The organism is Brotonthovivens ammoniilytica, from assembly GCF_025566885.1.
In the GTDB taxonomy this organism is placed as follows: Bacteria; Bacillota; Clostridia; order Lachnospirales; family Lachnospiraceae; genus Brotonthovivens; species Brotonthovivens ammoniilytica.
Genome location: NZ_JAOQJQ010000003.1, coordinates 194221 through 251204 on the forward strand (window position 1 = coordinate 194221; position 56984 = coordinate 251204).

At 43.1% G+C, this 56984-nt stretch carries 61 protein-coding genes, 2 pseudogenes and 1 riboswitch (1 of these 64 running past the window's edge); of the genes and pseudogenes, 51 read left to right on the plus strand and 12 right to left on the minus strand.

Annotated elements, in window-relative coordinates; all coding sequences use genetic code 11:
• Window positions 1-147: 147 nt before the first annotated feature.
• From OCV88_RS08915 to OCV88_RS08950, 8 genes are all read left to right on the plus strand, one after another.
• Window positions 148-1617 (plus strand): tetratricopeptide repeat protein, encoded by a 1470-nt coding sequence (locus tag OCV88_RS08915; RefSeq protein ID WP_158425156.1) that lies wholly within the window; start codon window positions 148-150, stop codon window positions 1615-1617.
• Window positions 1618-1820: 203 nt separating this feature from the next.
• Complete coding sequence (locus tag OCV88_RS08920; RefSeq protein WP_158425157.1) at window positions 1821-2135, plus strand: STAS domain-containing protein; 315 nt, start codon at window positions 1821-1823, stop codon at window positions 2133-2135.
• 22 nt (window positions 2136-2157) lie between these two features.
• Window positions 2158-2583: an anti-sigma F factor gene (gene spoIIAB, locus OCV88_RS08925; protein ID WP_158425351.1), complete on the plus strand. Its 426-nt coding sequence runs from the start codon at window positions 2158-2160 to the stop codon at window positions 2581-2583.
• A 5-nt stretch (window positions 2584-2588) separates the two neighbouring features.
• The gene (locus OCV88_RS08930) at window positions 2589-3314 is read left to right on the plus strand and encodes a SigB/SigF/SigG family RNA polymerase sigma factor (protein WP_158425158.1); all 726 of its coding nucleotides are present in this window, start codon (window positions 2589-2591) and stop codon (window positions 3312-3314) included.
• A gap of 66 nt (window positions 3315-3380) precedes the next feature.
• Entirely contained in the window at window positions 3381-3797 is a 417-nt protein-coding gene (locus tag OCV88_RS08935; protein ID WP_158425159.1) for a hypothetical protein, read from the plus strand.
• Window positions 3794-4438, plus strand: a complete 645-nt coding sequence (locus OCV88_RS08940) for a stage V sporulation protein AA (protein ID WP_158425160.1) — start codon at window positions 3794-3796, stop codon at window positions 4436-4438. Before OCV88_RS08935 ends, OCV88_RS08940 begins: the two co-directional genes overlap by 4 nt.
• Window positions 4428-4853 carry a stage V sporulation protein AB gene (locus tag OCV88_RS08945; protein ID WP_262591142.1) on the plus strand — a complete coding sequence of 142 codons (426 nt, stop codon included), beginning with the start codon at window positions 4428-4430 and terminating at the stop codon, window positions 4851-4853. Before OCV88_RS08940 ends, OCV88_RS08945 begins: the two co-directional genes overlap by 11 nt.
• Before the next feature lie 42 nt (window positions 4854-4895).
• Entirely contained in the window at window positions 4896-5372 is a 477-nt protein-coding gene (locus tag OCV88_RS08950; protein ID WP_158425162.1) for a SpoVA/SpoVAEb family sporulation membrane protein, read from the plus strand.
• 36 nt (window positions 5373-5408) lie between these two features.
• Here the strand turns inward: OCV88_RS08950 and OCV88_RS08955 are convergent, their stop codons facing one another.
• Window positions 5409-6695: a PucR family transcriptional regulator gene (locus OCV88_RS08955; RefSeq protein WP_158425163.1), complete on the minus strand. Its 1287-nt coding sequence runs from the start codon at window positions 6693-6695 to the stop codon at window positions 5409-5411.
• Between the two features lie 301 nt (window positions 6696-6996).
• On the opposite strand from OCV88_RS08955, the gene OCV88_RS08960 reads away from it, so the two are divergent.
• The 26 genes from OCV88_RS08960 (at window position 6997) to OCV88_RS09085 (ending at window position 31867) form a co-directional block, all read left to right on the plus strand.
• Window positions 6997-8481: an aldehyde dehydrogenase family protein gene (locus OCV88_RS08960; protein ID WP_158425164.1), complete on the plus strand. Its 1485-nt coding sequence runs from the start codon at window positions 6997-6999 to the stop codon at window positions 8479-8481.
• Between the two features lie 78 nt (window positions 8482-8559).
• The gene (locus OCV88_RS08965; protein WP_158425165.1) at window positions 8560-9741 is read left to right on the plus strand and encodes an iron-containing alcohol dehydrogenase; all 1182 of its coding nucleotides are present in this window, start codon (window positions 8560-8562) and stop codon (window positions 9739-9741) included.
• Window positions 9742-9892: 151 nt separating this feature from the next.
• Window positions 9893-10153: a hypothetical protein gene (locus OCV88_RS08970; protein ID WP_158425166.1), complete on the plus strand. Its 261-nt coding sequence runs from the start codon at window positions 9893-9895 to the stop codon at window positions 10151-10153.
• A gap of 704 nt (window positions 10154-10857) precedes the next feature.
• Entirely contained in the window at window positions 10858-13872 is a 3015-nt protein-coding gene (locus OCV88_RS08975; protein ID WP_158425167.1) for a molybdopterin-dependent oxidoreductase, read from the plus strand.
• Entirely contained in the window at window positions 13872-14717 is an 846-nt protein-coding gene (locus OCV88_RS08980; RefSeq protein WP_262591081.1) for a 4Fe-4S dicluster domain-containing protein, read from the plus strand. The genes OCV88_RS08975 and OCV88_RS08980 overlap by 1 nt, the downstream gene beginning before the upstream one ends.
• Window positions 14718-14750: 33 nt before the next feature.
• Window positions 14751-15182, plus strand: a complete 432-nt coding sequence (locus tag OCV88_RS08985) for a hypothetical protein (protein WP_158425169.1) — start codon at window positions 14751-14753, stop codon at window positions 15180-15182.
• Window positions 15179-16183: a polyprenyl synthetase family protein gene (locus OCV88_RS08990; RefSeq protein WP_158425170.1), complete on the plus strand. Its 1005-nt coding sequence runs from the start codon at window positions 15179-15181 to the stop codon at window positions 16181-16183. Before OCV88_RS08985 ends, OCV88_RS08990 begins: the two co-directional genes overlap by 4 nt.
• Before the next feature lie 11 nt (window positions 16184-16194).
• A complete protein-coding gene (locus tag OCV88_RS08995; protein ID WP_158425171.1) occupies window positions 16195-16752 on the plus strand; it encodes a 4Fe-4S dicluster domain-containing protein in 558 nt (185 codons plus the stop codon).
• On the plus strand, window positions 16752-17642 hold the full coding sequence (locus OCV88_RS09000; protein WP_158425172.1) for a CoB--CoM heterodisulfide reductase iron-sulfur subunit B family protein: 891 nt from the start codon (window positions 16752-16754) through the stop codon (window positions 17640-17642). The genes OCV88_RS08995 and OCV88_RS09000 overlap by 1 nt, the downstream gene beginning before the upstream one ends.
• Window positions 17639-19618 carry a CoB--CoM heterodisulfide reductase iron-sulfur subunit A family protein gene (locus tag OCV88_RS09005; RefSeq protein WP_158425173.1) on the plus strand — a complete coding sequence of 660 codons (1980 nt, stop codon included), beginning with the start codon at window positions 17639-17641 and terminating at the stop codon, window positions 19616-19618. Before OCV88_RS09000 ends, OCV88_RS09005 begins: the two co-directional genes overlap by 4 nt.
• On the plus strand, window positions 19609-20070 hold the full coding sequence (locus OCV88_RS09010) for a hydrogenase iron-sulfur subunit (RefSeq protein WP_158425174.1): 462 nt from the start codon (window positions 19609-19611) through the stop codon (window positions 20068-20070). The genes OCV88_RS09005 and OCV88_RS09010 overlap by 10 nt, the downstream gene beginning before the upstream one ends.
• Window positions 20063-20899, plus strand: a complete 837-nt coding sequence (locus OCV88_RS09015; RefSeq protein WP_158425175.1) for a 4Fe-4S dicluster domain-containing protein — start codon at window positions 20063-20065, stop codon at window positions 20897-20899. The genes OCV88_RS09010 and OCV88_RS09015 overlap by 8 nt, the downstream gene beginning before the upstream one ends.
• 15 nt (window positions 20900-20914) lie before the next feature.
• Window positions 20915-21910, plus strand: a complete 996-nt coding sequence (locus OCV88_RS09020; RefSeq protein ID WP_158425176.1) for a 4Fe-4S dicluster domain-containing protein — start codon at window positions 20915-20917, stop codon at window positions 21908-21910.
• On the plus strand, window positions 21903-22751 hold the full coding sequence (locus OCV88_RS09025; RefSeq protein WP_158425177.1) for an FAD/NAD(P)-binding protein: 849 nt from the start codon (window positions 21903-21905) through the stop codon (window positions 22749-22751). The genes OCV88_RS09020 and OCV88_RS09025 overlap by 8 nt, the downstream gene beginning before the upstream one ends.
• Window positions 22752-22765: 14 nt before the next feature.
• On the plus strand, window positions 22766-23488 hold the full coding sequence (locus OCV88_RS09030; protein WP_158425178.1) for a ubiquinone/menaquinone biosynthesis methyltransferase: 723 nt from the start codon (window positions 22766-22768) through the stop codon (window positions 23486-23488).
• A gap of 29 nt (window positions 23489-23517) precedes the next feature.
• Window positions 23518-23718: a hypothetical protein gene (locus OCV88_RS09035; RefSeq protein ID WP_158425179.1), complete on the plus strand. Its 201-nt coding sequence runs from the start codon at window positions 23518-23520 to the stop codon at window positions 23716-23718.
• A 95-nt stretch (window positions 23719-23813) separates the two neighbouring features.
• Window positions 23814-24818, plus strand: a complete 1005-nt coding sequence (locus OCV88_RS09040; RefSeq protein WP_158425180.1) for a prenyltransferase — start codon at window positions 23814-23816, stop codon at window positions 24816-24818.
• A gap of 48 nt (window positions 24819-24866) precedes the next feature.
• The gene (locus OCV88_RS09045) at window positions 24867-25769 is read left to right on the plus strand and encodes a radical SAM protein (RefSeq protein WP_158425181.1); all 903 of its coding nucleotides are present in this window, start codon (window positions 24867-24869) and stop codon (window positions 25767-25769) included.
• 4 nt (window positions 25770-25773) lie between these two features.
• On the plus strand, window positions 25774-26670 hold the full coding sequence (locus OCV88_RS09050) for a DUF445 domain-containing protein (RefSeq protein ID WP_158425182.1): 897 nt from the start codon (window positions 25774-25776) through the stop codon (window positions 26668-26670).
• Window positions 26671-26732: 62 nt separating this feature from the next.
• Window positions 26733-27386 (plus strand): DUF1847 domain-containing protein, encoded by a 654-nt coding sequence (locus OCV88_RS09055; protein ID WP_158425183.1) that lies wholly within the window; start codon window positions 26733-26735, stop codon window positions 27384-27386.
• Window positions 27383-27883: an NUDIX hydrolase gene (locus tag OCV88_RS09060; protein WP_158425184.1), complete on the plus strand. Its 501-nt coding sequence runs from the start codon at window positions 27383-27385 to the stop codon at window positions 27881-27883. The genes OCV88_RS09055 and OCV88_RS09060 overlap by 4 nt, the downstream gene beginning before the upstream one ends.
• Window positions 27884-28123: 240 nt before the next feature.
• On the plus strand, window positions 28124-28897 hold the full coding sequence (locus OCV88_RS09065; protein ID WP_158425185.1) for an ABC transporter substrate-binding protein: 774 nt from the start codon (window positions 28124-28126) through the stop codon (window positions 28895-28897).
• Window positions 28898-29028: 131 nt separating this feature from the next.
• Entirely contained in the window at window positions 29029-29757 is a 729-nt protein-coding gene (locus tag OCV88_RS09070; RefSeq protein ID WP_158425186.1) for an amino acid ABC transporter permease, read from the plus strand.
• Window positions 29744-30466, plus strand: a complete 723-nt coding sequence (locus OCV88_RS09075) for an amino acid ABC transporter ATP-binding protein (protein ID WP_158425187.1) — start codon at window positions 29744-29746, stop codon at window positions 30464-30466. The genes OCV88_RS09070 and OCV88_RS09075 overlap by 14 nt, the downstream gene beginning before the upstream one ends.
• Window positions 30467-30581: 115 nt before the next feature.
• Window positions 30582-30842 (plus strand): hypothetical protein, encoded by a 261-nt coding sequence (locus OCV88_RS09080; RefSeq protein ID WP_158425188.1) that lies wholly within the window; start codon window positions 30582-30584, stop codon window positions 30840-30842.
• A 287-nt stretch (window positions 30843-31129) separates the two neighbouring features.
• Window positions 31130-31867, plus strand: coding sequence for a prolipoprotein diacylglyceryl transferase (locus tag OCV88_RS09085; protein WP_334307980.1), 738 nt, complete (start codon window positions 31130-31132; stop codon window positions 31865-31867).
• Here OCV88_RS09085 and OCV88_RS16080 read toward each other — a convergent pair.
• A pseudogene (locus OCV88_RS16080) lies at window positions 31841-31966 on the minus strand (winged helix-turn-helix transcriptional regulator); the annotation flags it as partial. The gene OCV88_RS09085 and the pseudogene OCV88_RS16080 sit on opposite strands and share 27 nt — an antisense overlap.
• Before the next feature lie 128 nt (window positions 31967-32094).
• Between OCV88_RS16080 and OCV88_RS09095 the strand changes: the two are divergent.
• Window positions 32095-32697, plus strand: a pseudogene (locus tag OCV88_RS09095) (ATP-binding protein); the annotation flags it as partial.
• A 480-nt stretch (window positions 32698-33177) separates the two neighbouring features.
• On the opposite strand, the gene OCV88_RS09100 reads toward OCV88_RS09095, so the two are convergent.
• The 3 genes from OCV88_RS09100 to OCV88_RS09110 are packed head-to-tail and all read right to left on the minus strand — an operon-like array spanning window position 33178 to window position 34058.
• On the minus strand, window positions 33178-33498 hold the full coding sequence (locus tag OCV88_RS09100; RefSeq protein WP_158425191.1) for a TfoX/Sxy family protein: 321 nt from the start codon (window positions 33496-33498) through the stop codon (window positions 33178-33180).
• Between the two features lie 48 nt (window positions 33499-33546).
• Window positions 33547-33711 carry a hypothetical protein gene (locus OCV88_RS09105; protein ID WP_262591087.1) on the minus strand — a complete coding sequence of 55 codons (165 nt, stop codon included), beginning with the start codon at window positions 33709-33711 and terminating at the stop codon, window positions 33547-33549.
• A gap of 29 nt (window positions 33712-33740) precedes the next feature.
• Complete coding sequence (locus tag OCV88_RS09110) at window positions 33741-34058, minus strand: DUF3784 domain-containing protein (RefSeq protein ID WP_158425192.1); 318 nt, start codon at window positions 34056-34058, stop codon at window positions 33741-33743.
• Window positions 34059-34245: 187 nt separating this feature from the next.
• Here OCV88_RS09110 and OCV88_RS09115 point away from each other — a divergent pair, with 187 nt between their 5' ends.
• The 3 genes from OCV88_RS09115 (at window position 34246) to OCV88_RS09125 (ending at window position 36144) form a co-directional block, all read left to right on the plus strand.
• Complete coding sequence (locus tag OCV88_RS09115; protein ID WP_158425193.1) at window positions 34246-35289, plus strand: stage V sporulation protein AD; 1044 nt, start codon at window positions 34246-34248, stop codon at window positions 35287-35289.
• A gap of 17 nt (window positions 35290-35306) precedes the next feature.
• Window positions 35307-35663 carry a SpoVA/SpoVAEb family sporulation membrane protein gene (locus OCV88_RS09120; RefSeq protein ID WP_158425194.1) on the plus strand — a complete coding sequence of 119 codons (357 nt, stop codon included), beginning with the start codon at window positions 35307-35309 and terminating at the stop codon, window positions 35661-35663.
• A 73-nt stretch (window positions 35664-35736) separates the two neighbouring features.
• Complete coding sequence (locus OCV88_RS09125) at window positions 35737-36144, plus strand: LptM family lipoprotein (RefSeq protein ID WP_158425195.1); 408 nt, start codon at window positions 35737-35739, stop codon at window positions 36142-36144.
• A 121-nt stretch (window positions 36145-36265) separates the two neighbouring features.
• Here OCV88_RS09125 and guaB read toward each other — a convergent pair whose 3' ends face one another.
• Complete coding sequence (gene guaB / locus OCV88_RS09130) at window positions 36266-37723, minus strand: IMP dehydrogenase (protein ID WP_158425196.1); 1458 nt, start codon at window positions 37721-37723, stop codon at window positions 36266-36268.
• Between the two features lie 229 nt (window positions 37724-37952).
• Here guaB and hisA point away from each other — a divergent pair, with 229 nt between their 5' ends.
• From hisA to OCV88_RS09155, 5 genes are all read left to right on the plus strand, one after another.
• Entirely contained in the window at window positions 37953-38735 is a 783-nt protein-coding gene (hisA, locus tag OCV88_RS09135; protein ID WP_158425197.1) for a phosphoribosylformimino-5-aminoimidazole carboxamide ribotide isomerase, read from the plus strand.
• Between the two features lie 169 nt (window positions 38736-38904).
• Window positions 38905-40230, plus strand: coding sequence for a type I glutamate--ammonia ligase (glnA, locus tag OCV88_RS09140; protein ID WP_158425198.1), 1326 nt, complete (start codon window positions 38905-38907; stop codon window positions 40228-40230).
• A 15-nt stretch (window positions 40231-40245) separates the two neighbouring features.
• A complete protein-coding gene (locus OCV88_RS09145) occupies window positions 40246-40794 on the plus strand; it encodes an ANTAR domain-containing response regulator (protein ID WP_158425199.1) in 549 nt (182 codons plus the stop codon).
• A gap of 76 nt (window positions 40795-40870) precedes the next feature.
• A complete protein-coding gene (locus tag OCV88_RS09150) occupies window positions 40871-42085 on the plus strand; it encodes an LL-diaminopimelate aminotransferase (RefSeq protein ID WP_158425200.1) in 1215 nt (404 codons plus the stop codon).
• A gap of 16 nt (window positions 42086-42101) precedes the next feature.
• Window positions 42102-43295, plus strand: a complete 1194-nt coding sequence (locus tag OCV88_RS09155; protein WP_158425201.1) for an MFS transporter — start codon at window positions 42102-42104, stop codon at window positions 43293-43295.
• Window positions 43296-43407: 112 nt separating this feature from the next.
• Here OCV88_RS09155 and typA read toward each other — a convergent pair whose 3' ends face one another.
• Window positions 43408-45237: a translational GTPase TypA gene (gene typA / locus OCV88_RS09160; protein ID WP_158425202.1), complete on the minus strand. Its 1830-nt coding sequence runs from the start codon at window positions 45235-45237 to the stop codon at window positions 43408-43410.
• Between the two features lie 395 nt (window positions 45238-45632).
• On the opposite strand from typA, the gene OCV88_RS09165 reads away from it, so the two are divergent.
• The 5 genes from OCV88_RS09165 to OCV88_RS09185 all read left to right on the plus strand — a co-directional run bounded on the left by OCV88_RS09165 (window position 45633) and on the right by OCV88_RS09185 (window position 51162).
• Window positions 45633-46265, plus strand: coding sequence for a single-stranded DNA-binding protein (locus OCV88_RS09165; protein WP_158425203.1), 633 nt, complete (start codon window positions 45633-45635; stop codon window positions 46263-46265).
• Between the two features lie 138 nt (window positions 46266-46403).
• Entirely contained in the window at window positions 46404-46892 is a 489-nt protein-coding gene (locus OCV88_RS09170) for a cob(I)yrinic acid a,c-diamide adenosyltransferase (RefSeq protein WP_158425204.1), read from the plus strand.
• Window positions 46893-46974: 82 nt separating this feature from the next.
• Window positions 46975-47146, plus strand: a riboswitch (Lysine riboswitch).
• Between the two features lie 250 nt (window positions 47147-47396).
• Entirely contained in the window at window positions 47397-48281 is an 885-nt protein-coding gene (gene dapA, locus OCV88_RS09175) for a 4-hydroxy-tetrahydrodipicolinate synthase (RefSeq protein ID WP_158425206.1), read from the plus strand.
• 29 nt (window positions 48282-48310) lie between these two features.
• A complete protein-coding gene (gene dapB / locus OCV88_RS09180; RefSeq protein ID WP_158425207.1) occupies window positions 48311-49069 on the plus strand; it encodes a 4-hydroxy-tetrahydrodipicolinate reductase in 759 nt (252 codons plus the stop codon).
• 128 nt (window positions 49070-49197) lie between these two features.
• Entirely contained in the window at window positions 49198-51162 is a 1965-nt protein-coding gene (locus tag OCV88_RS09185) for a fructose-1,6-bisphosphatase (protein ID WP_158425208.1), read from the plus strand.
• Between the two features lie 6 nt (window positions 51163-51168).
• On the opposite strand, the gene OCV88_RS09190 is transcribed toward OCV88_RS09185, so the two are convergent.
• From OCV88_RS09190 to OCV88_RS09210, 5 genes are all read right to left on the minus strand, one after another.
• Window positions 51169-51516 carry a hypothetical protein gene (locus tag OCV88_RS09190; RefSeq protein ID WP_262591090.1) on the minus strand — a complete coding sequence of 116 codons (348 nt, stop codon included), beginning with the start codon at window positions 51514-51516 and terminating at the stop codon, window positions 51169-51171.
• Window positions 51513-52901, minus strand: a complete 1389-nt coding sequence (locus tag OCV88_RS09195) for an ABC transporter ATP-binding protein (protein ID WP_158425210.1) — start codon at window positions 52899-52901, stop codon at window positions 51513-51515. Before OCV88_RS09195 ends, OCV88_RS09190 begins: the two co-directional genes overlap by 4 nt.
• Window positions 52898-53590, minus strand: coding sequence for an energy-coupling factor transporter transmembrane component T family protein (locus tag OCV88_RS09200; protein WP_158425211.1), 693 nt, complete (start codon window positions 53588-53590; stop codon window positions 52898-52900). The genes OCV88_RS09195 and OCV88_RS09200 overlap by 4 nt, the downstream gene beginning before the upstream one ends.
• Window positions 53591-54184, minus strand: coding sequence for an MptD family putative ECF transporter S component (locus tag OCV88_RS09205; protein ID WP_158425212.1), 594 nt, complete (start codon window positions 54182-54184; stop codon window positions 53591-53593). It abuts the gene before it with no gap.
• A 118-nt stretch (window positions 54185-54302) separates the two neighbouring features.
• Window positions 54303-54917 carry a TetR/AcrR family transcriptional regulator gene (locus tag OCV88_RS09210; protein WP_158425213.1) on the minus strand — a complete coding sequence of 205 codons (615 nt, stop codon included), beginning with the start codon at window positions 54915-54917 and terminating at the stop codon, window positions 54303-54305.
• A gap of 287 nt (window positions 54918-55204) precedes the next feature.
• Here OCV88_RS09210 and OCV88_RS09215 point away from each other — a divergent pair, with 287 nt between their 5' ends.
• The 3 genes from OCV88_RS09215 to OCV88_RS09225 all read left to right on the plus strand — a co-directional run.
• On the plus strand, window positions 55205-55780 hold the full coding sequence (locus OCV88_RS09215; protein ID WP_158425214.1) for an RNA polymerase sigma factor: 576 nt from the start codon (window positions 55205-55207) through the stop codon (window positions 55778-55780).
• The gene (locus tag OCV88_RS09220) at window positions 55764-56186 is read left to right on the plus strand and encodes a hypothetical protein (RefSeq protein ID WP_158425215.1); all 423 of its coding nucleotides are present in this window, start codon (window positions 55764-55766) and stop codon (window positions 56184-56186) included. Before OCV88_RS09215 ends, OCV88_RS09220 begins: the two co-directional genes overlap by 17 nt.
• Window positions 56187-56501: 315 nt before the next feature.
• Window positions 56502-56984, plus strand: partial view of a tyrosine-type recombinase/integrase gene (locus OCV88_RS09225; protein ID WP_158425216.1) — the 5' portion only. Its footprint extends 378 nt past the window's final position; the window shows 483 of its 861 coding nt (coding positions 1-483); the start codon lies at window positions 56502-56504; the stop codon falls past the right edge of the window.

Below are 56984 nucleotides of genomic sequence, written 5' to 3' on the forward strand. Positions count from 1 at the left end.
ATTGATTTTGAAGAAGAACTTAAAAAATATAAACCCAGTATGGAAATAGAAGATGCGGAAGATGCCATCTATAACCGGGATATGACAGATATGATGGATATATTGGAAGAAATGTTGAAAGAAAGCAGAAAATAGCGGAGGCCAGCGATGTTTTGTTATTATTGTGGCGCACGGCTTGACAGTACGGACAGCTGTCCCCAGTGTGAAGCTGATGTGCGGATGATGAAAAAGATTCAGGCCGTTTCAAATTATATGTATAACGAAGCGCTCGTAAAAGTAAACGTGCGCGATTTAAGCGGCGCTGCAGAGGACTTAAAGACAAGCCTCAGATACAACAAGATGAATATGAATGCCAGAAATCTTCTGGGACTGATTTACTTTGAGATGGGAGAATCCGTCAATGCGGTTAGTGAATGGGTAATCAGTAAGAGTTTGATACCGGATAATAATCCGGCTTCAAAATATTTAAGTACTGTTCAGAATAATAATACCCATCTAGAAACCTTAAATCAGACTATAAAGAAGTTTAATCAGGCGCTTCTTTACTGCCAGCAGGGAAATTATGACCTGGCGGTGATCCAGCTGAAAAAGGTACTGTCCATGAATCCGAAACTTGTAAAGGCGAATCAGGTTTTAGCGCTTTTGTATATGAAAGACGGCAGATATGACCAGGCCAAGAAGTGCCTGAAAAATGCTGGCAGAGTGGATGCTAATAATGTAAAAACTCTGACATATCTAAAAGAGTGTAATGAGCAGCTAAAGACTTCCGGTAAAAATAAAAAGCAGGAAGAAAAGGAAACAGTTACTTATGAGAGCGGCAATGATGTGATTATCCGTCCCAGCCGCTTTAAAGATAATACAGCGGTAATGTCCGTGGTAAATCTTTTAGTAGGAGCGGCAATTGGAATTGCAGTTGTCTGTTTTCTTGTGATTCCGGGTGTCCGCCAGAGTGCCAAAAACGATGCAAACAGTGCAGTTGTAAAAGCAAATGAGACCATTTCTACCAGGGAACAGGATATTAAGAGTCTGGAATCTCAGATTAAAAGTCTGGAAGGTCAGGTAGAAAAGGCAAATACAGCGTCTTCCTCTGCTGACGACAAAGTCAGTGCGTATGAATCGCTGTTAAAAGCTTATGTGGCATACTCTGATAAAGATTATGAAACTGCAGGGGAAGAGCTTGACGGTGTGAAATCTGATTATTTCAGCGACGATGCCAAAGAGATTTATGACCAGGTGTTTGGTGAGGCCAAAGATGCCCTTCTTGGAGACAAATATGTGTCTGCAGTTAGAGATTATACTAATAAAAAGTATGATGAGGCGATTACTCAGCTTCTTGAAATTGTAGGAACGGATGAAACCTACAAAGACGGAAAAGCTGCATATTATCTGGCGCACTGCTATTATCAGCAAAAGGACGGAACCAATGCAATGAAGTGGTTTAAAAAAGTATCTGAAAGCGATGTGTCCTCTAGAAGTGACAAAAGCTCTGCAGACCGGTGTATCAGTTTTATGGAATCCCATAAAGATGAATATGGACTGAATGATTCCCAGGGAACCACTGACCAGACCGGTACAGATAATGGCACAGATACCAGCGGTAATCAGACAAATGAATAACGCATGAATGTGCAGAGACACATTCTTTTTACGAAAGACGTCATGGGGGGTATGGCGTCTTTTTTCGCTCTATAGGAAATACTGTGTTGTGATAAAGCTGAAAAGTACCGATCCCTATAGAGCAAAAAAACGCTCCGCTGTGGATCGCACTGCGGCGGAGTGGAACCATGTCCGCAAAGATTTATCATAGGAAAGGAGCTATTATGGATTTTCAATATGAGGTAAAAGGCCGTAATCTGACGATTTATGTGCCCGGGGAGCTGGACCATCATGTAGCCAGCCAGATACAGGAGCAGGCAGATTTGATGATTTCCACCTACCGGATTCAGACGGTAATATTTGATTTTGCGCAGACGGAGTTTATGGACAGCTCAGGGATAGGTGTTATTCTGGGACGCTGCAGAAATCTTGGGTTTTCCGGAGGAAAGGTAAAGGCAGTACATCTGAAAAGTGAACGGGTAAGAAAGATATTTTCTATGGCCGGACTATATAAACTTGTAAGTGTGGAGGAGGATTGAAATGAAACAAAGAGAAGAGACCATGGAAAATAAAAATGAGATGCAGATCGTATTTGATGCCCGGTCTGAAAATGAGGGATTTGCCAGGATGGCTGTGGCGGCATTTATAAGCCCTTTAAATCCCACCATTGATGAACTTGCAGATGTGAAAACCGCCGTTTCCGAAGCGGTGACAAATTGTATTATTCACGGATATCAGCAGGGACCCGGTAAGATTTTTATGGAATGTACAGTGTCGGGGCATTCAGTGGTTATTGGAATTACAGACGAAGGCGTGGGAATTATCAATATTGAGCAGGCCATGGAACCTATGTTTACTACGAAGCCGGAGCTGGAGCGGTCCGGTATGGGATTTGCATTTATGGAAGCCTTTATGGATGATGTGCAGGTGTTTTCAAGTCCCGGCAAGGGAACACGGGTGGTAATGAAACGTCAGATTGGCGGGTGAGCAGTATGACCCGGACAGCCCAGCTGATAGAACAGTCACGACAGGGGGATAAAAATGCACGGGATACACTGGTAGAGGAGAATATGGGGCTTGTCTGGAGTATTGTACATAGATTTGCCAACAGGGGATACGAGATGGAGGATTTGTTTCAGATTGGAAGTATTGGCCTGATGAAGGCCATTGACCGTTTTGATACATCCTTTGAGGTGAAATTTTCCACATATGCGGTGCCCATGATCACCGGAGAGATCAAAAGGTTTCTGCGGGACGACGGTATGATAAAGGTCAGCAGGACATTGAAAGAAAATAACTGGAAAATTGTACAGGCTATGCAGCGGCTGCAGAATGAAAAGGGAAGAGATATTACCATTCAGGAGCTTTCAGAAGAGACGGGGCTTGAGACAGAAGACATTGTAATGGCTATGGAAGCCAACACAGAAATTGATTCCCTTAATAAGCCCATGAATGTTCAGGACGGAAAAGAAATTTTTCTGGAGGATCAGTTGTCGGCTGCCAGAGATGAAAAAGAAAGCGTGGACAACCGGCTTTTGCTGGAACAGCTTTTGGGACAGCTTAATGTAAAGGAGCGCCAGCTGATTTATATGCGGTATTTTCAGGACCGGACCCAGTCGGATGTGGCAAAAGTACTTCATATGACGCAGGTTCAGGTTTCCCGTCTGGAAAAAAAATTGTTAAATCGTATGCGCCAGCTGGCGGAAACCGGTGTTTAAAAAAGAATTGAATAATTTTAATAAAAATACTCATACTAAGCAAAAAAGAAAAGGAAGTGTGCAGGTATGAGTCATAAAAAGTATCGTATCTGCCTCTTAATGGTTGCTGTTGCCGCAACTGTAGGAGGCATTTTTTATTATTGTTTCTGTCTGAAAGATGACGGTTCACAGGAGAAAGGAATGTTGGTAAAACAGATGCAGGAAAAAGGAAGCCGTTTAAAAGAAGCGGGAAAACAGGTTGGAGAAGATGTAAAGCAGGCGTTATCCAAAACAGGTTCAGAAGTAAAAGAAGCAGTACAGATGACCGGTGAAAGTATGAAAGACGCGGCAAAAAGGACAAAGGAAGCAGTAAAAGATGCGGTGTCAGTAAGCGGCGATGAAATGAAAGAGGCGGCTGCCGAAACAGGAAGAGAGTGGAAAGAAGCCGTTAAAAATGTGAAAAATGATATGAAACAGGGCTTGTCAGGAGAGCAGGATGCATGAGTGCACAGAATCAGACACTGTATTTAAAAGTGGAACAAAACAGCGTTGTAAAACAGAAAAATATTGTGTTGAATGATATTGCAAAAATGGAATGTACAGATGAGAGTATCATCCGGCAGCTGAAACAGCTGAGCATTTATCATTTTCCAAAAAATCTTGGAAAAAAGAGGAAAACAGTGCAGACATTTTCTGTTTTGAAAGTAATTGAGCTGATTCATGAAAAATATCCACAGTTGACAGTAGTAAATCTGGGGGAAGCGGATTTTGTTGTTTATTATAAGCCAAAGGAAGATCCCAAAGCACTTCAGTTATTTAAAACCTGTCTGATCTGCGCCATACTGTTTTTCGGAGCGGCCTTTATGATTATGACTTTCAATAACGATGTCTCTGTACCGGAGGTATTTGACAGGTTCTATGAACAGGTTATGGGACGGGAATCCAGTGGATATACGGCTCTTGAGATCAGCTACTGTATCGGCCTTCCCATTGGAATACTGATTTTCTATAATCATATAGGAAAGAAAAAAATTACAGATGACCCAACTCCGATACAGGTGGCCATGAGAAAATATGAGCAGGATGTGGATACCACTTATATAGAAGAAAGCGGCAGAGAAGGGAAATCAATTGATGTTGATTAGAGAGATCATACTGGTGGCAGTGGGGCTGCTTAGCGGAGCGGCCACGGCTGCCGGTTCATTTGCATTAATTACAAGTCTCGGAGTAGTTCCAAGAATGGCGGGAAAAAGCAGTACAGCAGTGCATGTCATTGCCTATGAAAACGCCATTATTTTAGGCGGAATTGTGGGAAATATACTTTCCATATTTGCGGGACTAAAGATTTTAATTGGAACAGGGCTTTTAATTGTTTTTGGAGTTACCGCAGGTATTTTTGTCGGCTGTCTTGCGGCGGCTTTAGCAGAAGTTCTGCAGGTATGGCCTGTTCTGTTTCGAAGAAGCGGAATAAAAACAGGTATGAATATAGGTATGGTTTGTTTTGCACTGGGAAAAATGGCGGGATCTTTCTATTTTTTCAGCGTACTGTACCGGAGATAGATAAGACCGTACAGGTCGGTTATGGAAACAAGGAGTAGTAAGATGAATATCGAACATGAAAAGGATAAAGAAAAGCAGCAGGAAAAGTATGACGCTTTTGTAAAACAGGTGACACCATCCTACAGTCTGCCATGGAACATGTTCCGGGCATTTCTTGTAGGAGGCGCCATCTGTGTCATCGGCCAGATTATTATGAATGTCTGTATGAGCATGGATTTCAGTAAGGAGGAGGCCGCAGCATGGACCAGTCTGCTGCTGATACTGGCCAGCGTGATTTTAACCGGTCTGAATATCTATCCTTCTATTGCAAAGTTTGGAGGGGCGGGGGCGTTGGTGCCGATTACCGGATTTGCCAATGGTGTGGCAGCGCCTGCCATTGAATTTAAAAAAGAGGGGCAGGTTTTTGGAATCGGCTGTCAGATCTTTACCATCGCAGGACCAGTAATTTTATATGGAATATTTACCAGCTGGATTCTGGGCCTTATTTACTGGATCGGGAAATGCTTCGGCTGGTTTTGATAACAGCATAAAACAGGTAAATCCAGTGACGTCCGGCTAATCCTCGTGAGGCGGTCTGCGCTCACCAAGGGAATTATCAACATCCAAAAGCAGAGAACTGCACAGCAGATTCAGAGACGTCCAGGTGTCGTTAAGAGGCAGATCAAACAAATCCATAATACGGTTTAAACGGTATTGCAGCGTATTTTTATGAATATTCAGTCTTGCGGCGGCTTCATCCTTATTGCGCATGGAAAGCTCATAGACTCTCAGTGTATTTTCATATTCTGTACTGTGTTTTTTATCATAAGCGCGAATCTGATAAACCACAGGGTGAATAAAAATCCGCCCCGGTTCTGCTTTCAGCAGAGCGAAAAACAGCGGGAGAGGCATCTGATCCATAAAGATGGCTCTCTTTTGCTGATTGGCAGAATTTGCCAGCTGAGCAGAGAATAATGCCTGATGGTAGTGCAGCAAAGCAAAATTCAGATCCTGAAAGCTGTTGCTGAGTCCGCTTTTCATATCATACTGTTCAAAATAAGAAAAAAGCTGATTGGCCATAGTATTATTATCCGGCCGCAGGATAGGAGCAGCGGCGGAGTACTTGATACCGCCGAACAGTGTAACAATGACATCCTCAAAAATCAGAGAAACAATATTTCGAAAAGTCTGCTGCAGACGCATAACAGCCAGGTGGGCGAAGGCCCTTTGAGAGGCCTGATTTCCAAAAGGGGTCACAAGGATGGCAAAACGTCCCTGGATATTTTGATTCAGTGTTTCCACAGCCAGCTTCACAAGATGCTTTGGCGTATCAAGAAGCAAAAGATCCTGAAGCCGTGTGGACATGGCTTTGTGCCAGTGATCGGGGTTGGCGCCTCTTGTATTCAGGTTTAGTTCCAGAATGTAAATCAGCCGGGCAGTCAGTTTAAGATCATCTTCCTTGAGAGGCTTTGGTCCAAGGCAGATCAGAATATGGCCGTAAACGGTTTTGTCGTGCTGCAGTTCACCCATGATAATAGGGTAATCCTTACATAATCCATGCCGGGCATAAAAAGGTTTATAAAAATTCTGAGTATTATCTACATTTTCCTGAAGTACTTTCCAGATCAGATCAATGTCCAGGCTGCGTCTTTTTAGGATTTCATTCCATTTCTCATTTTCCGTAAAATGTCCCGGGCAGCTGGCAATGAGACGGAAACAGTCGTCTACCAGCAGAATGGGGCAGTCAAAAATTTCTCCGGCAGTATTGATAATGGCGCTGATACCGCCTTCCTGTGCCGCCTGCATCAAATCCCAGTTTGCGCAAAGCAGCCTTTTAGATGGACTGTCAGTATATGTACTCATAAGTTTAGGATCCTTTCTTAAGTAACTCTATTGTACTCATTCTTTTATAAGATGACAAATAAAAAACGAAAAAAAACAGCCAAGTTAGTGAAAACAAACAATATTACAGGGGAAGATTGTTTGTTTTCACAGGACTTTTGGCTCTGTAAAATTTTATAATAAGTGAAACGGATAGGCGGACAGATTCCAAAAATCCCTCCAGATTTTTATTCTGTATAAAGCGGGTAAGGAACATACAGCCCGCTTTGAAATATCCGTGACAATACCAAACAGAAAGTAAAAAGAAAGGAAGCATGTGATTATGAATGTAACATTAAAAGAGAAATACGGACTGTATATTAATGGACAATGGCGGGACGCGTCAGACAAAGGAACATTTCAGACAACAAATCCAGCTAACGGCAGACATCTGGCATACTGTGCCGAGGCCACAAAAGAGGATGTAGATGCAGCTGTGAATGCGGCCTGGGCGGCCTATCCGGAATGGAAGAATACAGAGCCTTCAAAACGTGCGGACATTCTTTTAAAGATAGCAGATCGTATAGATGAAAATAAAGAACTGCTGGCAGCAGTTGAGACTATGGATAACGGAAAACCAATCCGTGAGACCATGGCTATAGATGTACCTTATTCTTCTGACCACTTCCGCTATTTTGCTGGGGCCATCCGGACAGAGGAAGGGTCCGCAAGTGTATTGGACGGTAATTTTTTGAGTTTAATTCTTAGAGAACCCATCGGAGTTGTAGGACAGATTGTTCCATGGAATTTTCCGTTCCTTATGGCTGCATGGAAGCTGGCTCCGGCTCTGGCGGCAGGCAATTGTATTGTATTTAAGTCATCCTCATCCACTCCGTTAAGCATGATTGTATTTATGGAACTCATCGAAGATCTTCTTCCGGCAGGTGTTGTAAATATGATTACAGGAGGCGGCTCAAGATCCGGGCAGTATATGCTGGATCACCCGGGATTTAGGAAGCTGGCTTTTACAGGTTCTACCGAGATTGGGCTGGACGTGGCAAAAGCGGCGGCGGATAAACTAATTCCGTCTACACTGGAGCTGGGAGGAAAAAGCGCTAACATTTATTTTGAGGACTGCCCGTGGGATATGGCTCTTGACGGACTGCAGCTTGGAATTTTATTTAACCAGGGCCAGGTATGCTGCGCCGGTTCTAGAGTGTTTGTTCAGGAGAGCATCTATGATAAGTTTGTTCAGCAGGCAGTGGAGGCATTTAAAAATATTAAGGTTGGCGATCCGCTGGATATAAATACTCAGATGGGTTCTCAGATTAACAGAAAACAGGTTGAAAAGATCATGTCTTATGTTGAAATCGCAAAACAGGAAGGTGCTGTAATTGCCTGCGGCGGAGCTCCGTATATTGAAGGCCAATGTGCAGACGGATGCTTTATGCAGCCAACATTGATTACAGGGGTTACCAATGATATGCGGGTTGCCCAGGAGGAGATTTTCGGACCGGTAGCAGTAGTAATTAAATTTAAAACCGAAGAAGAGGTAACTGCGATGGCCAATGATTCTGAGTACGGTCTTGGCGGTGCTGTCTGGACAAAAGATATCAACCGTGCAATCCGGGTTTCCAGAAATATAGAGACCGGAAGAATGTGGGTGAATACATACAATCAGATTCCTGCGGGAGCTCCATTTGGAGGATATAAAAAATCCGGTATCGGACGCGAAACTCATAAAGTGATTTTAGACCATTATACACAGCAGAAAAATATTCTGATTAATTTAAATGAGACGCCAAGCGGTTTTTATCCGCCAAAATAAACAGGGAAAGTCCTTGGGGACTTTCTCAAGAAATTAAGAAAATAAGAAGGTAAATAAAAGTAAAGTGAGGGAAAGAAGATGGCAAGATTTACATTACCAAGAGATATTTATCATGGAAAAGGATGTCTGGAGGAATTAAGAAATCTAAAGGGAAAAAGAGCATTTGTTGTTGTTGGGGGCGGTTCTATGAAACGCCAGGGATTTCTTCAGAGAGTGGAAGACTATCTAAAAGAGGCAGGCATGGAAGTTGAACTGTTTGAGGGAGTGGAACCGGATCCTTCTGTGGATACCGTAATGAAAGGCGCTGAAAGAATGCGCCAGTTTAATCCGGACTGGATTGTTGCCATGGGCGGAGGATCACCGATTGATGCGGCAAAGGCTATGTGGGCATTTTATGAGTATCCGGATGTTACATTTGAGGAATTATGCACACCTTTCAGCTTTCCACAGCTTCGTCAGAAAGCAAAATTTGCTGCAATTCCTACAACATCAGGAACAGCAACAGAAGTAACTGCTTTTTCTGTTATCACAGATTATCAGACCGGAGTAAAATATCCGCTGGCAGACTTTAATATTACACCGGATATTGCGCTGGTTGATTCAGAGCTGGTTGAGGGACTTCCTCCAAAACAGGTTGCCTATACGGGAATGGATGCGCTGACTCATGCCATTGAAGCATATGTTTCCACACTGAACTGCCCCTTTACCGATGCGCTGGCTTTAAAAGCCATTGAAATGGTTTTTGATTATCTCCAGGAGTCTTACCGGGGAAATATGGATGCAAGAGCACAGATGCATTATGCACAGTGTCTGGCAGGTATGGCATTCTCCAACGCATTGCTGGGAATCGTGCACTCCATGGCACATAAGACCGGAGCGGCATTTTCCACAGGACATATTCCTCATGGATGTGCAAATACCATCTATCTGCCTTATGTCATCAAATATAATGCCAAAGACCCAATAGCTGCAAAACGTTATGCTGAGATTGCAAGATTTGTAGGTCTGGAAGGACTTTCAGAAAAGGCATTGATTAATGGTCTTTGTGAAAAAATCGAATCCTTTAACCGGAAGCTTCAGATTCCAAAAACACTTCAGGAATTTGGGGTGGAAGAGAAAGAATTTAATGAAAAAATCGGAAGAATTGCAGAGCTGGCTGTAGGAGACGCCTGCACAGGATCCAATCCAAGAGCAATTACTCCAAAAGAGATGGAACAGCTGTTTATCTGCACTTATTACGGAAAAGAAATAGATTTTTAACAGACAGAAAAAAGTCCCGGTAAAGCTAGAATTTACTGGGACTTTTTTCTGTGATGCGGACCTGTTTATGATTGATTTTTCACAAATTATAGTGTCATCTGTCTTTGCATGTGATATGATGTTACAAAATATTCAGATGAGGAGAAGGAATATGATTAATTTTAAACTGGACATTGATAAAAATGAGATTGAACTGGATTCCTGTTTCACTTCTGCGGATAATTTTGCGGAGGAGATGATACTGATGATTAATACGATTGTTAACGTGACCGCTTATCAGGGAACTGGGGGGAATATTGAGCAGGGCCGTAAGTTTGCAGATCAGCTGAAATCGGTAATAGCGGAAAATCTTGACAAAGACTGTGAGTTTGAGAAATTTGCTTCGGAGCAGAAACAGATTCCGGAAGTGTAAAAATTTAATAAAGTGGAGCTCATAAAGCGAAAACCGGAAGAATGCATAGATAAAATGTATTTCTTCCGGTTTTTGCATATTCAGATAAGGCCTGCTTTTATTTTCTTACTAATTCTTCAAGCTTCATAACGGAACGGTTCAGCGCTAAAGCACCCATATATAATGTTCTTGCGTAAAATAATCCAAATCTTCTTGACATATCAGTTACCTCCATATTTTTGTTTATTTTAATGTTCTGTGTTTTGTTTCTTTCTGACTTTATTATATATCTGCAGCATCTGTTCAGTAATTCATAAGGCAATCCAAGAAATGCAGGGTAAAAATAAATGTATTTTGATTAACGACAGCTGGGATACCAAAAAAAGACCTAAGATATGCACTTTTAAAAAGAGATGAAAATAAGACATCTGACGCAGATTCCGTAAAAGAAGAGTGGGAATTTGTGATATTGCTGAGAAAGAGTTTCAATTATGGTAATTTCAGGAAGAAATTCTGGATAATTTTCACAAGAAATTTTTTCGTGTTTTTGATCGGTTGAAGTTTTGGTTTGTAAGTGGTATCTTTATGGTATTCCAAAAGGACACTAAAAATAAACCAGAGTACAGCTAAGAAAGATTTTATACAAAATTCTTTGCTTACAGGTAAGCAGAAAAGTAAAAAAGTGCTGTCCCTTTGCACTATAAAAGGAGAAAGGAACATAATTCATGGGTAAATCAATTGTAGACAAAACAACCAGTGTGTTAAATAAGACAGCCTTAACAGGCACACTGTTTGTGCTGGACAAATTATTAAACGGACTGGCGGCAGCATGTCCGGCGTTTAAGGATGAATGGAAAGACAAAGAATTAAAAGTCCAGATTCGGATTGGAGATGGCAGTGCAGGACGGATGATTGAATTTTCCGGCGGGAGAGTAACCGGAAGAAACGGTATTTTCCGGGATGCTTCTGTGGAGATGGTATTTGCAGAAGAAAAAACAGCAATGCGTGTCATGACAGGCATGATGATGGGAAAACAGGATGAGTTTGTAAATGCGGCAAAAGCCGGAGGCCTTGCTTTAAACGGTCCGGATGAAGATGCTATGTGGTTTTCCAGTCTGCTTTTAAAAGTATTTGCTTTTGACGTATTGTATCTGAAAAATTACGGAACAAAAATGCCAAACGGAGAGGTACGCTATGTGAATGCAACAAACGGCGGCCCGGTATTTGTTTATGTAAAGGATGGAAAAATTGTCCGTATTACCCCTATTGATTTTGAAGACAGTGATGCGGATCCATGGACCATCACCGCGAAAGGTAAAAAATTTACTCCGCCAAAACGGGCTACAGTGGCGCCATATGCTTTCTGGAAATCACTGATTTACTCTAAAGACCGGTTATTATATCCCATGAAGCGTGTGGATTTTGATCCCAATGGAGAGCGTCATCCGGAGAACAGAGGTATTTCCGGTTATGAGAGAATTTCCTGGGAAGAAGCTTTGGATATTGTATCTAACGAAATTGTCCGTGTACGTAAAGAAAACGGACCCGGTTCTGTTTTCTTTACCTGTGGTTCTCACCACACATGGGGAAATATCGGATATTACTTAAGTGCCGCAAAAAGATTTTTCAACTGCCTGGGAGCTACAACAGCTCTGTTAAATCCGGACAGCTGGGAAGGGTTTGCATGGGGAGCCATCCATCACTATGGCGGTTCTGCCAGAAACGGCGGATGTGAAATTTATTCTACTGTAGAAGACTGTATGCAGAATTCTGATATGATTGTTTTCTGGTCCTCAGATCCGGAGACAACAGCCGGCGTATATGGAGCTCAGGAAGGGACCATCCGCCGTTCCTGGATTAAAGAACTGGGAATGAAAACCGTACATATTGATCCTTATGAAAATTCTACAGCAGCATTTGTAGGCGGGCGCTGGATCGCACCGAAACCCGGCACGGATGCTGCCATGGCTATTGCCATTGCCAATGTGTGGATGAATGAGGGTACTTACGATAAAGACTATGTTGCCACAAGAACCTATGGATTTGAGAAATGGGAAGCGTATGTGCTGGGTGAAACGGACGGAACACCAAAGACCCCGGAATGGCAGGAACCAATTACCGGAGTTCCTGCAAGAATTGTCAGGGCACTGGCACAGGAATGGGCGAGGAATAAAACATACCTGGCCTGCGGCGGTATTACTTCCTTCGGCGGTGCCGGCCGTGTGGCCTTTGGTACAGAGTGGGCCAGAGCTATGGTATGCCTGATTTTTATGCAGGGATGTGGAAAGCCGGGTATTAACTTTGGCGGTCTGCAGTACGGAACACCTCTGGATACCAGATTCTGGTTTCCGGGCTATGCAGACGGCGGTTTTTCCGGTGACTTTATCGGTTCCGGAGCCGGTGTTGCGCTGTACAACCGTATGCCTCAGTCACCGTCGGTAAACTCTGAATATCAGCAGATTCCCCGTCTTAGAATTCCGGAGGCGATTATAGAAAAACATACGGAGGCGCATAATATGCCGGTTTACTCTGTCCATGGACAGTTCTGCAAAGTATCTTATCCGGCTCCCGGTCATTCACCGGTGAAAATGTACTACAAATATGGTGGTTCTCATATTGGAACCCAGCCCCAGTCCAAACGTTTCGCTCAGATGTACCGTACTGACAGCCTGGAATTTGTTGTGAATCAGTCCATCTGGCTGGAGGGAGAGGCAAGATTTGCAGACGTACTTCTGCCGGCATGTACAAACTTTGAGCGCTGGGATATTGCAGAGTCCGGAAATTGTGGGGGATATATTGAAAAATCTTATCTGCAGAATAATCACAGAGTATGCTTTATTCAGCATAAATGTATTGAACCTCTGGGAGAATCCAAGTCAGACTTTGAAATCTTCCAGGCAGTGGCAAACCGGATTGGTTTGTGGCAGGTATTTTCAGAAGGAAATTCTGAATATGACTGGGCAAAACGTTACTTTGATGCTACAGATCTTAAAAAGAAAATTTCCTGGCATCAGCTGCTGAAAAAAGGCTACTATGTAGTTCCGCCTCTTCCGGAGGACAGACGTGACCCGGTTGCTTTCCGCTGGTTTGCAAACGGAACGAAAAAGGATACGCCGGAGCTTTCCCCGCTGCCGTCTGAATATTACGGACGGTACAACGAAGGACTTCAGACACCCTCCGGACTGTTTGAATTTGAAGCTCAGACGTTGAAACGTTTTGACCCGGATGATGAAGAGAGAAGACCGATTTGTATGTATCACCCGTCATGGGAAGGCTGTGAAACTACTAAGCTGTATGAAAAATATCCTCTGCAGCTGATTTCACCTCATTCCAAATACAGCTTCCATACTATGGGTGACGGAAAAGATTCCAACATCAATGATATTGAAGAACACAGAAGATTAATTGACGGTTTCTATTACTGGATTTTCCGTATGAATCCTGCGGATGCAAAAGCCCGGGGATTAAAAGAAGATGATATTGTAGAAGTATATAACGACAGAGGAAATGTTTTGTGTGCTCTGCAGCTGACACAGCGTGTACCGGCAGGCACCGTTCATTCTTTCGAGGCCTGTGCAGACTACCGGCCCATGGGTGAACCGGGAGGCGACGGTGTAGTAGAAAAAATGGGATGTATCAATAACCTGACAAATAAACGGTTCCTGGTGCAGCATGCCCACGGCATGGGAGCAAATTCCTGTCTGGTGGAAGTTCGTAAATGGGAAGGAGAGACAAAATAATGAAGAAGTGGCATATGGTAGTAGACCTTGCAAAATGTGTGGGCTGTTATAACTGCCTGCTGGCATGCAAGGACGAACATGTTGGAAACTCCTGGCTTCCATATACGGACAGCCAGCAGCATCATGAAGATAAATGGATTAATTCAAAACGTGTGGAACGGGGAAGCGTTCCATACACAGAGGTAGCATTTGTAACAGAAACCTGTCAGCACTGTGACAATGCACCGTGTGCAGAACGCTGTCCGGATGCGGTGATCAAACGTCCTGACGGAATTGTTCTGCTGGATGCTGCCAGAGCTAAAGGAAACAAAAATCTTGCAGATGCCTGCCCTTACGGTCATATTCACTGGAATGAAGAGCTTGGCACAGCACAGAAATGTACGATGTGTGCCCATCTGCTGGATCAGGGCTGGAAAGAGCCGCGCTGCGTGCAGGCATGTCCGTTAAGAGCACTGAGCGTAGTTTACTGTGAAGACAGCGAGTTTGAAAAAATCGTAGAGAAACAGAAATTAAAACCGCTGACAGACGGCAGCAATCAGCCAAGAGTACTTTACAGAAACCTTTACAAATATAATAAATGTTTTATTGCAGGCGGTTTAAGCTATATAAAAGACGGCATTGAAACAGCGGCCACGGAGGCTAAAATCAAACTGTCCATGAACGGGGTGCCTTTAAAAGAAACCTATGCGGATTTCCTTGGAGAATATAAAATTGACCGTCTGCCAAAAAACAGTGGAACCTATACCCTGGAGTATATAATGCCAGGATACAAAACCATTGTAAAACAGGTAGAAATAAAAGAAGAAAGCCCCAATATGGGATGTCTTACCTTTGAAAAAGAGTAATACATAATTAAAGGAACAAAAAGGAGGGCCGTTATGGAACAGAGAAAACAGCAGATTGTGACAGATGTATGTGCTCTCCTGGAAGACGGTTTTTCTATGTGGGAACGATTCGGGTTAAAGCTGCCGGATGAAAAGGAATGTCAGGAAGTGTTAAGGTGTGCAGTCTGTGCCTGCAAAAAGGAAAGGTTCACAAAAGAATATGCAGCTGCCTGTCAGTGCTTTTTCCTGTTTCGGAAACTGCACACAATAACGGAGATTTCTCCTGAGACTGCTACATTGCTGGGAGATTACTTTTTCAGCCGGTTTTCTTCCTTCCTGATTCCTGTGGACAGCACACGTCTTATCGACCTGTTTTCAGAATATTTAAAACAGGATGCCAAGGAATCCGCATGGGGTGCAGAAGAGTTTGATACAGACAGATATCTTCAGTTTGTAGAAAATGCCGCGGAGGAAATCGGATTATGACCGGATTAAAGAAAAAAGCGCAGGAACAGATACAGCAGAATACAAAGGTGCTGTACCGCCGGCTGAAAGAGTCTTTAGGAGAGATGGAGGCGCAGTTAAAAACTTTATGCCGCAGTGATCAGCTCGAAATGTCAAAAGATCTTGAGCGGGTTGTGATGGCCGGAGGCAAACGCCTGCGTCCCTCTCTGGCATGGATCTGTCATCGAATCGGAGATGGGAAGAAGATGGAGATTCTGCCGCTGATGTGTATGCTGGAGCTGATGCATACAGCCTCGCTGATTCATGATGATGTAGTAGATGATGCGCCATTGAGAAGGGGCGTTGAGACAATCCATCAGACCAGCGGGCGGCATGCTGCGGTGCAGAGCGGAGATTTTCTGCTGGCACGGGCTATGGAATATCTGCATCTTTACCGGGGAACGGGGATTAATGAAGCACTGGCGGATATTTCACTGCAGATGTGTCTGGGAGAGTTTCAGCAGATGGAACATCTCTTTCATATAAAGGCTCAGACCCAGGAGATTTACTTTGAACAGATCCGCAGAAAAACCGCTTATCTGCTGGCCACCAGCTGTTATACAGGAGCCATTGCGGGAGGACTGAATGATGCACAGACAGAAGCGCTGAAATGTTTTGGGGAACAGATCGGAATTGCGTTTCAGTTAAAGGATGATGTCCTGGATTTTACGGGGACAGATGACTTTGGAAAGAGAAGAGGCCAGGATCTTCGCAGAGGAATTTATACCCTTCCGGTGCTGTACGCTTTTGAAAACAGACCGGATGAGTCTATGCAGCAGCTGGCTGCAAAACAAAATAAAACAGAGGATGATATGGAAATACTGCTTCAGTATGTTTCCATGTCACAGGGAATTGAGTATACAGAATTTCAAATACATGCCTGCAGCCGTAAAGCGCTCAAAGCTCTGGAAAAAATTCCGGACAGCGATGAGAAGGAAGCGCTCAAAGAGCTGGCGCAGGCCCTTGGAAAACGAAAATTATAAGGAGAAAAAAGATGGATGGATGCCTGAATAACAGCAGTCAGAAAGTATTGGCAGAGTCAATCGCCGAAAAAGCCGGAGTAAATCTTAAAGATTGTTATCAGTGCGGAAAGTGTTCTGCAGGATGTCCAATGGCCCGGGGCATGGATCTGATGCCCCGCCAGATTGTACATTATATGCAGCTTGGCATGATGACTCCGATTTTAAAATCAAAAACCATCTGGCTGTGCGCAGCCTGCCACACCTGTGTGGACCGCTGCCCTCATGATATCAATCTGCCGGGACTCATCGAGCAGTCCAGAATGATCGCAAAAAAACGCGGTATGATCGGCGTGCAGGAAGTAGATAAATTTACGGATATTTTTCTTGAAAATGTCAAAATGTTTGGAAAAAATCAGGAAGTTGTACTGGAAGGTTTGTATAATGTATCAACCGGCCATCTGATGCAGGATATGAAAAATGTTCCGCATATGCTGAGACATAAAATTGTGGGACCGGAGCTGAATGTAACCAAAGGTGCGGCTGAGGTAAAAGACCTGATGAAAAGAGCGGAAGAAAGGAGCAATGAATAATGCAGTATTCCTATTTTCCAGGGTGTTCCATGGATACTACCGGAATCACCTATAAAAAATCAATTGAATATGTCTGCAGCAAAATCGGAATGGTGCTTAGAGAGATTCCTGACTGGAACTGCTGCGGCGCTACCTGTGCCCACTCTAAAAATGAAAAAGTAGCTTTAGCGCTGCCGGCCAGAAATCTGGCACTTGCAGAGGAAGAGGGGCTGGAGCTGGATGTGGCGGTAGCCTGTGCTTCCTGCTATTCCCGTATGAAACATACGGTCCATGCGGCAAGACAGAGTGAAGAGACAAGACAGGAACTGGAAGAAATTATAAACATGCCTTACCGGGCAAAAGCGGATGTATTAAGTTTTCTGGAGATTTTTGCAAGACCGGAAATGATGCGTTTATGTCAGGAAAAAATGTATCGTACTCTAAAAGGAATGAAGGTGGCTTGCTACTATGGCTGTCTGACTTCACGTCCTGTAGAGGTAACTGGAGCTTCCTCCACAGAAAATCCTATGGAAATGGATGAAATCGTTAAACTGACAGGCGCCGTTCCTGTGGAATGGGATTTTAAAACCGAATGCTGCGGAGCCAGTCATCAGGTAGATGCACCGAAGACGGCAAGACCTCAGCTGGAGAGGATTTTGAAGAATGCTCAGGCAAACGGAGCTCAGGCTATTATCACAGCCTGTCCCCTGTGCAATTTAAACCTGGATATGAGAGAAGGAGAGCTGAATAAAGCGAATGGAACGGCATATAACCTTCCGATTTATCAGTTCACAGAATTACTGGCAGTATGTATGGGAGCAGGTGTAAAGGATATTGGCCTGCAGAAGCATTTCTTCCCGGCATTTGACCTGTTAAACGAATATTTGAGGAAGGCAGGTGACACAGTATGAGCCGTATAGGCGTATTTGTCTGCCACTGCGGAACCAATATTGCCGGGACCGTAGATGTAGAGCGTGTAGCAAAAGCAATGGAGCTGGAACCAAATGTGGTATACGCAGCAGATTATAAATATATGTGTTCCGAACCAGGCCAGGCCATGGTAAAGGAAAAAATTGAAGAATACAATCTGGACCGGATTGTCATCTGTTCTTGTACACCGCGGATGCATGAAAATACTTTCCGTAAAATGCTGGCGGGAACAAAAATCAATCCGTATATGCTGGAAATTGCCAATTTAAGAGAGCAGTGTTCCTGGGTGCATACAGATAAAGAAAAGGCCACAGAGAAAGCAATTGATCTGGCCAGAATGGCAGTGGCAAAAGTAGACAGAAACAAGCCTCTGCATACATCTACAATCCCCATTCACAAAAAAGCCCTTGTAATCGGCGGCGGTATTGCCGGAATTCAGGCAGCTCTTGATATTGCAGATGCAGGATATCAAGTAACTCTGTTAGACAGAGAGCCATCCATCGGCGGACGTATGGTTATGCTTGATAAAACATTCCCTACGCTTGACTGTTCTGCATGTATCAGTACTCCAAAAATGGTTGAAGTCAGTGCACATCCCAATATTGAATTAAAGACATACTGTGAGCTTGAGGATGTCAGCGGATATGTGGGAAATTTCGAAGTAACCATTAAGCAGAAAGCTCGTTATGTAAATCATGATCTGTGTACCGGATGCGGACTTTGTGAAACCAAGTGTCCTACAAAAGTACTCAGTGAATTTAATCAGGGCATGAGTGAACGACGTGCCATTTATAAATCCTTTGCCCAGGCAGTGCCTGCAAAACCGGTGATTGACGCGGATCACTGCAGGAAATTAAAAGACGGAAAATGCGGTGTCTGTGAAAAAGTCTGTCCGTTAGGAGCCATTAAATTTGATGATAAAGAAACAACCTTTACGGAAACATATGGTGCTATTGTAGTATCTACCGGTTATCAGCTTATTGAATGGCAGAAGCTTTATCCGGAGTACGGCGGCGGAAGATTTAAAGATGTAATCAGCGGCCTGCAGTTTGAACGTCTTGTGAATGCGTCAGGTCCTACGGAAGGACATATTGTAAGACCTTCTGACCATACAGAACCAAAAGATGTGGTAATTGTAAAATGCGTAGGCTCCCGTGATCCGAAAAAAGGCAAGAGCTACTGCTCAAGAGCCTGCTGTATGTATGGAGCAAAGCATGCCCATCAGATTTTAGAAAAAATACCGGGTTCCAATGTTTACATTTTCTATATGGATGTGAGAACTCCTGGAAAAGGCTACGAAGAGTTTTATGACAGAACAAGAAATGACGGAGCCCACTATATCAGAGGCCGTGTTTCTAAAATTTACAAAGAGGGCGGCCGGTTAATCTGCCGGGGTGAGGATTCCCTCCTTGGACAGCAGATTTCAGTGGAAGCGGACCTGGTAATTTTAGAAACAGCTATGGTTCCCGCAGACGGAATCGGAGAAATTGTACATAAACTTGGTATTTCCATGGACGCAGACGGCTGGGTGCAGGAAGCTCATCCGAAACTTCGTCCGGTAGAGACACAGACCGGCGGCGTCTTTCTGGCAGGAACCTGTCAGGGACCGAAAGATATTCCGGATACGGTTGCCCAGGCATCTGCAGCTGCAGTGAAAGTCTGCGGACTCTTCAGCAAAGACGAGATGGAGACCTCGCCAATGACCAGTAAGGTAAGCCAGGATAAATGCTGCGGATGTGCCCACTGTGTGGCAATGTGTCCGTACAAAGCAATCAGTCTGGTTGAAATTGACGACAGAGACGGAAATAAACGAATCAAACGTATGGCAGCAGAAGTAAATACAGGACTCTGCCAGGGATGCGGATGCTGTGCCGCTGCCTGCCGGACCGGAGCTATTGATTTACAGGGCTTTACCAATGAACAGATCTTACGGGAGGTGGATGCGTTATGTCAGTAGAAAAAAACGAAAACTGGGAACCGCAGATTCTTGCTTTCTGCTGTAACTGGTGTACTTATACAGGAGCTGACCTGGCTGGATTAAATCGTATGAAATATCCGGAAAATGTCCGCGTTATCCGGGTTCCCTGTTCCAGCCGTGTCAATCCGCAGTTTATCCTTCGGGCATTTCAGAAGGGATGCGATGGTGTTTTAGTATGCGGCTGCCATCCGGGAGACTGTCATTATGCTACAGGAAATTATTTTACAAGAAGAAGATTTATGCTGATGCAGAGAATGCTTGAGTACAACGGAATTGATCCAAACCGTTTCCAGGCCAGATGGATATCCGGCTCGGAGGCAGCAAAATTCCGCGATACTGTCACAAGAGTTTCTGCTCAGATCAAAGAATTAGGACCGAATAAAAAGTTCCAGGAAACATGGTACAGCAAAGGAGGTGCAAAGGATGAGTAATATTCAGGAACAAATCCGTCAGAGAGTCCGCACTTTGCTGGAAGAAGGCGTCATTGGTTACTGTATCGGATGGGGCGCCACACGCTTTGAGGATAAAACCACACCGGTATTTATTACGAAACCGGAAGATGCAGACCGCCTTGTATGGAATAAATACTGTATAAACGGAACGGCAAAGTATCTGCTGGATGACTGGTATCCGGAGAAAAAAATCGGCGTTATTATCCGTGGATGCGACTCCAGAGCTGTAAACCGCCTGATGAAAGACAAACAGGTAAAACGGGAAGACTTATATCTCATAGGAGTGCCCTGTGACGGAAAGGAAAATCCGGTATGTGAAGGATGCCAGCACAAAAATCCATTGGTTTATGATGAACTGGTGGGGGAGATTGTGTCAGAATCCGTGAATCCGGACCGTTTTAAAGAGATTGAGGAATTTGAGAAGCTCACACCGGATGCCCGGTATGAATTCTGGGCAAAACAGTATGACAAATGTATTCACTGCTATGCCTGCAGAAATGCCTGTCCCGCCTGCAATTGTAAAGAATGCTATGCAGACCAGGCCAGAGAAAATTGGCAGGGCAAACAGAATAACCGTAATTCCAATCAGGTTTATGGCCTGACCAGAGCCTATCATGTGGGCGACCGCTGTATTGAGTGCGGGGAATGTGAACGGGTCTGCCCCATGGGCCTGCCCATTATGCGCCAGACAAAGAAAATGTTAAAAGACATCAATGATCTGTTCGGCGATTATGAGTGCGGACTTGGGGATGACAGAGAGCATGTGCTTGGTGAATTTGATTTATCCGACAGAGATGAATTTATGTAAGGGGGCGGCAGACAGATGCAGTTAAAGAAAACAGATTTAGACAAAGCATTAAAGATACTTGCCGCTGACGCAGGGGTCTTTGTGCCGGGAGAAATAGAAAACGTAAAAAGATTTGTTCTGTGGGAAGAGGGCATGGAAGTGGATTTAACCGGTGAAAATACCGTGCTTCCGCCGAAAGATATTTTATTTCCCTGTACAGAAAAAATGTATCATTATAAGATGGGAAAATCCATAGAGATTAAAGAAGTTGTTACGCAGCCCAAACAGGTGATTTTCGGAATCCGTCCCTGTGATATGCGAAGCATCGACTGTATGGATAAAGTATTTTTAGAGAAAGGTTATGTAGACAGCTTCTACAGCCGGAGAAGAGATGAGGTTACCTTGTTTGCCATGGGCTGTGTTTCTGTCTCCAGAACCTGCTTCTGTGACTCCATGGGGCTGGATCCCAACAATGCGCCTAATGCAGATGTTATGATGCATGACGCCGGGGACAGTCTGATTATGGAAGCGTATACACAGAAAGGCCGGGATGCGATGGAGCGTCTTGGAGCACTGCTGACAGAAGGGGGAGAGGCATCTGCCAAAACTTCCTGCCGGCTGAAAGTGAATATGACAGAAGATCTGCCGGAGAAACTTGGAAAAATGTTTGAGCATCCAATCTGGGATGAGGTGACAAGAGCCTGTATCGGATGTGCTGCCTGTACGTATGTATGCCCAACCTGCTATTGTTTTGATATTGATTCTGACAATCACGGAGCAGAAGGTACCAAGTATCGCTGCTGGGATTCCTGCATGTTCTCTGACTACAGCAGAATGGCGGGAGGACATAATCCGCGTCCTACGAAAAAGGAACGGGTGCGCAACCGTTATCTGCATAAGCTGTCCTTTTTCTATGATCGTTACGGCCAGCTGCTGTGCACAGGCTGCGGCAGATGTGTGGAAAAATGTCCGGCTCATATGGATATTTCGACTTTTATTGATAAAGCTGCGGAGGTGGACTTAAATGAGTGAAATTAATCACGACTGCACCTGTCATGGAAACCCATTAATTCCCCAGGTGGCCAAAATTATTAAAATTACAGAAGAAACACCGGATGTGAAAACATTCCGGATACAGACAATGGATGGGAAAATGCCATTTGATCCAAAACCCGGACAGCTTGGAATGATTTCGGCTGTGGGAATTGGAGAAGGTATGTTTTCCATAACTGCCAAAGGCGAAGACTGGATTGAGTCTTCTATTAAAAAAGTGGGCGTACTGACAGAGGCCCTCCATGAAATGACAACGGGACAGGAAATCGGAATCCGTGGCCCATACGGAAATCATTTTCCTTATGAAGCTTTAAAAGGAAAAGATCTGATTTTTATCGGCGGCGGCATTGGGCTGGCGCCGGTGCGATCCCTGATTCGTTATTGTCTGGAGCACCGGTCAGATTATGGACATATAGACATTGTTTATGGTTCCCGTTCACCGGAAGATCTGGTATTCAAAGAGGATTTGTTTGAAAACTGGCCAAAGGAACCGGATACACGGGTAGAAGTGACAGTGGATAGAGGAGATGCAGACTGGAACGGAAACGTTGGATTTGTTCCGGCTTATGTGGAAGAGCTGGCGTTTACACCGGAAAATAAAAAAGTAATCTTATGCGGTCCTCCTATTATGATCAAATTCACATCAGAAGCGCTGCTTCGTATGGGATTTGCAAAAGAGGATGTTATAACAACTCTGGAAATGCGCATGAAGTGCGGTGTAGGAAAATGCGGACGCTGTAATCTGGGCGGAAAACTCATCTGCCTGGACGGACCGGTATTTAATCTTGCAGAGCTGGATGAGCTTCCGGACGAAAAATAAGGCAGGAGATCAGTATGTTAATCAAATCAGCAAAACAGAGGAAAACAGAAAAAATATATAAATCCTATGAGCACATCAGTGAAGATTATGATATTATGAATGATATGATGAGCTTTGGAATACACCGGATCTGGAAGCTTAGAACTGCAGAAGAGATCAAACGCAGGGGCTGTCACCGGATTTTGGATGTGTGCTGCGGAACCGGGGATATGGCGCTGCTTTTGGCTGCTCAAAATCCAAATGCCGCAGTCACAGCTGTGGACTTTTCCGAAGGGATGCTGAATCAGGCCAGAAAGCGCCAGAAGAAAAAGAATTTGATTAACCTGGAATTTATCAGGAAGAATGCGGAGCATCTGCCATTTCGAAACGGATATTTTGATTGTGCAGTGATTTCTTTCGGTCTGCGCAGTGTGGCGGATTATGGAAGTGTGCTCCGGGAAATGTACCGTGTGGTTAGACCGGGCGGATGGATCTACTGTCTGGAGTCTTCCGTTCCGGAAACGAAGGAAGTCAAAACGGCTTACAATGTTTACCGGAATCATATGATTCCGGCTGCCAGCGCCGTATTAAACGGAAATGGCTGGGAGTATAAACGGATTGCCAGAGCAAACAGCAGATTTCTGTCTAAGAAGAAGCTGGCGGCGCTTATGGCTGCATGCGGATTTGTGCATGTGGGATATTACAGCCATATGGCCGGTGTGGCGGCCTGCCATCGGGGGCAGAAGCCGGAAATATAAATAATAAATGCGGGAAAGGACGAAATACAATGAAAAAATTTTTAAAAGCAGTACTTGCACTTGGAATTATTGGCTACATTGGATACAAAGTATATAAATATTTTACAAAAGAGCCGGAGTATCAGGAGTTTGATGACAATACAGACGGCGTAGAATTTGATGTAGAGGCAGAAGCAGAAGAATCTCTGGCTGATAAAATCAAAGCGGCAGCGAAAAAAATAACAGGCTGATAATACGTGTACAGTAACTGGGAACAGAGAAATGATTCTGGAGGGCGGAGAATGGAGGTTCTCCGTCTTCTTTTGTTTGAACAGGAGCGGGATATATGTTAAAAAAGCTGAAATTCTGGTTTCATAATGCCAGACCGGTTTCCCTGCCGCAGAGTGTTATGCCGGCGCTGGCGGCGTTTTTTCTGGCCGCCGGGGAAACGGGATTTTCCTGGATAACGGGGCTTTTGGCAGTGCTTGGGGGATGTCTTGCCCATCTGGGCATGAATCTGGCGGATGATTATTTTGATTACAGGAAGAAGGAGACCGGATTTCGTGATCAACTTGCAGGAGAGGGAATCAGAGCCAGAACGAAGAAGTGTGCCTATATTGTCAGCGGCGAAGCTACGATAAAACAGACTTTGAGGGCCGCGGTGGGATTTGGCATTGCCGCGCTGATTCCGGGAGCTGTTATCTTGTATCAGAGAGGTTTTATAATCCTTCTGATTGCGGCAGCTGGAGTTTTTTTGGGAGAGTCTTATTCCGGGGAACCGTTGCGTTTAAGCTACCGGGGACTTGGGGAGCTGGATATCGGAGTGATGTTTGGACCGCTTTTGATGGCAGGGGTCTTTTTTGCAGCCTGCGGACATCTGTCTTTGAAGCTTTTAGCCCCGGCGCTCAGCATGGGACTTCTGGTAACCAACATTTTATATGTACACTCGGTGCTTGATTATGAAGCGGATATGCGGGCAGGCAAAGCAACTATGGCGGCTCTGATAAAGGGAAATACAGGGAGAAAGGCTGTTTTGAGCTGCTTTTTGTTCCTGCCGTATATATTAACTGTGCTTATGACCGTAACCGGTAAAATGAATCCCATTTATCTGGCCGTACTGGCAACTCTGCCCTGGGCAGTTTTACTTTACCGGTCTGTGGATACATATATGAAAGAACCGGAAAAGCTGCCGAAACGCAGAGCATGGCATGGCCCTATGAAAAACTGGGAACAGATTGTTAAGGGAAATCTCTCCTGGTTTATGTTTCGATGGTATCTGGCCCGCAATTTACTGACGGCCTTTGCTTTTATTTTTATTGCGGCATCTGCTGCTGTATGTATCAAGCAGTAATAATTCACTGCATACGGATGTCCGCAGAGGGAGAGGAGAACATTTAGGATGAAACATATCGCATATTTACCATACTGGTATTTTCAGAACCGGCTGCTGAAAAAAGAAAAACCCCTTCAGACGGTACTATTTCTCACTGACTACTGTAATCTGAAGTGTAAACATTGCAGTGAGGACGGACATGCCGGGACAATTATGAAGCCGTATCGCCAGGTAAAGGAAGAACTGGAATATTCTTATCGCCAGGGAGCCAGATTTTTAGATCTGGAGGGCGGGGAGCCCACACTGTGGAGTGACGGCGGTTATCGGATTAATGACCTGATTTATCTTGCAAAAAAGATCGGATTTTATTCTGTGACAGTAACAACCAATGGACAGCGTCCTTTTGATTATCTGGCGGCGGATTCTATCTGGGTCAGTGTAGATGGATACAAACGGTATCATGATATGATACGGGGAGCGGGAACCTTTGATACGCTGAACAGAAATATTAAAGAAAGCGGACTGAAAAACATCAGCGTGAATATGGCTATTAACAAAATGAATTACCCATCAGTGCCGGATGTAATTAAGTACGCTGCTGCAAATCCTTCTATTCAATCGGTTTCACTGAATTTTCATACTCCGTATCCGGGAACAGAGCATATGATGCTGCCCTGGGACAAGCGGATTCATGTAATAGATAAAATTATTCAGATGAAAAGAGACGGATATACTGTCATGAACAGCGTATCAGGTCTGCAGTGCATGAAGAGACATGATTTTAAGAAATTCTGCTGGATTTCAAACTTTATTTTAACCGATGGAACCAGATTAGCGGAATGTCCGGGTAAGACAGCAGGGCTCTGTGAGAGGTGCGGTTTTTCCATGGCCGGAGAGATGCACAGCCTGATGAAGCTGCGGCCTGATACGGTGCTGGCGGGATTAAAGCTTCGTATGCGGGAGGAATAAAAAGTTGAATGAAGTAATACATTTTCTGGCAGGACCGGTTGTTGGGGGCATTATTGGATATTTTACTAATTTTATCGCTATTAAAATGCTGTTTCGTCCCAGAAAAGAAATTAAGATTGGAAAGTATGTACTGCCTTTTACCCCGGGAATTATTCCTAAGCGGAAAGACAAGCTGGCCCGGGCCATTGGAGAAGCAGTGGCGCAGCAGGTGTTTACAGAAGAAGATATTGAAGAGATTTTTTTATCAGAAGGTATGAAGGACTCCGTTGTGGAAAGCCTGCTGGCCTCCCTGGGACAGGGGGAGCATATGTATACGCTTGTAGAGCTTCTGGGCGGGGTCATGAGTGAGGATGAGTTTGAAGAATTTCAAAACAATCTGGACCGGATGATCTATCGGCGGGTTCATCTTACCATTAACCGCTCCAATATCGCAGAGCGGATTTCAGAAGAATGCACAAAGATATTAAAAGAGAAAACAAATGGTCTTACTTCGAAGGTATTAAATCCCGGCAGAATATCTTCTATTTCAGATTATATGGGCACCAGAGTCCAGCAGTACGCCAAGGAAAATGTTGAGACTGTTATTATGCCTCTGCTTCGGGATGAAACTGTTCAGGTATTTGTAAAGCCTCTGGATCAGCTGCTTTCAGAAATGCAGGCGGATGAAGAACGTCTGCGGGAGATTATTGGAAAAGTATATGAAAAATTTATGTCCCAGCACAGCAAAAAAATGGTAAAATTATTTGACATAGCATCTTTAACAGAGAAAAAGATTATTGAATTTCAGGTGGAAGAGATAGAAGCTCTGGTGGACCAGACCATCCACAGAGAAATGCAGGCCGTTATCAATCTGGGAGCAGTGCTGGGAGTGATCATTGGTTTTGTTAATACATTTATCTGATGCCTGAATGATTTAAACTTAAATACTTAAATTAAATAATAAGGAAAAGAGGTTTGTCAAAAATGGATGATAACATCAATAGAAGCTGTGGGGACTGCCGGGTCACCAGATGTATTAACGGAGCGCCAAAGGATAAGGGATATCCTGCCTTTTGTGTGACGAAGCATACAGATCCGGCTTTTGTGCAGGATGTAGTGAAGCTTTATGATGAAGAGGAAAACAGAAAAGTTATGGAAGCGGCAGCAGGTGTGGAATGCGATTACTACTGCCAGAAGACAAGAGTGGAAGAAACCATTGAATTTGCGAAACGAATAGGAGCAAAAAAAATCGGGATCGCCACCTGTGCCGGATTGATCCGGGAGACCGGAATTCTCACAAAGATATTAAGAAGCCATGGATTTGAAGTGTATGGAGTGGCCTGTAAAGCCGGGATTGTAAAAAAAGTGGATGTGGGATTGCCAGAGGATTACGAAAAAGCAGGCATCAATATCTGTAATCCAATTCTTCAGGCTGAAATATTAAATAAGGAAAAGACAGACTTAAATATTGTAATGGGACTCTGTGTGGGGCATGACAGTCTTTTTTATAAATATGCCAAAGGGCTGACTACCACACTGGTTGCAAAAGACAGAGTACTGGGCCATAATCCGGCTGCGGCGCTGTACACGGCAGAGTCCTACTATCATAATAAATTAATAGGCGGGGAGCAGGAATGATGAAGCGAGAACGATTACCGTTTACAACGCTGTGTTATGTGGAGCAGGATGGTAAATACCTGATGATGCACAGAGTGAAAAAGAAAAATGATGTGAATCAGGAAAAGTGGATTGGCATCGGCGGACATTTTGAAGAGGGGGAATCCCCGGAAGAATGTCTGCTGCGTGAAGCCCGGGAAGAAGCCGGTCTGACTCTGACTTCCTATCGGTTTCGTGGACTGATTACCTTTCAGTCTGCAGGATGGGGAACCGAATACATGTGTCTTTATACGGCAGATGGTTTTGAAGGAGAAGTAACAGAGTGTGAGGAGGGGGAGCTTGTATGGATTCCCAAAGAAGATATCGAGAAGCTTAATCTCTGGGAGGGAGATAAGCTGTTTTTTCATCTTTTAGAAGAAGATGCCCCCTTTTTCTCTTTAAAATTAAGTTATGAGGGTGACCGTCTTGTTCAGGTTGTATTAAATGGTATAGATCAGGCTTTGGAGTATTCACAGTAAAGTGTATAATTTTTCTTTTCAAGTCTTCCTCCTGCGGAACTTGGTGTGCGGTTTGGGTCAGCTTCGCTGACAACATTCTATTCTGATATATCTGCATGAAATCATGATATAAATATTTAGAATATGCGGCAGGATGCATAAAAATTCAGATTTTTGCGTAAAAAGTGATAAAAACAATTGTTTTTTTATCAGGTTGCGCTATAATTACCTTTATATGAAAAGAAAGAAGGAGAAAAGATCATGAAAAAGGTAATTGCATTACTTACAGTTGCAGTACTTGCCCTTTCTCTTGCAGCCTGCGGAAGTAAAGGCGGAGAGGATAACAAGACAAGTGCGGAATCCGAAGGAAAAGAAACTTTAACAATGGCAACTAACGCTACATTTCCGCCATATGAATATTATGATGACGATAATAATATTGCGGGTATTGATGTGGAGATCGCAAATGCCATTGCAGAGAAGCTTGGTATGAAGCTGGAGATTCAGGACATTGACTTTGATTCTATCGTAACATCCGTACAGTCAGGCAAAGCTGATATTGGACTGGCTGGTATGACCGTTGATCCTGACCGTGCTAAAAATGTTAACTTTACAGACAGCTATGCTACAGGCGTACAGGTAATCATTGTAAAAAATGATTCTGATATTACAGGTCCTGACAGTCTGGAAGGTAAAAAAATCGGTGTACAGCAGGGAACAACCGGAGATATTTACTGTTCAGATGATTACGGCGATGAAAATGTTGTGAAATACACAAGCGGCCCAAATGCGGTAGAAGCTTTAAAAACCGGAAAAGTTGACTGCGTGGTTATTGATAACGAGCCGGCCAAGGAGTACGTAAAGGCAAACGAAGGACTGAAAATTCTGGATACAGAATATGTGCAGGAAGAGTATGCTGCAATCGTTGCAAAAGACAATGATGAACTTTTTGAAAAAGTAAATACGGCAATCAAAGAATTAAAAGAAGACGGAACAATTCAGAAAATTCTTGATAAATATATCAAATCTGAGTAATCTGTTATTGAAAAAATAAAAAACAGCAGTATGAGGATGTGTTTCAGGAGTAGTGTCAAAACATGAAATGAAGGCATCCTCATTTTTGTAAGTATGCAGAAAAATATAAATTCAGAAGAGGAGAATGTGCTATGCAGGAATGGTTTGCAAAAATTGCCTCGGATTTCTCCCAGACCTTCATTGAAAAAGACCGGTGGCTTCAGTTATTAAAGGGTCTTGGGGTGACGCTGGAAATTGCGGTGCTGGCGTTGATTCTTGGTATTGTGATTGGCATTATAATTGCTGTAATCCGTACAGTTCATGATCAGAGACGGGGCGTAAAAAAAGGATTTGGAAATGCATTACTGAATCTTGGAAACGGAATCTGTGTTCTTTATCTGACGGTAATCAGAGGAACACCTATGATGGTTCAGCTTTTAATTATGTATTTTGTTATTTTTGCGTCTTCACAGCGGACAATACTGGTTGCTGTGCTGGCCTTCGGTATCAATTCCGGGGCTTACGTTGCAGAGATTATACGAAGCGGAATTATGGCAGTGGATGCCGGACAGATGGAGGCGGGTCGCTCTCTGGGATTAAATTACGGAAAGACCATGCGTTATATTATAATTCCCCAGGCATTTAAGAATGCTCTGCCGGCTCTGGGAAATGAGATGATCACCCTGTTAAAGGATACTTCTTTGGTAACGGTAATCGGCGCTATGGATTTGACCAAAGTAGCTCTGGTTATCCAGAGCCGTACCTATCAGGCTTTTATGCCGTTTATCGGAATTGCGGTGATTTATCTTGTGATGGTTATTATTCTGTCCAAGGTTCTTTCCGTTGTTGAAAGGAGGTTGAGAGTCGGTGATCAGCGTTAATAATCTGGAGAAAAGCTTTGGTGACCATAAAGTGTTAGATGGAATTACTGAAAACATAGAAAAAGGCGAAAAAGTTGTTATTATCGGGCCCTCCGGTTCAGGTAAGTCTACATTTCTGCGCTGTCTGAATCTTTTAGAGCAGCCTACCGGAGGCAGTATTATCTTTGAGGGAACGGATATTACAGATTCCAAAGCGGATATTGACAGCCTCAGAAGAAAAATGGGAATGGTGTTTCAGCAGTTTAATCTCTTTCCCCATCTGACCGTAAAGGAAAATATCAAATTGGCTCCGGTGAAATTAAAACTCATGTCCAAAGAAGAGGCGGATAAAAAAGCCTTAGAGCTTTTAAAAAGAGTAGGTCTTCCGGACAAAGCAGATGCTTATCCCAAACAGCTGTCAGGAGGACAGCAGCAGCGGATTGCCATTGCAAGAGCTCTGGCCATGAATCCGGATGTAATGCTTTTTGATGAACCTACCTCAGCTCTGGATCCGGAGATGGTAGGAGAAGTTCTGCAGTTGATGAAGGAGCTGGCAGAGGACGGTATGACTATGGTAGTGGTTACCCATGAGATGGGATTTGCCCGGGAAGTGGCAACGAGAGTTTTGTTTATGGACGGCGGTATTATTGCGGAACAGAATAACCCTGAAGAATTTTTTGAACATCCAAAAAATTTACGTCTGCAGGAGTTTTTGTCCCAGGTTCTTTAAGCCTATGATACTGGAAGATTCTCTCAACAGGGAAACAGCTATTGACGCATACGTTTATGTGTGATAAAATTTTTATTAATAATATTAAATATTTATAAAATACGGAGGAGTAAAGATGGGTATTGTTTCATTAGTACTTGGAATTATCGCAATTATTGTTGATGCTGCAACTTTAGGTGTATATGGTTTTGTAGGAGTTATCCTTGGAATTATCGGCATTATTTTTGGTGTTCTTGGCAGAAAAAAAGCAGAGGGACGGGGACTGGCAACAGCAGGTCTTGTATGCTCTATTGTAGGCCTGATTCTGGGTCTTGCATTATATGTGGCATGTGTTGCATGCATCGGTGCAGGCGTAGCGGCACTTGGTGGATTATAAGCCGAAATCACAGGAAGATTGGAAAGCTTTTTCGGAGGGTGCTCCGGAGAAGCTTTCTTTTTATATCATAGGAAATTGCTCCTATGATATAAAAAACGCTCCGCTGATGATCGCACTGCGGCGGAATGGAATCATGTCGCAAAGGCGAACCGCCGCAGGCGGAGAATGTACTTTGCACATTCTTTTTTAGTTCTCTTTGATAGAGGTATATAAACTTATAATAACAGGAGTTTAATATGCATGTATTTTTTCATTTTGGAAATCTGTCTCTGCCGGGATATTCTTTGATGATTATAATCGGACTGGCTGCCGGGAATGTGCTGGTCTGGCTTCTTGGAAAGAGGCATCATTTAATATATGATGATTTTTTACTGCTGGAGGCCTATACATTCTTAGGTGCTATGATTGGGGCCAAGGGACTGTATCTGTTTGTTGCCAGAAATGAGATTCAGTGGAGCCGGCTGGCCCAGGCAGATTATCTGAAAGACCTGATGGTGGGAGGCTTTGTGTTCTATGGCGGCCTTATTGGCGGTTTTTTGTTTTTCCTGCTGGCCGGGAAAATTCATAAGGTTGATATCGCATCCTATATGAGGCGTTTTATGTTTGTAATACCCTTTATACATGGTTTTGGGAGACTTGGCTGTCTGATGGCAGGGTGCTGTTACGGGCGTCCCTACAATGGACCAGGAGCGGTGGTATTTCCGGACGGTTCTTTTGCGCCGGCGGGCATCCCGCTGTTTCCGGTACAGCTTGCAGAGGCGGTCTGTCTGTTTGTGCTGGCAGGCTTTTTATTTGGGGTATCCGGCAGGATAAAAAGTGCATATCAGACTGCGGCGCTGTATTTTGGAATTTATGGGGTGATACGATTTGTCCTGGAATACTTTAGATATGATGATGCAGAGCGGGGAGGTTTCGCCTGGTTTTCTACTTCCCAGTGGATCAGTATCGGAATTGTTATTTTTTTGATAATCACAGGCTTCATAAGAATGAGGAAGCGGCATGGAATTTCCCAGCTCAGAAAGTGAATATTCAACTCTCGGTGGAACCTCGGGATATACTGTACGGATAACGATACCATCGCTTTCCATGGAACGCAGACTGTCGGTCAATACTTTTTGGTTAACAGTTTCAAAAAATTAAAAAATATTTAGTTTTGAAACTGCCTGCTTGTGTATACTATAATAGTATAATAGATTCCAAGAAGGAGTTTCAAAAACGTAAAAATATTATTTTTTTGAAACTGGGAGGATTTATGAAAAAGATAATTAGGACAGAGTATTTGGAGCGAATCATTGAACTAAATCAGACTCCAGATATTAAAATTATTACAGGGATTCGCCGGGCTGGAAAGTCAGAATTGATGCGGGCATATATTTCGTATCTGAAGAGCCATTTTGAAAATATCAATATTATCTTTGTTGATTTTATGGATATAGAATATGAAGGACTCAAAGAATACCACGCACTTCACACATATGTGGAAGAGCATTATCAGTTGGAAAAAACAAACTATGTTTTTGTGGACGAGGTTCAGATGTGCCCCAATTTTGAACTGGCAATCAACAGTCTCTATTCGAAAAGAAAATATGATATTTATATTACAGGTTCCAATGCTTTTTTGCTGAGTGTAGATTTGGCAACTTTATTTACCGGGCGTTATATTGGAATCCATGTATTTCCCTTTAGCTTCCGAGAATATTGCCAGTATTATAATGAGATTGATGACAAAGAGAAATTATTTGATGAGTATACGATAAAGGGAGGACTGGCAGGCTCTTATGCTTATAAAACAGAAGCAGACAGAATCCGCTATATTAAAGAGGTCTATGAAACAATCGTTACAAGAGATTTTGTTGGAAATATCTCAAACCTTTATACAAACTGGGATTTGCTGATTTATTCAGTTTATCACTCCGCACTTTCTACTACAAATTTTACGCTTCCTTTTGTTTTTTCTCCTGTTACTGTTACTGTATATGTTCCGCTTTCTTCTATCTCGACATCAAAGTCTACGGAAAAGAAAATGTCTTCACTTTCAGCAATAGGTTCATCATCATTTTTCTGAATTTTATATGATAACTGACCGTTCTCAATTACAATTTCCGTATGAATGGTATCCCCAGCTTCAACAACTAAATCTTGAGAATCAGTAGTATTAAACTCTGTATATTCCATAATTAGTTGCTTGTCATTTCCTGTTCTGCTTCCATTGAAGTCTGGCGAACAGGCTGTTAGTGATGTAATAAGAACTATAACACTAAAAATAGTTATAATTTTTTTCATTATCTTACCTCCAATAACTTCCAATTTTTCTTTTATCAAAACTATTATTTGTTTATTTCTTCTTTTTCGGTTTTGGTGCTGGCAACTCCTCATACATCGCTCTAAACAAACCTGTCAAAAATTCTTTATTATCAACTTCATCTACCAACAACATTTCTTTTGCCCCATCATAGGGTAACTCATGCGGAGCTGTTGGCATATAACTAATTGCTGATTTTACTGGTTTGACAAGCAATCTATCATCATAGATACCGCCAACAATCTTGCCACGATAATAGATAATAAATTCTCCCATCATAGCATGATATGTAATTTCTTCTAATTCAGATAACTGCCCTAAAATAAACTCCAAATATTCTTTGCTTGATGCCATATTTCCACCTCAACTTCGGATTTTTCAGTCAAATAAACTGATATTTAATTATTTAGATTTATCCTTGAAAAAGCCAATTAAAATTAAAGCAATACCGAGAATTGCTATTGGAATATAAATAATATTAGGTATATGATGAACAAATCTATCAATTCCAGACATAACAATATAAATAATAATTCCCACACTGATTAAAATGCTTTTATCTTTCATAGTCGGTCTCCTTTACAACTTCCAATTTGTTAAAATATTCCATGATTGTATTTTATCTGTGCGTGAATCATCACAACCAGCCCTATACTAAAGCAGATTCCAAAAAAACACCACCCATATAGAGAAGATGTTATAAAATCAACAATGCCTGTTAGTATAATTCCTGCACCTATAACCAACATTGCTTTTCCTATTTGCCCGGTATATGCCTTTTTATCTATATCCTTTACTTTTTTATAGTGATAGTCGTGTATTAAATTTATTTTCTCTTTCTTCCAAATTTGCCAACCTAGATAGAAAAATAAAATCCCACATAAAAACAAAAAAATCAATTCAAACCATCGCATGAAACCACCTCCGCAATTTCCAAATTGTCGCTTTGTATAGAAATATTATAGCATCCCTATATAAATTTTTAATCCCAAAAATCAAATATTATTTTTTATTTAAGAAAATTATGAAATGAAAAATTAATATTTTATCAGGAATAAAAAGAAAGAATCTGAACCATACTTTTAAAAAAGGAGTGAAAATATGGTTCAACAGACAGGAAAACAGAGCCTTCGCTTCGCGGAGGCTCCTTTTATTTTAGAGAGTGCTTCCATTGCAGGAAAGAAGGAAAGCGAGGGGCCCATCGGGCATAAATTTGATGTGGTTGGCGAAGATGACAAATTTGGGTGCGATAAATGGGAAGACGCAGAAAGCACCCTTCAGAAAGAAGCTTTGACAATGGCCATGGGAAAAGCCGGTGTAAAAGCCAAGGATGTCAGATATTTGTATGCAGGAGATCTGCTGGGGCAGACCATAGCCACTTCTTTCGGACTGCTGGACTTTGAGATTCCGCTGTTTGGGGTATATGGAGCCTGTTCTACTGCAGGAGAATCGCTGGGACTGGCTTCTATGGCTGTTTCTGCAGGATATGCGGATTTGGCGGCTGTAGTAACCTCCAGTCATTTTGCCAGCGCGGAGAAACAGTTTCGATTTCCCCTGGAATATGCCAATCAAAGACCCTTATGTTCTACCTGGACGGTTACCGGCAGCGGAGCATTTTTACTTTGCAGTGAAAACTTCCTGAAAAAAAATGGGAAGCAGCCCCAAGGAAAAGCCGTGCGGGTTACAGGCATTACCACCGGAAAAATTGTGGACTATGGGGTGAGAGATTCCATGAATATGGGAGCCGCTATGGCCCCAGCGGCCGCAGACTGTATAGCGGCACATATGGAAGACTTTGGAAGGACCCCGGCGTATTACGACAAAATTATTACAGGGGATCTTGGGGAAGTAGGAAGAGAAATATTAATTGAGCTTTTAAACCAGAGAGGAATTGATGTGGGCGTCTGCCATACAGACTGCGGGATTGAAATCTTTGATAATAAGCGTCAGGGAACAGGATCCGGCGGAAGCGGCTGCGGCTGTTCTGCAGTTACCCTAAGTGCTCATTTCCTTCCTCAGCTGCGCAGCGGAGAGCTTGAGCGTATTTTATTTGTGCCAACCGGAGCGCTGCTCTCAAAGATTAGCTTTAATGAAGGACAGAATGTTCCGGGAATTGCCCACGGGGTAGTGTTAGAGGCCCAATAGCCAACAGGAGGAAAAAAATGGATTATATTATTGCGTTTTTAATTGGCGGCGCTATCTGTGCCGTTGTCCAGATTCTGCTGGATAAGACGAAAATGCTGCCGGGCAGGGTCATGGTACTGCTTGTCTGCACCGGAAGTGTTCTTGGAGCGCTTCACATTTACAAACCGTTTCTGAAGTTTGCAGGAGCAGGAGCAAGTGTACCTCTGCTTGGCTTTGGCAATGTACTTTGGGAAGGTATGAAAAAAGCTATTGATGCAGAAGGATTTTTAGGTTTATTTAAAGGCGGTTTTACAGCCTGTGCGGTGGGCGTTTCGGCAGCACTGATTTTCAGTTATCTGGTTTCATGGATTTTTGACTCAAAAATGAGAAAGTAAAAGCTGTGTGTATAAAAATGAACGGATATGACAATATTAGAAATGTAATTAAATTTCAAAGGAGATTTTAATCATGAAAAAAATTTTTGCAGTACTTATGATGGCGCTGATGTTAAGTTCTCTTGCAGCCTGCGGAAATAAGGACAAAACAACTACAGATAAGACAACTACAGAGAAAACAGATGACAAGACAACAACTACGGACAAAACAACTACAGATAAAACAACAACAGACGATAATAACGCTCTGGAAAATGCCGGTGATGACATCAAAGATGGCGCTGAAGATCTGAAGGATGATATGAAAGATGCTGTGGACAATACCAACGACAACGTAACTGACAATAAAACTACAGATAATACTACCACAAATAATACTACTACAGATAATAAAACTACAGACAAAACAAAAACAACAACCAAAGACAATGCCACAGGGGATAAAACAACTACAAAAACAAAAACTACAACAAATGAATAATTGTTGAAAAAGGAATCCTGACTGCGGGACTCTTTACCTATGGCGGGGAAATTCTAAGGACCTTCCTAAAGGAAATAAAAAATCCGGAACGAGAATTTATTCGTCCCGGATTTTTTGGTCTTTACTCTTCAATGCTGTAGTTTGGAGCCTCTTTTGTAATGTGGATATCGTGAGGATGGCTTTCTTTTAATGCCGCTGCGGAAATTTTTACAAACTTGCTGGATTTTATTAAATCCTGGATAGTAGGAGCGCCGCAGTAGCCCATACCTGAACGGATACCGCCCAGAAGTTGGAATACAGTGTCTTCTACAGTTCCTTTGTATGCCACACGGCCTTCAACGCCTTCCGGTACCAGTTTTTTTGCATCCTGCTGGAAGTAGCGGTCTTTGCTTCCATTTTCCATTGCTGCTAAAGAGCCCATACCTCTGTAAACTTTGTATTTACGTCCCTGGTATAACTCAAAAGTTCCCGGACTTTCATCACATCCGGCAAAGATGGAACCCATCATACATACATTTGCTCCGGCAGCCAGAGCCTTTGTCATATCTCCGGAGTATTTAATACCGCCGTCTGCAATGATTGGGATATTATATTCTTTTGCAACTTCATAGCAGTCCATAATTGCGGAAATCTGTGGAACGCCGATACCTGCAACAATACGGGTGGTACAGATAGAACCTGGTCCGATACCTACTTTTACCGCATCAGCCCCTGCTTCAATCAGAGCTTTTGTAGCGTCTCCTGTTGCAACATTTCCTGCAATAATCTGCAGATCAGGATATTTGGCCTTAATATCGCGAACTGCTTTTAAAATATTGGCGGAATGTCCGTGAGCGGAATCCACAACGATTACATCTACATGAACGGCAACTAAAGCGTCAACACGTTCCATCATGTTTGCTGTAATACCAACGCCGGCGCCGCAGAGAAGACGTCCCTGGGCATCCTTGGCAGAGGATGGATATTTAATTTGTTTTTCAATATCTTTAATGGTAATTAAACCTTTTAATTTGAAATTATCATCTACGATAGGAAGCTTTTCTTTTCTCGCTTTTGCAAGAATTGCTTTTGCCTCTTCAAGAGTGATGCCTTCTTTGGCTGTAATCAGCCCTTCAGAAGTCATGCTTTCGCTGATTTTTTTAGTAAAGTCCGTCTCAAATTTTAAATCACGGTTTGTAATAATACCTACAAGCTTTCCGGTGCTGTCTGTAATGGGTACACCGGAAATACGGAATTTGGCCATTAAGTCGTCCGCATCCTGAAGGGTATGATCTGCAGAAAGTGAAAAGGGATCTGTTATGACACCGTTCTCTGAACGTTTTACCTTGTCTACCTCCTCTGCCTGTGCTTCCACAGACATGTTTTTGTGAATGATACCGATACCGCCCTGTCTTGCCATGGCGATTGCCATTCTGTGCTCCGTTACAGTATCCATGCTTGCACTCATCATTGGAATATGCAGCGTGATTTTCTCTGTCAGCTTTGTCGTTAAATCCACCATGTTTGGAGTGACTTCAGAGTATGCTGGTACTAATAACACATCATCAAATGTTATTCCCTCTCCGATGATTGTTCCCATTTCAATTCCTCTCTTTCTTCTTCGTATTCTTTTCTCTGCAAAAAACAGCATAAACATATGTAAAAACTATTTTCTGCAAGATATGTTTTTTCAATTATAGTAATAATAAAGTTTAATGTCAATGGAATTAATAGTTTGATTCCCTTTTTCAACATATTGTGATATTTTTATAAAAGAACAGAGTTTTTATTAGAACAAATTACAAGAACAGAGGGACAGGGAGGTTATTATGGAATTTCGGCCATGCATAGATATTCACAATGGAAAAATAAAGCAGATTGTAGGAAGCAGTTTAAAAGATGCCGGCAATCAGGCCAAAGAAAATTTTGTCTCTGAGCAGGATGGGGCTTTTTATGCAGAATTTTATAAAAAGGACCGGATCCGGGGAGGGCACATTATACTTCTAAATGCCGCTGATTCAGAATATTATGAAGCCACAAAGGCCCAGGCCTTATCGGCGCTGAGGGCATATCCGGGAGGGCTTCAGGCAGGGGGCGGTATTCACAGTGAAAATGCGGAGGTATTTTTAGAGGCGGGCGCCAGCCATGTGATTGTAACTTCCTATGTGTTTAAAGATGGACATGTTAACTATGAAAATCTGGAGCGGATAAAAAGGGAAGTTGGAAAAGAACATCTGGTTTTGGATTTAAGCTGCAGAAAGAAAGAGGAGGGTTATTATATTGTTACGGACCGCTGGCAGAAATTTACCTGTGAGCGGATTGACAGACAGCTGTTGGATGAGTTAAAAGATTATGCCGATGAATTTCTGATTCATGCTGTTGATGTAGAGGGAAAAGCATCCGGCATTGAAGAGGAGCTGGTGAAAATGCTGGGAGCCTGGGGCAAAATCCCGCTGACCTATGCGGGAGGTGTAGGAAGTTTTGAGCATCTGCGTCAGTTAAAAGCGTGGGGACAGGACAAACTGAATGTTACCATTGGAAGTGCCCTGGACCTTTTTGGAGGACCTTTGTCTTATGAAAAAGTGCTGAAATTTATGGGAGAGCGAGCCTGAACTTTCTGTTTGGAGATATCCGACAATTGTGGTATGATAATTAAGGCTTTCCGGCTCATGGAAAATGCACTTATTATGAGGTGGAGAATACAAAAACGGTTGAATGAAATAGACATGAATCAATGAAAACTGAAAGAAATTGAATGATAAAGAAACAGGAGAATGCAGAATGTATACTCAAAAAGATATTATCCGCATGGTGGAAGAAGAAGATGTAGAGTTTATCCGTCTGCAGTTTACCGATATTTTCGGTATTCTGAAAAATGTAGCTATTACAAAAAGCCAGCTGGAGAAAGCACTGGCCAATCAGTGTATGTTTGACGGCTCCTCTATTGAAGGGTTTGTCAGAATTGAAGAATCAGATATGTATCTGTATCCGGATCTGGATACTTTTACGATCTTTCCGTGGCGACCACAGCAAGGAAAGGTAGCAAGGATTATCTGCGATGTTTACTGTGTGGACCGAAAGCCCTTTGAGGGTGATCCAAGATATGTGCTGCGCCGTGCAGTAAAAGAGGCTCAGGAGATGGGTTATAATCTGAATGTAGGACCGGAATGTGAATTTTTCCTCTTCCATACGGATGATTACGGCCGCCCTACTACAATTTCTCATGAACATGCGGGTTATTTTGATCTGGGTCCCGTTGATCTTGGAGAGAATGCCAGAAGGGATATTGTTCTGACGCTGGAGGAGATGGGATATGAGATTGAGGCTTCTCATCATGAGATTGCTCCGGCACAGCATGAGATTGACTTTAAGTATGAGCCAGCACTTCATGCGGCCGACAATATTATGACCTTTAAGCTGGCAGTGAAAACAATCGCAAAACGCCATGGGCTTTATGCTACTTTTATGCCAAAACCGAAAGCTGATATCAATGGTTCCGGAATGCATGTGAATATGTCTTTGTCCAAAGATGGGAAGAATATATTCTGTGATGAATCATCCCAGGACGGCTTAAGTCAGGAAGCGCGCTGGTTTATGGGAGGACTTATGAAGCACATTAAGGCTATTACCGCCATTGCAAATCCTCTTGTAAATTCATACAAACGTCTGCTTCCGGGATATGAGACGCCGGTTTATATTGCCTGGTCCGCCACAAACCGCAGCCCTTTAATCAGGATTCCTGCAGAGCGGGGAGAGAATACAAGAATTGAGTTAAGAAGTCCGGACCCGGCGGCCAACCCGTATCTGACACTGGCTGTATGTCTGGCAGCGGGACTGAAAGGAATACGTGAGAAAACGGATCCTCCGGCAAGTGTCAATCAGAATCTGTTTGCTCTGACGGAAGAAGAGCGCAGGGAACTTAAGATTGATGTTCTTCCAACGAACCTGAAACATGCCCTGTCAGAGCTGAAAAAGGATTCTTTTATCTGCAGCGTTTTAGGAGAGCATATCTGCTCTAAATATATAGAAGCAAAAGAAAGAGAATGGGCCCACTACAAGGCAAGTATTACAGACTGGGAGACAAACGCCTATCTTGAAAAATATTAGCGCAGGATTTTTAGCATGACAGGCATTATTATAGCATTTCCAAAGTCTGAAAACGGACAGAATATAAAAAATATACTTACAAGAAACGGATATCATGTTCTGGCTGTCTGCGTCAGCGGAGCGCAGGTGCTGCAGGAGGCTTACAGCCTAAGAGATGGTATTGTAATCAGTGGATACCGTCTGACAGATATGTTTTACACAGAGCTTTTGAATGATCTGCCGGAGGACTTTGACATGCTTTTGATTTCCGCAAAGGTACAGCTGGCAGAGCAGAGAAATTCTGCACTTTTGAGCCTTTCTATGCCAATGAAAGTACATGAGCTTCTTTCTACCGTGGAGATGATGGTTTATAACCGAGAGAAGAAAAAGAAAAAGCGTAAGTCAGCTCCCCGGAAACGGACGGGAGAAGAAAAGGAACTGATAGAAAAAGCAAAGGCAGTGCTTATGGAGCGGAATCATATGACAGAAGAGGATGCTCACCGTTATATTCAAAAATGCAGTATGGAAAGCGGCAGCAGCCTGCCGGAGACTTCCCAGATGATTATCAGTATGATTGATACATAAACATAACAGCAGAATATCTGCGCATCTGTCACCTGACAGGTCAGAAAACAGAAATAAAAAGTAAGGAGTGATTAGAATGTTTAAAGTAAATGACAATTTTTTAAAATTACCGGGCAGTTATCTGTTCAGCACAATTGCTAAAAAGGTAAATGCTTATTCTAAGGCCCATCCGGACAAAACCCTGATCCGCCTTGGAATTGGTGATGTAACCCAGCCTCTGGCGCCGGCCATTATTGATGCTCTTCATAAATCTGTAGATGAGATGGCACATGCAGAGAGCTTTCACGGTTATGCGCCGGATCTTGGCTATGAATTTTTAAGAACGGCTATTGTGAAAAATGATTATACATCCAGAGGATGTGAGATATCGGCTGATGAGATTTTTGTTTCCGACGGCGCGAAATGTGATTCCGGAAATATTCAGGAGCTTTTTGCTTTGGATAATAAAATTGCAGTCTGCGATCCGGTTTATCCGGTTTATGTAGATTCTAATGTTATGGCAGGAAGAACCGGAGTTTACGACCTGTCCACTGAACGGTGGAGCCAAGTGATTTATATGCCGTGCACAAAGGAAAACAATTTTGTACCGGAGTTTCCAAAGGAACAGCCGGATCTGATTTATCTGTGTATCCCCAATAATCCAACGGGAACAACTATTACAAAAGCCCAGCTGCAGGAGTGGGTAAATTATGCGAATAAGATTGGTGCAGTAATTATCTATGACGCTGCATATGAGGCATATATTTCGGAAGAGGACGTACCTCATTCCATCTATGAATGCGAAGGGGCCAGAACCTGTGCAATAGAGCTGCGCAGCTTTTCAAAAAATGCAGGATTTACAGGTGTCCGTCTTGGATTTACCGTTGTACCAAAGGATTTAAAGAGCGGAGAGGTATCTCTTCATGACATGTGGGCCAGACGGCATGGGACCAAATATAATGGAGCGCCGTATATTGTACAGCGGGCCGGGGAAGCTGTCTATTCTGAGGCCGGAAAGGCACAGTTAAAAGAACAGGTGGCATATTATATGAAAAATGCGGCGGCTATTAAAAGCGGTCTTACAGAGGCAGGATATGAAGTGTTTGGCGGTGTGAATGCACCGTATATCTGGCTGAAGACGCCGGAACATATGACCTCCTGGGATTTCTTTGATTATCTACTGGAAAATGCCAATGTAGTTGGAACTCCGGGCTCCGGGTTTGGCCCCTGCGGAGAAGGATATTTCAGGCTTACTGCATTTGGCTCCCATGAGAATACCAAGGCAGCTCTTAAACGGTTGAAAGCGCTGTAATACGGGGCCAGATGAGATGATGCGTAAAAATAATTACAGTCAGACTGTGCGGGCGGCTTCTGTGGGCTATATTGTACAGGCAATGATTAATACATTTGCCCCTCTGTTGTTTGTTACATTTCAGAATATTTATTACATATCGCTGGCACAGGTATCCATGTTGATTCTGGTCAACTTTGCAGCACAGATTGCCCTGGATTTTTTTGCCTCCTGCTTTGCAGACCGGATCGGATATCGGAAATGTATCATTGCGGCCCATATTTTATCAGCGGCGGGGACCGCCGGGCTGGCGTTTTTGCCGGAGCTGTTTGCCAGTCCTTTTACAGGACTTGTTCTAGCCGTTGTGATATACGGTGCAGGGGGCGGTCTTACAGAGGTGCTGCTGACGCCCATTGTTCAGGCCTGCCCCATAAAAGAAAAGGATAAGGCAGTTAGTATGCTTCATTCTTTTTACTGCTGGGGAAGCGTACTTATTATCGGTCTTTCTACTGTCTTTTTTAAAGCTGCAGGAATTGATAACTGGAAGCTTCTTGCAGTACTCTGGGCGGTTCTTCCTATCGCAAACGCTGTTTATTTCGCCTTTGTTCCGGTTTATGAGCTTGTACCTGAGCAGGAGAAAATGCATTTTGGTGATCTTGCCAGATCGAAGGTTTTCTGGCTTCTCATGCTGTTTATGTTCTGCGCTGGCTCCTGTGAGATGGCCATTGCCCAGTGGGCTTCCAGCTTTGCGGAGGAAGGGCTCCATGTATCAAAAGAAATCGGGGACCTTGCGGGCCCCTGCATGTTTGCCGTATTAAAAGGCCTAGAGCGGCTCTGGTATGGACGGAAAGGAGAAAAGATACCTCTCTGGGGTTTTATGATGTTCTGCTCAGTACTGTGCGCGGTCTGCTATCTGGTGATCGGGCTTTCCTCCTCGGCAGTCATTGCCCTTATCGTCTGTGCCGTGGCAGGATTTTCCACCGGAGTTATGTGGCCGGGGACTTTCGCTGCTGCAGGAGAAGTGCTGCCAAAGGGGGGAACGGCGCTGTTTGGAATGCTGGCTCTGGCCGGAGATTTAGGCTGCGGAGCCGGTCCTGCCATTACAGGAGCTGTTTCTTTTGCAATGAATGATAATCTCCAGAGCGGATTTTTGTTTGGAACTATATTCGCGGTACTGATGATTACAGGTCTGCTGATGTTAAAGGGGATGCAAAAAAGAAGCTGCCAGTAGATAAACTGCCGGCAGAAAAACTGATATTTTTATACAAAAACAGGACTGTACAGAACCGCTGATGATTCAGCCATTCTGTAACAGTCCCTTTTGTTATGCGTGTGCAGTTGTTTTATTTTTTCATGGATGCACGTTTTCTCATAGTAGGATCCAGGATTTTTTTACGAATGCGCAGACTTTCTGGGGTTACCTCCAGCAGCTCGTCTGTATCAATGAAGTCCAGTGCCTGTTCCAGACTTAAAATTCTTGGAGGTGTCAGTGTCAGAGCCTCATCTGCACTTGAGGAGCGGGTATTGGTTAAATGTTTTTTCTTGCAGACATTTAATTCAATATCTTCTGCCCGGGAACATTGTCCAATAACCATACCGGAGTAAACCCGCTCTCCGGCTCCAATAAACAGGGCGCCTCTTTCCTGTGCGGAAAACAGGCCATAGGTAACGGATTCTCCCGATTCAAAGGCAATCAGGGAACCAAGCTTACGGTACTGGATTTCGCCGCGGCAGGGCTCATAGCCTTCAAAAATCGTATTGATAATACCGTTTCCTTTTGTGTCTGTTAGAAATTCTCCACGGTAGCCGATGAGACCCCGGGAGGGAATTTTAAATTCCAGGCGGGTATATCCGCCGCTGATGCTGCCCATATTCTGCAGCTCGCCTTTTCTCTGACTGAGCTTTTCAATAACAACACCGGTGAATTCATCCGGGACATCTACATAGGCAGTTTCCATGGGCTCCAGTTTTTTGCCGTTTTCATTTGTATGATACAGTACTTCTGCTTTGCTTACGGCAAATTCATATCCTTCCCGGCGCATATTTTCAATGAGAACAGAAAGATGCAGTTCCCCGCGGCCGGATACTTTATAGCTGTCGGCATTTTCAGTTTCTTCTACTCTGAGGCTGACGTCAGTGTTTAATTCTTTAAGAAGTCTGTCCCGGATATGACGGGAAGTAACGAATTTTCCCTCTTGACCGGCAAGCGGGCTATCGTTTACAATGAAGTTCATAGAAATCGTCGGCTCAGAAATCTTCTGAAAGGGAATCGCCTCCGGATTTTCCGGAGCACAGATGGTATCACCGATATGGATATCAGCGATTCCGGAAATTGCCACAATGGAACCGATCTTTGCTTCTTTTACATCTACTTTATTTAATCCATCAAATTCATACAATTTATTAATACGGACTTTTTTCTGTTTCTCAGGCTCATGTGCATTGACAACAATTGCATCCTGATTGATTTTCAGACATCCGTTATCCACTTTTCCAACACCAATACGTCCTACATATTCATTATAATCAATGGTGCTGATCAGTACCTGAGTATTTGCATCCGGATCTCCGGTAGGAGCCGGGATATAATCAATGATAGTTTCAAACAGCGCAACCATATCTTTTTTCTCATCATTAAGGTCACGTACAGCGTATCCGTTTTTCGCAGATGCATAGATAAACGGACAGTCAAGCTGTTCATCTGAAGCGTCAAGATCCATAAACAGTTCCAGCACTTCGTCAATTACATCATCAGGTCTTGCTTCCGGCCGGTCAATTTTATTGATACATACAATAACCGGAAGATTCAGGTCCAGCGCTTTCATCAGCACGAATTTTGTCTGAGGCATAGCGCCTTCAAAAGCATCTACCACAAGGACAACTCCGTCCACCATCTTTAAGACACGTTCTACTTCTCCGCCGAAATCAGCATGTCCTGGTGTATCTATAATGTTAATTTTGGTATCCTTATAGATAACAGCAGTATTTTTGGACAGGATGGTAATTCCTCTTTCACGTTCAATATCGTTGGAGTCCATAACGCGCTCCTGTATATCCTGATTGGCACGGAAAACGCCGGATTGCTTTAAAAGTTCATCCACCAGTGTCGTTTTACCGTGATCTACATGGGCGATTATGGCAATGTTGCGGATATCTTCTCTTTTCATTTTCATGATGAAAACCTTCTTTCTATCAGATATAAATATATTATGTTTTATCTTCAGACAGTAAAAACCCGCCTGGGACAGGTCTTTTGTCTGCATTTAATAAGAAATAAATGCTCAGCCGGTTTATTCTAGCACGGGCTTAAGATAAAGTAAAGAGGGTGAGAAAAATAGGCGTGAATGTAATTTGCTGTGGAAAAAAGCACAGAGATGACAGACTATCGTTTATACTGTCACTTTGTGTCAACATTTAATTTTTTGCATTCGACAGATTATGGGAAATTGCGCGCAAAAAATGTGGTAAATTTGTTCAGGTCGACGGGTTCTAAATCTGCAGAATGAGAATAGTATTTTAAGAAACAATATGAATGAAAACGTACATGTGAAGAAGGGAGAATTACATAATGACAGATAAAATGTTCGAAAATAATCAGGTATCTATGATTGGTGAGGTAGTTTCGGAGTTTCAGTTCAGCCATGAGGTGCTGGGAGAAGGCTTCTATATGGTTGAGGTATCTGTAAACAGACTCAGTAACTACGCAGACTATATTCCGCTTATGGTGTCAGAACGTCTGGTGGACACTCAGCAGGATTATACCGGCCAGCTGATTCATATTAATGGCCAGTTCCGTTCTTATAACCGCCATGAGGAAAAGAAAAACCGCCTGGTGCTTTCTGTATTTGTCCGTGAATGGGAATTTGTAGATGAACTGGAAGAAAATGAAAAAACCAACCAGATTTTTCTGGATGGCTATGTCTGCAAAGATCCGGTATACAGAAAAACACCTTTGGGAAGAGAGATCGCAGATCTTTTAATTGCGGTAAACCGGTCTTATGGAAAGTCTGATTATATTCCATGCATTTGCTGGGGAAGAAATGCACGGTTTGCTTCCGGATTTGAAGTGGGCAGCCATATTCAGGTGCTGGGAAGGATTCAGAGCAGGGAATATGTAAAGCGGATTAATGACGATGAAACGGAACACCGCATTGCTTATGAAGTATCTGTCAGCAAAGTAGATTTTCTTGAAGACATGTAGTATAACAGCAAATAGATTTTAATGGTAAATCTTGCATTTTTACATAGAGTGTGTTATTTTGAAAACCTGATAACTCATTGATATTCATAAAAACAAAATCATTTAAGTGATGAAAATCGCTGAATGAAGGAGGGTTTCATGGAAAAAGGGAAAGTGCAGGCGTATTATGGCTATGGCAGGGGAAAGACAACTGCGGCATTGGGATATGCCATACATGAGGCAAGTAAAGGCGGGAACAGTTTCATTATTCAGTTCCTGAAGGGAAAGGATGATGATGAGATTTCATTTATCCGCAGACTTGAGCCGGAAATCAAGCTTTTCAGGTTCCAGAAATCAGCAGATCTGTATGATAATCTTTCCACAGAAGAACAGTTCGAAGAAAAGATGAATATGAAAAATGGTGTGAATTATGCAAGAAAAGTGCTTGCAACCGGAGAATGCAGTATGCTGATTCTGGACGAAGTACTTGGATTAATAGATAAAAAGGTAATTACAGTTGAGGAATTAATTGCGTTGATTCAGGTAAAATCAGAGGAGACAACTGTGATTTTAACGGGGAGAGTGCTGAATGACGCATTAATACCGTATTTAGATGAAATTTATCGGATTCAGACTGAAAAAGACTGATCAGAAGTAACCGTGGATGAAGGTTGACATTTAGGCACAAGGGTGATATATTTACCTTGTATTGACAAATAAAAACAAAATAAGAAAAGATAGAGGTTGCGTGATTCATCAGTAATCTGCCGGATGTGGCAGGCACAGAGGATGGCAGATGAAAGGGAAGAACGCCGAAAAGAAACATTTTCTGCAGATGTTTTTTTGGGCACAGGGCAAACAGGTCTGTGACTGTCATCAAAAGATGGGGAGCTATCGCTGAATGTTTTTCAAATGTTTATCATAAGAAACAAACAGAGACCGGCTCATGCAGTCCGGTCTTATTTTACTCTATAGGAAATACCGTGTTGTGATAAATCTGAAAAGTGCCGATTCCTATAGGGCAAAAAAACGCTCCGCTGTGGATCGCACTGCGGCGGAATGGAATTATGTTGCTCACGCAACCCGCCGCAGGCGGAGAATCCTGCTGCGGCAGGATTCTTTTTATAAGAATAATTACAGGAGGATTATATTATGGCAATATTCAAAGGCGCTGGTGTGGCAATTGTTACACCTATGAAAGACAATTATGATGTGAACTATGAGCAGCTAGAAGAAAATATCAATTACCAGATTGATAACGGAACAGACTGTATTATCATTACAGGTACTACAGGGGAAAGCTCCACACTGACGGAAAAGGAGCACCTAGAAGCCATCAAAGCTGCTGTAGAATTTACAAAACACAGAATCCCGGTAGTTGCAGGTACAGGGTCTAACTGTACAAGAACAGCTGTTGAACTTTCAAAAGAGGCCGATTCCTATGGGGTGGACGGCGTACTTGTTGTAACGCCATACTATAATAAAGCCACACAGGCAGGGTTAATCAGCCATTATTCACAGATAGCAGGCGAAATCAAAGCTCCTGTAATTATGTATAATGTGCCAAGCAGAACAGGATGCAATCTGATGCCGGAGACTGTTGCCCATCTGGTAAAAAATGTAGATAATATTGTAGGAATTAAAGACGCCACCGGAAATCTTTCACAGGCTGCCCATATGATGAATCTCTGCGACGGTAATCTGGAATTATATTCCGGAAATGACGATCAGGTTCTGCCTCTGCTTTCTATTGGCGGTCTTGGAGTTATTTCCGTATTGTCCAACATTGCCCCGAAACAGACCCATGATCTGGTTATGGAATATCTGGAGGGAGACCGCAAAAAGGCAATGAAAATCCAGCTGGATGCGATTCCTCTGATCAATGCTTTATTCTGTGAGGTGAATCCGATTCCTGTAAAAGCAGCTATGAATATGCTTGGCATGGGAGCAGGTCCTCTTCGGGCTCCCCTGTCAGAAATGATAGATGCAAACAAAGAAAAGCTGCTGGCAGAAATGAAAAAATTCGGATTATGCTGATACCTTCGGGATTTTAGAAAGGATACGTTATGACAAAAATTATTATGTGCGGCTGCAATGGCCATATGGGGCAGGTAATTACGGGAATCTGTAAAGCTGACCCGGATACTGAGATTGTTGCCGGCATTGATGTATATGATGGTATTAAAAATGATTATCCTGTATTTGCAAAAGCGTCAGACTGCCATGTGGATGCGGATGTGATTATTGATTTTTCAAATGTAAGTGTAGTGGATGATCTTCTTGATTTCAGTGTTGAAAGACAGATTCCCGTTGTACTTTGTACAACCGGATTATCAGAAGAACAGCTTGCCCATGTGAAAACGGCCAGTGAGAAAATAGCAGTTTTGAAATCTGCCAATATGTCTCTGGGAATTAATACATTGTTAAAGCTTTTAGCAGAGGCTGCGAAAGTGTTAGCTCCTGCAGGCTTTGATATGGAAATTGTGGAAAAACATCATAATCAGAAGCTGGATGCTCCAAGCGGTACGGCTCTGGCACTGGCTGACTCTATGAATGAAGCCCTGGAGGAGGATTATAATTATAAGTATGATCGAAGCCAGGAGCGTAAGAAACGTGAAAAGTATGAGATTGGGATTCAGGCTGTCAGAGGAGGAAATATTGTAGGTGAACATGAGGTGATTTTTGCGGGAACCGATGAAGTAATTACCTTTAAACATACTGCAACATCCAAAGCAGTATTTGGAAAAGGTGCTGTGGAGGCTGCAAAATATCTCGCCGGAAAACCAGCGGGAATGTATGACATGAGTAATGTGATTGAGGCGTAGGCTATCGGTCCGGGGATGTGTGCGGAACAGGGAATCTGTTTTGCGCACATCCCCGGCTTGTTTTTTATTCCGGAGTAGATTAAAATAGGGTTTGGGAGTACTGAAAAATTCAGAAAGGGGAACTATATATGAAGGACGCAGATATGAAATACCTTAAGGTATTGGCGAAACAATATCCGAATATAGCATCTGCAGCTACAGAAATTGTAAACTTAAAGGCGATCTTAAGTCTGCCAAAAGGGACAGAGCATTTTATAACAGACATCCACGGAGAATATGAACAGTTCAGACATATTCTCAGCAACGGCTCCGGAGCCATTCAAAGAAAGATTGAAGAGGAGTTTGGCAGCTCGCTGGCAATTCCGGATAAGCGGACCCTGGCAATGCTGATTTATTATCCGGAATGTAAACTAGAGCAGATTCAGGAGCAGCTTTTAGACGGTGAGGCTTTGGAAGACTGGTATCGGGTGATTATATTCAGGCTTATCAGAGTATGCAAAACCGCATCATCTAAATATACCCGGTCAAAAGTGCGGAAATCTCTGCCTAAAGATTTTGCATATATTATAGAAGAACTTATGACCGGCCGGCCGGATGTGGCTGACCAGGAGGCTTATTATAATGAGATTATAAATTCTGTAATCCGCACTGGCCGGGCCAGTGATCTGATTGTAGATTTCTGCTATCTGATCCGGCGTTTTACAGTAGATCATCTCCATGTGCTGGGAGATATATTTGACAGGGGACCGTATCCCCATCTTATTATGGATACACTGATGCAGCATCATTCCATTGATATCCAGTGGGGAAACCACGATGTTCTCTGGATGGGGGCAGCTGCGGGGCAGACTGCCTGCATGTGCAATATGCTTCGCATTTCAGCAAAATACGGCAACCTTTCTATCCTGGAGGATGCATATGGAATCAATATGCTGCCCCTGGCCAGACTGGCTTTGAATCAATACGCAGATGATTCGTGCAGCTGTTTCCATGTGGACACTTCGGATGAAAATTATGATAACAGCTATGCGGAACTGGATGAAAAGATGCATAAGGCAATTTCCATTATCCAGTTTAAGCTGGAAGGCCAGCTGATTTTAAAATATCCGGAGTGGGATATGCAGGAGCGGCTTTTGCTGGACAAAATGGATCTTGAAAAAGGAACGATTATTGTAGAGGGGAAAGAATACAAGTTAAAAGAAACCTGTTTTCCAACGGTAGATCCAAAGAATCCCTATCAGCTGACAGCAGAAGAAAAGGATGTGGTAGACCGGCTGCGGGCCAGCTTCTTAAATAGCGAACGTCTTCAGAAGCATACCCGATTTCTCTTTACAAAGGGCAGCTTTTATAAAGTATATAACGGAAATCTGCTGTATCATGGCTGCGTGCCCCTGAATGAGGATGGAAGCTTTAAAGAGGTGGAAATTTACGGAAAGAAATACAGCGGTAAGGCTTTGTATGATATTTTAGAGCACTATGCCAGAAAAGGATATTATTCCCTGAATCCGGTGGAAAAAGAAAAAGGCCGGGATATTATGTGGTTTATCTGGAAAAATAAAAATTCTCCGGTATTCGGGAAGGCCAAAATGACCACATTTGAACGGTATTTTATTCTGGATAAGAAGACCCACGAAGAACCAAAAAATCCATATTATAAATTGATTGAAAAGGAAGAAGTGGTAAACCGGATTCTTACTGAATTTGGCCTGCCCTCCGCCGGAGCTCATATAATAAACGGACATGTTCCGGTTGCCGTGAAAAAAGGAGAATCTCCGGTGAAATGCAACGGAAAGCTTCTGATTATTGACGGCGGTTTTTCCAAAGCTTATCAGAGTAAAACCGGAATTGCCGGCTATACGCTGATTTATAATTCATATGGTCTTGTGCTGGCCGCCCACGAGCCCTTTGAATCCATGGAGAAAACCGTGCTCAATGAGACCTGCATCCATTCCCACATTGTAATGGAACAAAATGTGGTGAAGAGGAAAACGGTAGGTGATACGGATACCGGAAAAGTTCTGAGGGAAAATATCGCAGAGCTTGAGGAGCTTTTAGAAGCATACAGAAGCGGCTGTCTGATTGAGAATGTATAAATATTCTTAAGCCAGCAATACGTGTAAGGCAAATATAGCAGGACGAAAGAGGTAAACTTTGTTTATAGAAAAATCAGGAGATGATCCTCCTATTTGTGGATATTCTCCTGATTTTTGATGTACTTTTATAAACAACTTATAACCCATACTGAGTAAAAGAATCTCCAGTTTTACTTTTTTGTTTCTGCTCTCGTAAATACGTATATCCTTCTTCGTTATCGTATCCAGAGTCTGTAGCGATACGGGGATACACAAAACCCAGTTTTGTCCCATCAATAAAAACCGTTTCCTTTGATAATTCTCTATTGAAGAGGTTAAAGACATAAAGGAGCATTCTTTTCTCAAAGTTTTCATCCACTCAGTTCCCAGCGAAAATCACAGCAGGCTTGAATCAGCTCTTCGTCATGGGTGATTACCAATATGGTTTTCCCTTCGGCCGCGGCCTCCGCCAGTGAGGAGGCAATTTTCCGCATGTTTCCGCCATCCAGCCCCGATGTCGGTTCGTCGAGCAACAAAAGTTCTCTGCCGGATAAAAGCCCACAGGCAATGGAAAGGCGCTGTTTCTGCCCGCCGGACAGAATTACTGGGTGTGCGTCTTTGTAAGGGTAAAGGCCAAATTTCTTCAGCAAATTTCTGGCTTTCTCCAAACGTTCCTCTGTTCTTGGAACTCCTAAAAGAAGTTCTTCCGTTACGCTGTTTGTAAAGAAGTGCGTGCCTGTGTCGTTGGAGCTGTACCAGCAGCTTTTCCGCCGCTGCGTCGGCCCGATTTTCAGACCATGAAGAAAAATACTGCCCTTGGACGGGCGTTCCAAGCCGGCGACAATTTTTGCCAATGTTGTTTTTCCTGCCCCATTGCATCCGGTGATGGCGATGATTTGCCCTGCCCAGGCCGCAAGGTTTAAATTCTCCCAAATCGTATGCTTCCCTCGTTTGCAGCAAAGGCCCTGTAGGGAAAGAATAGGTGTACCTATGCCGGTAGGTGAGGAAAGCCTTGAAGACCTATACTGACGCACAGCGCGAAGCTCCAGACGCTCCAGGCTTTCAGAGGAAAGCTTTCGCATTTGTTCGGGTGTGCACTCCCACTGGATGGCCCCATCCCGGATATATACAAACCGATCTGCTAAATCCATCAGCCAGAAAAGCCTGTGTTCCGCAATCAACAGTGTGCTGCCTTCCTGATGTAAGCTTTGAAGGGTTTCACGCAGTTCCTCAACGCCTTGCCCGTCCAGATTGGCAGTAGGTTCGTCGCAGACATAAACGGGAGGATTCATGGCGTAAACAGAGGCCACGGCTGTGCGTTGCTTTTCTCCACTGGAAAGCACATCGAGGGAACGGCTGCGCAATTGCTCCAAATGAAACCGCCGAATAGCCGTATTTGTTCGCAGGACAATTTTTTCATGAGGAAAGCCGTAATTTTCACAGCCGAAAGCAACTTCTCCCAGCATTTCAGAAGAGAAAAACTGGCTTCCCGGATCCTGGAACACACTGCCTACCGTTTTTCCCCGCTTCCAAAGGGGTTCCCCGCTTCGGTCCTTTCCATCAATTTGAATACAGCCGGAAAACCGACCTGTATAAAAAGTGGGAGCTAAGCCATTCACCAGACGGATTAAAGTGGTTTTTCCATTCCCTGAGGGACCGGTCAATACCACGCATTCGCCTTCTCGGACATGCAGGCAAATATCTGCGACACCCGCATCGGAATCAGTGTATTGAAAGTTCACATGTTCAAACCGGATCATTTTATACCTCCTATTATGAAAAACAGGATAGTTCCAATCGTCCATATCCCCAGCCAGAGGAAATCAGCTGCATGCATTTTTCTGGCATAGTAGCTTCCCCGTATTCCCGGCGCTTGGGCACCCCGCGCTATTGCCGATACGGAAAGCTGATCTGCGGTCTGCAGGCAGCGCAGCAGCAGAGGAACCAACACATATTCGCAAGTGACGGCAGGATGGCGGAGTACCTGCACAGGTCCGGTCAGCCTTCGGTTTTTCATGGACTGCCGAATCCCCTTCAGTTCTGTCTTTATGGTTGGAAAAAATCGAAACACCACCAGCAGCCCTAAGATAACCGGAGTGGGGGTATGAACTTTCGACAGAGCGGCCGAAAGCTGGCCCGGAGGCGTGGTAATGAGATTCCACGCCGTCAGGAACACCGGCATGAGATTGTAAAACATCAGCACATAGAATTCCGAAAAAACCACCATATGCAGGCCGTGAAAGCGGATCAGATACAACAGCAGCGCTAACACCAGATAAAAAGCACCGAAAATCAGGCAAAGCCTCCATCGCCTTTCAAAAAACAACTGGCAGAAAGCAAGCAGCGCAAGAAGACAGGTGAGCAAAGTGTTTGCGGTAAGCGAAACCCCAAGGATGGCGCAGGCTGCCGCCCACGCTTTTACCGGAGCAGATAAGGCTGTTTCCTGCATTTACAGTACCCCCGCTTTTTTGAAATGCTTTTGGATCAGCTTTCGTCCGATCAGACTGCCCAGAAATCCGCAGAGCATGGTAAAAATCAGGATAAAAATCACCCAGCCCGGCATTGTATAATACTGAACATAAGCGTTGATATAGCTCTGCTCCATACCGCTGGTAATCGCAAAGCTGTAATAGGTATCCCAGAAAAACCAAACGGGAAGCAGGTTTACCCCATTGTATAACAGGCTGGAAAGCGTCCAGGAGGCAGTCAGACGGTTTTGCGTAATTTTTTTCCACAGAATGATTTCTGCAAGGATTCCCACTACGATAAACCACGGGAGTAAAAACCAGTTGCCCATCATTAGAAAGACAAGGCCCAGCAGTGTCATGTATACCAGTGAAACGAACCGTTTGCGGATGCGGTTTACCATCAAAAAATAAACAGGCCCGCAGACAAGCATGGTAATGCCTACGGAAAGCACCATGCTGACAAAATCATTTACCATGCAGACCATGTTGATCCCCAGCTGAATGACAATGAGCAGCACAGTCATCAGTACTAGGGTGATAACGTCTTTTACAGACCATTTCTTTGCGTTTTCCATTTTGATTCTCCTTTGTTTTCTTTTTGGATTTATTGCAGCTTTCAGCCTAATGCCTGTTCGTACAGTCAACTTCTGTTTGGGGTTAGTTAATGCTAACCTATATGCAAAAATTTAAGATTCATTTGAATCTTAAAAGGCCGTTCCAGCCACAGTTGAAAAATACTGCTAGTTCATTGACATAATCAATCGCCTGTTCACGGGTCATGTCATGAGCCACTGTTTCAAAAACAGCGGTAAAATAGGCGCTTGTGATCATATGGTAAAGATTCCGGCTGACTGTACCCTTCAATTTTCCGAGCTGGCAAAGCTGCTGATGGTAATCCTTTGTCTGATCGACCTCAAGCTCCACAAGCTCATGAACATAACTAGCGTATCGGGTTCCTTCGGAACAGCAGGTTACTAGCTTGAACGCGTCGAAATGATCGTAAATGTAATTGATAAAATAATTGAGATAACTGGTAGATAAATCCTGGCATTGTTCCGTTTTATCTTCCGGAATCAATTTATAATGTGCTTGTTGCGCCTGGATAAATTGATTGAGCAATCCGTCGGCCGCCGGGGAGACCAAGGCGTCGAACAATGCTTCCTTGCTGTCATAATATCCATAAAAGGCGCCTTGGGTAAAACCGGCCTCTTTGACAATGGCCCTCAGGGAGGCGTCTTTAAATCCCTTTTCCAAAAACTCTTGTTTCCCGACTTCAAGAATACGCCTTTGTGTATCAGTCAGTTCCACACTCTACCTCCTTTCTATGATATATCGCTGATATATATCGGTGATATATTAACATGAGCAATGTGATTTGTCAACAAGAATGGTTTGATCTAGACATTTGAAGGAAAAACAGTTGAAAAATCAGCATAGAAAAGCAGGCGTTAAAAAACTTGATTTCTATGGGATTGTTTTCTGGTTTGAAGAGAGGTTAAAATTTAGTATTAGAAAATATACCAGCAAAAAACATATTTGTTTCTAAAATTTTGACAGATTTGAAACTTTTTTGAAAAAAGGAAGCCACATAGTTAGTGAAAGGTGGTAAAAAAGTGATCGATCCCAATATTACAGCTTTTTTTAATGAGGTTTATGAGGAAACTCATAAGATGCTGTTGGTTTATCTGACAGGAAAATGCAGGAATCTGTCTGATGTCAGCGATCTATGTCAGGAGGTTTATCTTGAGTATTTTCGGATTCTGGCCCGGCGGGGAGTGAATTATGTGCGTTGTCCAAAGGCATATTTAAAGCGCATTTCTAAAAGAAAGCTGCATCAATATTACAATGCCAGAGAGTTTACGTACGAGACGGCCCTGTCAGAGGAGCAGAATGTTGAAGCTGTATCAAAAGAAGAAATAGAGCATTTCTGGGAGCGGGTTACAACCAGTGAAGAGGAAATTTTAGCGGAAGAAATTTATATATTTCTCCAAAGCAAACCAGAGGATGTGCAGAAAATTTTTTATTTATATTTCGAATTACAGCAGTCTATTGCACAGATTGCAAAAAGCCTGTCAATGAAAGAATCATCAGTAAAAAATAAGCTCTACCGGACGCGGAATGAACTTAGAAAACAGTATTTAAAGGAGGGCGCGGATGAAAAAAGAAGATGAATTAATCAAAAAAGCAGTCCAAAGAGGCATGCCTGACAGAGAAAAGATTTTAAATTATTGCATCCATAGCCTGGAACTGGAACAAAAGGAGATGCAATCTATGAGAAGAAGAAAACTTAATCCAAGAAAGCTTATTGTACTGGGCTGTGTAGTTGTGGGAGTGCTGGCAGGCTCCACAATCTGCTATGCGGCTACCGGAAAAACACCCCTGGAAAATGTAAGAGTGCTGGTAAATGGAAAAGAAGCCGATGTAACAACTTATCTGGGGACAGATGATACGATACGGTATGATTTTAAAGATGGGGGCAGTGTAGAAGTAAAAAATACAGGGGGATCTAAATACAAAGAAAATATAAAGATCACTGATAATAAAACAGAGCAGAGTGTAGAAGCGGAAATTAAATAGCAGGAAAAGCCGGAGAGAAATTTGAATGTTCAGATTTCTCTCCGGCTTTTTTTGCTCTATATATAGGAAATACTGTGTTGTGATAAAGCTGAAAAGTGCCGATTCCTATAGAGCAAAAAACGCTCCGCTGATGATCGCACTGCGGCGGAGTAAAATCATGTTGCTTGCGCAACCCGCGGCAGGATTCTTTTTTATTGATAGATTATAATTTAGGCTGATCTGTTAAAAATAATAATTCAGGTGAAAGAATCAGACCGTTTTTATAGAGCGGTGGTTTGGATTCTGTGAATAACAAATAAAGAGAGGGAGCAGAACATGCGGAAAACAGATATAAAAATACAGCCTAAGATGGTAAATGGATTTAAAGATTATTTACAGGAGCGGGAAAATGCGCCGGCAACCATAGAAAAGTATATCCGGGATGTCAGAACCTTTCTGCGCTATGTGGATATGGTACAGGAAGATAAGATAAAAAAGGATATATTGCTGGATTATAAAAGCTGGCTGCTTCAACATTATTCTATCAGCAGTGTAAATTCTATGATTGTGGCGTTAAATCAATTTTTAATCTATTTAGAATTGGGAAGATTGCGGTTAAAAAGAGTTCGTGTGCAAAGGCAGGACATGGAAAATATGGAAAAAGAGCTTACAAAAGAAGAATTTCAAAAGCTGGTCAGAGATGCAAGAAAACTGGGAAAGGATCAGCTGGCAATGATTATGGAAACGATGTGTGCCACGGGAATACGGGTCAGTGAACTGAAATTTTTTCGTGTGGAAACAATGAGAACAGGTGTGGTT

Bases quoted from the DNA above. Each gene is read 5' to 3' on its own strand.
- OCV88_RS09165 (WP_158425203.1), top strand. From the start codon at position 45,633: ATGACAGATAAAATGTTCGAAAATAATCAGGTATCTATGATTGGTGAG.
- OCV88_RS09120 (WP_158425194.1), top strand. From the start codon at position 35,307: ATGGATTATATTATTGCGTTTTTAATTGGCGGCGCTATCTGTGCCGTT.
- hisA (WP_158425197.1), top strand. From the start codon at position 37,953: ATGGAATTTCGGCCATGCATAGATATTCACAATGGAAAAATAAAGCAG.
- OCV88_RS09085 (WP_334307980.1), top strand. From the start codon at position 31,130: ATGATTATAATCGGACTGGCTGCCGGGAATGTGCTGGTCTGGCTTCTT.
- OCV88_RS08970 (WP_158425166.1), top strand. From the start codon at position 9,893: ATGATTAATTTTAAACTGGACATTGATAAAAATGAGATTGAACTGGAT.
- OCV88_RS09200 (WP_158425211.1), bottom strand. From the start codon at position 53,590: ATGCAGGAAACAGCCTTATCTGCTCCGGTAAAAGCGTGGGCGGCAGCC.
- OCV88_RS08950 (WP_158425162.1), top strand. From the start codon at position 4,896: ATGAATATCGAACATGAAAAGGATAAAGAAAAGCAGCAGGAAAAGTAT.
- OCV88_RS08995 (WP_158425171.1), top strand. From the start codon at position 16,195: ATGGATGGATGCCTGAATAACAGCAGTCAGAAAGTATTGGCAGAGTCA.
- OCV88_RS08985 (WP_158425169.1), top strand. From the start codon at position 14,751: ATGGAACAGAGAAAACAGCAGATTGTGACAGATGTATGTGCTCTCCTG.
- guaB (WP_158425196.1), bottom strand. From the start codon at position 37,723: ATGGGAACAATCATCGGAGAGGGAATAACATTTGATGATGTGTTATTA.
- OCV88_RS09040 (WP_158425180.1), top strand. From the start codon at position 23,814: ATGTTAAAAAAGCTGAAATTCTGGTTTCATAATGCCAGACCGGTTTCC.
- OCV88_RS09025 (WP_158425177.1), top strand. From the start codon at position 21,903: ATGAGTGAAATTAATCACGACTGCACCTGTCATGGAAACCCATTAATT.
- OCV88_RS09220 (WP_158425215.1), top strand. From the start codon at position 55,764: ATGAAAAAAGAAGATGAATTAATCAAAAAAGCAGTCCAAAGAGGCATG.
- OCV88_RS09080 (WP_158425188.1), top strand. From the start codon at position 30,582: ATGGGTATTGTTTCATTAGTACTTGGAATTATCGCAATTATTGTTGAT.
- OCV88_RS08965 (WP_158425165.1), top strand. From the start codon at position 8,560: ATGGCAAGATTTACATTACCAAGAGATATTTATCATGGAAAAGGATGT.
- OCV88_RS09015 (WP_158425175.1), top strand. From the start codon at position 20,063: ATGAGTAATATTCAGGAACAAATCCGTCAGAGAGTCCGCACTTTGCTG.
- OCV88_RS09105 (WP_262591087.1), bottom strand. From the start codon at position 33,711: ATGAAAGATAAAAGCATTTTAATCAGTGTGGGAATTATTATTTATATT.
- OCV88_RS09005 (WP_158425173.1), top strand. From the start codon at position 17,639: ATGAGCCGTATAGGCGTATTTGTCTGCCACTGCGGAACCAATATTGCC.
- OCV88_RS08915 (WP_158425156.1), top strand. From the start codon at position 148: ATGTTTTGTTATTATTGTGGCGCACGGCTTGACAGTACGGACAGCTGT.
- OCV88_RS08940 (WP_158425160.1), top strand. From the start codon at position 3,794: ATGAGTGCACAGAATCAGACACTGTATTTAAAAGTGGAACAAAACAGC.
- OCV88_RS09185 (WP_158425208.1), top strand. From the start codon at position 49,198: ATGAAGGACGCAGATATGAAATACCTTAAGGTATTGGCGAAACAATAT.
- OCV88_RS09100 (WP_158425191.1), bottom strand. From the start codon at position 33,498: ATGGCATCAAGCAAAGAATATTTGGAGTTTATTTTAGGGCAGTTATCT.
- OCV88_RS08980 (WP_262591081.1), top strand. From the start codon at position 13,872: ATGAAGAAGTGGCATATGGTAGTAGACCTTGCAAAATGTGTGGGCTGT.
- OCV88_RS08920 (WP_158425157.1), top strand. From the start codon at position 1,821: ATGGATTTTCAATATGAGGTAAAAGGCCGTAATCTGACGATTTATGTG.
- OCV88_RS09190 (WP_262591090.1), bottom strand. From the start codon at position 51,516: ATGAAAACTTTGAGAAAAGAATGCTCCTTTATGTCTTTAACCTCTTCA.
- OCV88_RS08935 (WP_158425159.1), top strand. From the start codon at position 3,381: ATGAGTCATAAAAAGTATCGTATCTGCCTCTTAATGGTTGCTGTTGCC.
- OCV88_RS09125 (WP_158425195.1), top strand. From the start codon at position 35,737: ATGAAAAAAATTTTTGCAGTACTTATGATGGCGCTGATGTTAAGTTCT.
- OCV88_RS09000 (WP_158425172.1), top strand. From the start codon at position 16,752: ATGCAGTATTCCTATTTTCCAGGGTGTTCCATGGATACTACCGGAATC.
- OCV88_RS09150 (WP_158425200.1), top strand. From the start codon at position 40,871: ATGTTTAAAGTAAATGACAATTTTTTAAAATTACCGGGCAGTTATCTG.
- OCV88_RS09155 (WP_158425201.1), top strand. From the start codon at position 42,102: ATGATGCGTAAAAATAATTACAGTCAGACTGTGCGGGCGGCTTCTGTG.
- OCV88_RS09035 (WP_158425179.1), top strand. From the start codon at position 23,518: ATGAAAAAATTTTTAAAAGCAGTACTTGCACTTGGAATTATTGGCTAC.
- OCV88_RS09205 (WP_158425212.1), bottom strand. From the start codon at position 54,184: ATGGAAAACGCAAAGAAATGGTCTGTAAAAGACGTTATCACCCTAGTA.
- OCV88_RS08960 (WP_158425164.1), top strand. From the start codon at position 6,997: ATGAATGTAACATTAAAAGAGAAATACGGACTGTATATTAATGGACAA.
- OCV88_RS09145 (WP_158425199.1), top strand. From the start codon at position 40,246: ATGACAGGCATTATTATAGCATTTCCAAAGTCTGAAAACGGACAGAAT.
- glnA (WP_158425198.1), top strand. From the start codon at position 38,905: ATGTATACTCAAAAAGATATTATCCGCATGGTGGAAGAAGAAGATGTA.
- OCV88_RS09115 (WP_158425193.1), top strand. From the start codon at position 34,246: ATGGTTCAACAGACAGGAAAACAGAGCCTTCGCTTCGCGGAGGCTCCT.
- typA (WP_158425202.1), bottom strand. From the start codon at position 45,237: ATGAAAATGAAAAGAGAAGATATCCGCAACATTGCCATAATCGCCCAT.
- OCV88_RS09010 (WP_158425174.1), top strand. From the start codon at position 19,609: ATGTCAGTAGAAAAAAACGAAAACTGGGAACCGCAGATTCTTGCTTTC.
- dapB (WP_158425207.1), top strand. From the start codon at position 48,311: ATGACAAAAATTATTATGTGCGGCTGCAATGGCCATATGGGGCAGGTA.
- OCV88_RS09055 (WP_158425183.1), top strand. From the start codon at position 26,733: ATGGATGATAACATCAATAGAAGCTGTGGGGACTGCCGGGTCACCAGA.
- OCV88_RS09070 (WP_158425186.1), top strand. From the start codon at position 29,029: ATGCAGGAATGGTTTGCAAAAATTGCCTCGGATTTCTCCCAGACCTTC.
- OCV88_RS09030 (WP_158425178.1), top strand. From the start codon at position 22,766: ATGTTAATCAAATCAGCAAAACAGAGGAAAACAGAAAAAATATATAAA.
- OCV88_RS09065 (WP_158425185.1), top strand. From the start codon at position 28,124: ATGAAAAAGGTAATTGCATTACTTACAGTTGCAGTACTTGCCCTTTCT.
- dapA (WP_158425206.1), top strand. From the start codon at position 47,397: ATGGCAATATTCAAAGGCGCTGGTGTGGCAATTGTTACACCTATGAAA.
- OCV88_RS09195 (WP_158425210.1), bottom strand. From the start codon at position 52,901: ATGATCCGGTTTGAACATGTGAACTTTCAATACACTGATTCCGATGCG.
- OCV88_RS08955 (WP_158425163.1), bottom strand. From the start codon at position 6,695: ATGAGTACATATACTGACAGTCCATCTAAAAGGCTGCTTTGCGCAAAC.
- OCV88_RS09020 (WP_158425176.1), top strand. From the start codon at position 20,915: ATGCAGTTAAAGAAAACAGATTTAGACAAAGCATTAAAGATACTTGCC.
- OCV88_RS09170 (WP_158425204.1), top strand. From the start codon at position 46,404: ATGGAAAAAGGGAAAGTGCAGGCGTATTATGGCTATGGCAGGGGAAAG.
- spoIIAB (WP_158425351.1), top strand. From the start codon at position 2,158: ATGGAAAATAAAAATGAGATGCAGATCGTATTTGATGCCCGGTCTGAA.
- OCV88_RS09045 (WP_158425181.1), top strand. From the start codon at position 24,867: ATGAAACATATCGCATATTTACCATACTGGTATTTTCAGAACCGGCTG.
- OCV88_RS08990 (WP_158425170.1), top strand. From the start codon at position 15,179: ATGACCGGATTAAAGAAAAAAGCGCAGGAACAGATACAGCAGAATACA.
- OCV88_RS09060 (WP_158425184.1), top strand. From the start codon at position 27,383: ATGATGAAGCGAGAACGATTACCGTTTACAACGCTGTGTTATGTGGAG.
- OCV88_RS08930 (WP_158425158.1), top strand. From the start codon at position 2,589: ATGACCCGGACAGCCCAGCTGATAGAACAGTCACGACAGGGGGATAAA.
- OCV88_RS08975 (WP_158425167.1), top strand. From the start codon at position 10,858: ATGGGTAAATCAATTGTAGACAAAACAACCAGTGTGTTAAATAAGACA.
- OCV88_RS09110 (WP_158425192.1), bottom strand. From the start codon at position 34,058: ATGCGATGGTTTGAATTGATTTTTTTGTTTTTATGTGGGATTTTATTT.
- OCV88_RS08945 (WP_262591142.1), top strand. From the start codon at position 4,428: ATGTTGATTAGAGAGATCATACTGGTGGCAGTGGGGCTGCTTAGCGGA.